Here is a 55,357-nt window from a genome sequence, read left to right as displayed (position 1 = left end):
AATGCCGCCACGCTGACCAACGCGGTGGCGCAGGCCGCGGCGCGGGGCGCGACGATGCTGTTCACTCCGGAAATGTCCGGCCTGATCGATCGCGACGGAGAGCGCGCGGCGCGGGCGATCGTGGCGGAAGCGGACGATCCGGTGCTGGATGCCGTGCGTCATGCGGCGGCGCGGGCGGGTCTGTGGGTCCATCTCGGCTCGCTGGCGGTGCGGCGGCCCGATGGCCGGTTGGCCAATCGCGGGTTCGTGATCGACGGCGCAGGCGCGGTCCGGGCACGCTACGACAAGCTGCACCTGTTCGATGTCGACCTGCCGACGGGGGAGAGCTGGCGCGAGTCGGCGAGCTATGCGCCTGGTGATATGGCGATGGTGGTCGATACGCCGGTCGGGCGACTGGGGCTCGCGATCTGCTACGACTTGCGTTTTCCGGACCTGTTCCGCGCGCTGACCGATGCGGGTGCGACCGTGCTGGCGGTGCCGGCCGCCTTCACCCTGCCGACCGGGGCGGCGCATTGGTCGCTGCTGCTGCGGGCGCGGGCGGTCGAGGCCGGGGCCTGGGTGGTGGCGGCGGCGCAGACCGGGCAGCATGCGGATGGCCGCACCACCTATGGCCATTCGATGGTCGTCGATCCCTGGGGTGAGGCGGTGCTGGACATGGGCGAGGCGGCGGGCCTGGCGGTCGCCACGATCGATCCGGCGCGGACGATGGAGGTGCGCCAGCGCCTGCCGGTGCTGGATCATCGTCGGCCCATCCCGCCGGTCGGAATCGCCGGCGCGTGATCGTCTTTGACCTGCGTTGTCCCGATGGCCATGTGTTCGAGGCCTGGTTCGGCTCCAGCCGCGCCTATGACGAACAGCGTGCGGCCGGGCAGCTCGTCTGTCCGATGTGCGGCGCGACCGCGATTGAGAAGGCGGTGATGGCCCCGGCGGTCGCAGCCAAGGGCAACCGCGCCGATCCGCCGCCGGCCGCCGCGATGAAGCAGGCGATGGCGGCCTTGGCGGCGGCCCAGGCCAAGGCGCTGGAATCCTCCGAATGGGTCGGCGGCGCATTCGCCGCGCGCGCCCGCGCCATGCATATGGGCGAGGCGCCGACCACCGCCATCCATGGGCAGGCAAGCATCGCCGAGGCCAAGGCGCTGGTGGCTGAAGGCGTGCCGGTCGCGCCGCTGCCGCTGCCCGTCGTGCCGCCGAAGCAGCTTAACTGATCCAGGTTGCGATCGCTCCGGATCGGATATGATTGAGGGGTGAACCGCTCCGTGATGGAGGTTTAGGCGACCCCGCATCGGTGCAGGACGGGATAGGGAGATCGCCCGTTCCCTGCGAGCTCCCGCGATGTCCCACCGGTTCGCCGGCCTCCGCCTCCATCTTTCCCGGTCGCTCGCGCCAGCGATGGCGGTCCGGGACGACGAAGCGCAGGAGGTGCTGGTCGCGTTGCTGGCGATCGTCGATCCCGACCGGGCGCCGCGTTGGGCTGGGTCGATCCTCGACCATCATGCCAGCCTGAACGCGGCGCTGGTCGCGCGCGAGGCGACGTTGCTGCCGCTGGTCGATGGCGAAGCCAAAGCGGTGGCGATGCTAGCGGCGCACCGCCGGGCGGCGCTGTTCCTGCTGCGGGAGAAGGTGGCGGCGGGCCCGATCGTCGCGACGCGGCACGAGCTGATCGATTATTGCCGCCAGCTCATGGCGCACGAACGCGACGAGCAGGTGCGCGTCTTCTTCCTGAACGGGCGGCGCGAGCTGCTCGCCGAGGAGGTGATCGCGCGGGGCGGGCCGGAGGGGGTGACCGTCCGGCCGCGCCAGATCCTCGCGCGGGCGCTCGAGATCGGCGCCTGCGGGATGGTGCTGGTGCATAACCATCCGAGCGGCGATCCGGCGCCGAGCGACCTCGACCGGCGCTTCACCCGCAAGCTGGCGGTGGCGGCGGAGACGCTGGGCCTGCGCCTGCACGATCACCTGATCGTCGCGCGCGGCGGCCAGCATTGCATCGCGATCGACTGAGCGGGATCAGCGTTTCCGTCGGCAGGCGTCCGAGCAATATTGCACCTGGTCCCAGTCGCGCGCCCATTTCTTGCGCCAGGTGAAGGGGCGGCCGCAGGCGACGCAAATCTTGGTCGGCAGGTCGCGCTTGTCGACGCCATTGGGCATCAGCGCGGCTCGCGGTCGAGGAACACGGCCACCTCGTCCAGATCGACCGAGCGGTCGAGATAGGTCCGGCCGATCCCGCGCGCGAGCAGGAAGGGCAGGGTGCCCGCCGCCATCTTCTTGTCGTGGCGCATATGGTCGACCAGCCGCGCGCCGCTGGCGGAGATGCCCGCCGCCGCCAGCCCGTCGGGCAGACCGACCGCCCGGAAATGCGCCGAGACCCGCTCGGCATCCGCTGGCGGGCAGAGGCCGCGCGCAACCGAGAAGCGGAAGGCGAGCGCGATGCCCGCCGCCACCGCCTCGCCATGGATCAGGCTGCCGTCGAACCCGGCCTCCGCTTCCAGCGCATGGCCGAACGTGTGGCCCAGGTTGAGGAGGGCGCGGGTGCCGTTGGTCTCGTGCTCGTCGGCGGCGACGATCCGCGCCTTGGCGGCGACCGAATGAGCGATGGCCTGTTCGCGCGCCGCCGCGTCGCCGGCGAGCAGGCCTGCGCCGTTCGCCTCGCACCAGCCAAAGAAGTCGGCATCGTCGATCAGGCCGTATTTCACCACCTCGGCATAGCCGGCCGCCAGCTCGCGCGGCGGCAGCGTATCGAGCACCGCCGGGTCGATCAGCACCATGGCGGGCTGGTGGAACGCGCCGATCAGGTTCTTGCCCGCCGCCGTGTTGATCGCGGTCTTGCCGCCGACCGAGCTGTCGACCTGGGCGAGCAGCGTCGTGGGGATCTGCACGAACGGACAGCCGCGCTTCAGGATCGCGCAGGCGAAGCCGATCAGGTCGCCCATCACGCCGCCGCCCAGCGCCAGCACATGGTCGCTGCGCTCGATCCCGCGCGCCATCAGCCAGTCGCACACCTGCGCCAGCACCGCCCAGCTCTTGCTCGCCTCGCCCGGCGGCAGGACCAGCGCCTCGCTGGCGATGCCCGCCGCGTCCAGCGACCCCTGCAACTTCGCCAGATGCGACCGAAGGTGCGAATCGGTGACGATGGCCATCGGGCGACCCCGCGCCAGCGGCCGCAACGCCTCGGCCGCACGATCGATCAGCCCCGCCTCGATCAGGATCGGGTAGCGGCGGTCGCCCAGTTCGACGGAAATCGTCCTCATCGGCCGATCGCCTTCAGGATGGCGTTGACGGTCACTTCGTGCGGACCTTTCTGGCTGGAGACATGGATATGCGCCTGGGCATAGATCGGGTCGCGCACCGCGGCGAGATCGCTCAGCACCTGCCGCGCGTCTTTGCCGCGCAGCAGCGGCCGGGTGTCGCGACGCTTGACGCGTTCGACCAGCACGTCCGGATGCGCGCTCAGCCAGATGGCGGTCGCCTGGTCCAGGATCAGCTTGCGCGTCGCCGGGTCGATGAAGGCGCCGCCGCCGGTCGCGATGACCTTGGGCGTGCCGTCCATGAGGCGGCCGATCACGCGGCGTTCGCCGGCACGGAAATAGGGTTCGCCGAATCGGGCGAAAATCTCAGTGATGGTCATGCCGGCCGCGTCCTCGATGGCGTTATCGGCATCGACGAAGGGCAGCTTCAACCGCGTCGCCAGACGGCGACCAACGGTGGATTTGCCGACACCCATCAACCCGACGAGCACGAGCGGCCGGCCGGTCCAGGGGGAGTGGCTTTGCAACATCGCGAGCGGGGCTATACAGCCGCAATCGCGCGGCGCAAAAGCGCTGTGACCCCGCGTATCCGTTTTCCAAGGTTTGCCTATGTCCCGCCTTCTCGTCTCGCTCCTGGTGATCCTGGTCGTGGTCGGGGGTGGCATGATGCTGCTCGCCGGCCGCGCCAAGGATCGCCCGACCACGCAGATCGAGCAGCAGGTCTCGCTTGCGAATCTCCAGTAAGGTCGCCGCCGCCGGGTTCGGCGCGGTCACGCTCGCTGCGATGGCGGTGGCGCAGGACCGGCCCGAATCGATTCTGCCGCCCGGCTTCGGCGAGCCCGCGGCCCGGCCCGCCGCCCGGCCCAGCGCGACGCCGACTGCCGCCGCCGCCCGGCCCGGCGCGGCCCCGACGCCGCCGGCGCAGCGCGGCGCGGTCCTGCCCGGTGATCCGGCCGGGGCGGTGGTGCAGCCGCTGGCGGCCCCGACATCCGGCCCGTCGCCAGGCCCGACCCCCGGCGCGACGCCGTCGCCGATCGATCCGCGCCTGCTCGCCCGCTACGAGATGCCCGTCTATGCCCGGCGTTCAATCGCGAGCGTCGGCCTGTCGCGGGACATGCCGGCCGATGCGTTCGGCGCGGCCGATGGCGGCTTCATCGAGACGTTGATGCGACGGACGCCCGCGCCGCTGCCGTCACGCTGGCTGTCGATGCTGTTGCGGCGGACGCTGGCGGCCGAACTCGACACGCCGGCCGGGCTGAACGGCGCGGACTATGCGGCCGAGCGCGCCTGGCTGCTGCTCCGCATGGGCGAATCGGTGGTGGCGCGCGGGGTGGTCGAGCGCGTCGACAATCGCGACTATACGCCCAAGCTCTACCAGGTCGCGATGAACGCGATGCTGGCGACCGGCGATCCGGGCGGACTCTGCCCGCTGGCGGAGGCCGGCCTGCGCGCCACCGGCGAGGTGGGCTGGGTCTTCGCCCAGCCGATCTGCGCCGGGCTGACCGGACAGGGCGAGGCGGCGCGGGCGCAGTTCCAGGCGGCGCGGCGTCGCCGGCTGGCCGGCGGCATCGACGTGCTGCTGGCCGAAAAGGCGATGGGCGCCGGCGGACAGGGCCGCCGTGCGGTGACGATCGAATGGGACGGCGTCGACCGGCTGACGCCGTGGCGTTTCGGCCTGGCCAATGCGACCGGCGTGGCGATCCCCGAGACGATGTTCGCGACGACCGGCGCGCAGGTCCGCTACTGGCAAGCGCTGTCGCCGATGCTGTCGCCCGCCGCCCGCCTGCCGCTCGTGGAGGCGGCGGCGGCGCAGGGGGTGATGTCCAGCGCGGCGCTGGTCGATCTTTACGGCATGGTCGCGGCCGACGATGACGCGCCCTCGGCGGCGGCGGCGGCGGCGCAGGACCTGGGCACCGCCTATGCCGGCCGCACCGCCGATGCGCGGCTGGGCGCGCTTCGCGACCTGTGGGGCGCGGATCCTGGCTATGGCCGGCTGGTGCTGACCGCCCATGCCGCCGCGCGCCAGCCGGTGCGCGCCGATCTGGCGGAGGCCGACCGGATCGTCGCCGCGCTGCTGTCGGCCGGGCATGACCGCACGGCGGCGCGCTGGGCCCAGGCGGTGAAGACCGGGGGCGACGGCTGGGCGATGATCGCGCTGACCGACCCCGACTCGACGACCCGCTTCGGCGAGGGCGATGTGCAGGGCTATGCCGGCAGCGGCGATGCCGCGCGCAAGCGGCAATTGTTCCTGGCGGGGCTGGCCGGGCTCGGCCGGATCGCGCCCGACCAGGCGCAGCGCGCCGCCGAGTCGCTCGGCGTGCCGCTGGGCGCGGTGACAAACTGGACGCGTGCGCTCGACCGGGCGGTGCGCGCCGACGAGCCGGGCACGGTGGTGCTGCTGTCGGCGGTGGGGATGAACGCGGCCGATTGGCGCGCCGTGTCGCCGGTCACGCTCTATCGGATCGTGGCGGCCCTGCGCGGCGTCGGGCTGGATGGCGAGGCGCGGATGATCGCGGCCGAGGCGCTGGCGCGGGGCTGATCCCGATGCTCGACCTCGCCGATCGCGGACTGATCGACCGATTCCTGGAGATGCTGGCCGCCGAATCGGGCGCCGCCGCCAATACGCTCGCCGCGTATCGCAGCGACCTGACGCTCGCTTCGGCAGTGCTCGGCGGGCGGCTGGCCATGGCCGATGCGGAGGCCTTGACGACGCTGGCGCGGGACTGGCGGGCGCTGTCGCGGTCGACCGTGGCGCGCAAATCGGCGGCGCTTCGGCGCTTCTTCGCCTTCCTGCACGAGGAGGGGCACCGCGCGGACGATGCCGGCGCGGCGCTGCCCCGGCCCGGCGCCGCGCGCGGCCTGCCCCGCACGCTCAGCCATGGCGATATCGATCGGCTGTTCGCTACGATCGCGGATCGCCTTGCCGACCCCCGTCCCGCCGACCGGCGATTGGCGGCGCTGTTCGAGCTGCTCTACGGGTCCGGCCTGCGCGCGACCGAACTCGTGTCGCTGCCGCTGGCGGCGGTGCGCCCAGACCGCCCTTATCTGTTCGTGAAGGGCAAAGGCGACAAGGAACGGCTGGTGCCGCTGTCCGACCGCGCGCGCGCGGCGGTGGCGGCGTGGCGCGCGCATGTGCCGGACGACCAACCATTCCTCTTCCCCTCCGGCCGTGGCCATCTGTCGCGCGTCCGCCTCTACCAACTGGTGCGCGAACTGGCGGCGGAGGCGGGGATCGCGCCCGACCGGATCAGCCCGCACGTGCTGCGCCACGCCTTCGCCACCCATCTGCTGGCGGGGGGCGCGGACCTGCGCGCGCTCCAGACGATGCTGGGCCATGCCGACATCGCCACCACCGAAATCTACACGCATGTCGAGACCGCACGGCTGGTCGAACTGGTCCAGTCGAACCATCCGCTCGTTGACCTCGACACGACCCGGTCCTAACCGCCGGCCATGTTCACTTTCCTCGACTTCGAAAAGCCGATCGCCGAATTGCAGGGCCGAATCGACGAACTGCGCGAAAGCGGTGCGAATGGCGGCGTCGACATCGCCGCGGACGTGGCGCGGCTGCAGGCGAAATCCGACAAGCTGCTGCGCGACACCTTCGCCCGGCTGACCCCCTGGCAGAAGACGCAGGTGGCGCGGCACCCCGAACGTCCGCACTTCAAACATTATGCCGCGGGGCTTTTCGAGGAATGGATGCCGCTGGCGGGCGACCGCGCCTTTGCCGACGACCAGGCGATCCTGGGCGGCTTCGCGACCTTCCGTGGGCGCAAGGTGCTGGCGATCGGCCATGAGAAGGGCGACGACACCGCCAGCCGGCTCAAGCATAATTTCGGGATGGGCAAGCCCGAGGGCTATCGCAAGGCGATCCGCCTGGTCGAACTGGCCAGCCGATTCGGCCTGCCGGTGGTGACGCTGGTCGACACGTCCGGCGCCTTTCCCGGCATCCAGGCGGAGGAGCGTGGCCAGGCCGAGGCGATCGCCCGCTCGACCGAGGCGTGCCTGAACGCGGGCGTACCGGTGATCTCCGCGATCGTCGGCGAGGGCGGATCGGGCGGCGCGATCGCGCTGGCGGCGGGCAACCGCGTGCTGATGTTCGAACATGCCGTCTATTCGGTGATCAGTCCCGAAGGCTGCGCCTCGATCCTGTGGCGCACCGCCGACAAGGCACCCGACGCGGCCGAGGCGATGCGCGTCACCGCGCAGGACCTGAAGCAGCTCGGCATCATCGACACGATCGTGCCCGAGCCGTTGGGTGGCGCGCACCGCGACCATGGCCGCGCGATCGCGAAGCTTGGCGACGCGATCGAATCGGCGCTCGACCAGCTCGCGCCGCTCTCGCCCGAACAGCTCACCCGCGAGCGCCGCGCCAAGTTCCTGGCGATGGGCCGGCTTTAAATGCGAAAAGGGCGGCGGACCCGTCGGTCCGCCGCCCCTTGCGTCGCCTCGGCGCTATAGCCGGAGCGAAGGCGCGCGAATTACTGCGCCTTGGTCATGTTGCCCGAGACCGAGTTGAAGGTCGCGCCCAGGTTCTTGCCCAGGGTCGACATCGCCGAGATGGCGGCGACGGCGATCAGCGCGGCGATCAGGCCGTACTCGATGGCGGTGGCGCCCTTGGAATTCTTAAAAATCTTGCGCATGTTCTGCATTGCGATCTCCATGGTCACGAAGCTTCAGTTACCCGGCCGAGCCGGGGAAGAGACCGGATCGACATCCGCATCTCTATCGGCGGTAGGTTGAGAAACACTTAAGCGAGCCGTCCGTAAGATATTGATAACCATCATTGTTTCGTGCGGTGGCAGGAGCTTGGCCAGTCAGCGGGCGCTGACGACCCTGGTGCTGACATTGTTCCACATGGTGATGGTCGTGTCCGCCACGCCGCCGAGCGCGCCGACCATCGCCAGGACGATGAGCGCGACGATCAGGCCATATTCCACGGCGGTGGCGCCACGGCGATCGGCGAACAGGCGCCGGCCGGCGCTGAGCAGGGAGCGGAGCTGGGTCATGATCAGGCGGGATAGGCCGGGAGTGTTTAAAGAATGACCAATACTATCATCATCGTAGTCGCAGCGGCCTTGATCGATTCCGCCGGGCGGACGCTGGTCCAGCAGCGGCCGCCCGGCAAGGCGCATGCCGGCCTGTGGGAATTTCCTGGCGGCAAGGTCGAACCGGGCGAGCGGCCGGACGCGGCGCTTGCCCGCGAACTCGCGGAGGAACTGGGCCTTTTCGTCGAACCGGGCGCGCTGGAACCGATCGGCTTCGTGCAGGCCGGCACGCCCGAGCGGCCGATGCTGTTGCTGCTCCATGCGTGCCGCGATTGGCAGGGCGAACCGGCGGCGCTGGAGGCGACGGCGCTGCACTGGGACCGGCCCGAGGCGCTGGCGGCCCTGCCGATGCCGCCGGCCGACTATCCGCTGGCGGCGGCGCTGGCGCGCTGGCTGGCGGCCGGGATGCCGCACGATCGCCGTTGACGACCATGCCGAACCTGTGGCAATCGGCCTCCACATCACGGAGCCGGATGAACCCGGCGCTCGACGATGGCGCGCCATGTGGCCGGAAACGGCAGCGATCCTGGTGTCCGCGGGTGTAGCTCAATGGTAGAGCAGCAGCTTCCCAAGCTGAATACGAGGGTTCGATTCCCTTCACCCGCTCCACGCTCGAAAACATGATCCCGGTCGCTGGGGTGAAGGCGAGCTTGTCGCATATCGGCCGCTCCTGCCGTCAGCGGCGCAAGCAGGCGTGGACGGTCCAGCGGCCGGTTCGCCGGACCGCCCGGACACTCCAGGCCCGGCCTGTTTGCGCCAGGAACGTGCGGTGCAGGTCGGCGGCGTGTTGCGCGAAATCGTGGAAGTCGATGCGGTGGTGGGCGAGGACAAGCAGGCCGCCGCGTCGCACCGCCCGCGCGCTGTCGCGGGCGGTGCGACGCATCGCGGCGGGCGATAGATAGTAGAGCAGTTCCGCGATGACGATGGCGTCATAGCCGGGCCGGGGGAAGCGCCCAGGCACCGCCAGCCGGATCGCGCGGGCGCGACGCGAGGCGGGCAGGGCGGCCGCCACCAGCCGGGTGCCGGTCGCGGTCGCCTCGGTGGCGTCGAGGCGCAGCGACCGTGTCGCGAGCATGCGGCTGTTGGAACCGTTGCCGGCGGCGATCTCCAGCACGCGGCCGCGCCGCGCGGATCCGATGGCGTGGCGGATCGCCTGGCGCTTGCAGGCTTCGTCCCGGTCGGCGAAGGTGTTCCACGGATCGGGATCGGCGGCGAAGGTCTTTTCGAACCCGTCGAGCGTGATCGGCCTCATTGTCCCCCCATGGCGGCGAACACCTCCTGCGGGCCGGTGAAGGCGGCGATCTGCCGGGCGGACATGGCGAAGCCGGTCGGATCGTCGGTGATGCAGCCACATTGGGTGCGGTAGCCACGCAGCGCGTGCCGCTTGGCGAGGCGTTGCTGCGCGGTGAGCGGCAGCGGGCGGGCCCCGCGCAGGCGCTGGCCGGCCGGCCATATCGGATAGGCGAGCCAGTCGAGCCCCGCCTGCCGCCGCGCCGCGCCCGCGACGACGCGATGGTCGGGATGGGCGTCGTCCGGCGACGGCGCGAGCGCCAGCACCGGCGCGGGGAGGGCGCGCGCGGCACGGGCGATGGGCCGGCGCACCTGGTTGGCATGGTCGGCCAGCCGGCCGTCGGGCAGGTCGAGAAAGGCAATGGCACGTGCATCCACCCCGATGCGGCGCAGGACATGCCGAGTTTCGCGCCGACGTTCGCGCACCAGCCGGTGTCGCGGCCAGCGACGGCTGTTCGGATGCGAGGCGGCCCCGTCGCTGACCACGATCACCCGGACCACGACACCGCGCCGCCGCAGCCGCGTCATCAGCATGTGCGCTGCGATCGTCTCGTCATCGGGGTGCGGCGCCACGACCAGCAGCGAGCGGGGACGGGGCGCCCCGGGCCGAGCAATGCGCCCGATCACAGCGACACGCGCAGGATGCCGGCCGCCACCGCGGCACCGACCTGCATGCGCTGGGCATCGGGGCCGGGCTGGCGCAGGTACATGGCCAGATCGGTGACCGTGGCGGCGAGCGGGTGATCGAGGAACAGCGACTGGACGCCGATCGCCTCCTGCGCGAGCGTCAGCGCCTCGCCCCCGGCGGCGTAGACGGTGGCGCGCGCCGCGGCGACGCGCGGCAACCGGGCGGGTGCATCGGTGAACCAACCCTGGGCGGCGGCGCGCACCGCCGCCGTGGCCGCCTCCGCCACCGCATGGAGCCGCGCCAGCCGCCCCGCCTGATGGGGGTCACCGGCCCGCCCCGTGGCGACCAGATGGTCGCGGGTCCCGTCGACCAGGCGCGCGATCCCGCCGGCCTGCACGCTGGCGAACCGCAGCGCGCCGCCGCTGAACCAGGGTTCGCGCACATAGTCGCCGGGCAGCCCGACCGCCGCGTCCGGGCCGAGCGGGGCGTCGCGCCAGCGCACAACATGCGTCTCGGATCGTTGCATGCCGACGACCCGCCAAACGCTCCGGTCGATCGTCGGCGGTGCCGCCGCGAGGTCGACCAGGAGGAGCTGGCGGCCGCCCGGCCGGTCGACGGTGACGAGCGCGTGGCTGATCAGTCCAGCCCCGGAGGCGAAGCTCTTGCCGCCGCACAGACCTCCGTCGACCAGATGCAACGGCTCGCCCGGCAAATCCGCATTCCACATGCCGAGCGCCGCGCCATGGCGAACCGCGTCGGCGAGCCAGGCCCGCTGCGTCGCGGTGCCGTAGCGGCTGACGATCTGGGCGGCATCGACATGCCCCTCGAACAGGCGACCCAATGGCAGGTCCTCGCGACCGACCCGGTACAACAGGCGCAGCAATGCAAGCAGCGACTCGCCGTCGCCCGGATCGGCGAGATCGGGAAGATCGCGGCCGAGCGCGGCGATCCGCGCGCGCAGGTCGGTCATGCGGCCTTCGCCGGCACGACGGCCGCCTCCAGCGTCGCCAGGGCGGTCTCGGCGACCGTCAGCGGGACGTGGCGCATCCCCCCTGGCGGCGCCGGGACGACGCGCATGGCGAAGGCCTCGGCATTGGGCGCGTCGCGGGCGACGCCGGTCAGATGATCGGTCGTCAGCCCGATCGCGGTGGACAGGTCCGCCAGCGTGGCGCTGTCGAAGGCGCGGCGGGCTAGGGCATGAGCCCGGTATTGCCAGGCCTGATCCGCCGGGTGCGCGACCCGAACGGCGTCGAGCCCGTCGCGATCAAGGGCGCGCAGGGCAGAGGCCAGCCCACCCTGTGCGCGGCCGTCGCGACGACCCGATGTGTGGACGATGCTGGCCGCATCGCGGCGGACCCGGAACCCGGCGCGCGACGCATCGTCGACCAGCCGCGCATCCTCGCCCTGGCGCAGCGGCGGAAAGCCCCCGAGCCGCGTGTAGAGCGCGGCTCGCATCGCCATGTTCGCACCGCTGGCGTGATGATGGGTTCGCGCCGCCTCCCAGGGCACCGGATCGGTGCGCCGCCGCAACGTGAAAAGGCGCGCGTAATAGAGTTCGATCCGGTTCTGGGCGGCGTCGGCCCGAGGACCGGCGCGCACCACGTCGCCGACCACCAGGTCGGCATGGCGCAAGGCCCCCATAGTCGCGACCAGCCAGTCGCGATCGGGCCAGCTATCGGCATCGGTGGTCAGCAGCACGCCGCCTCCCGCCGCGAGCGCCGACATGCCGAGCCGCATGGCGCGATGCCGGGCGACACCCGCATTGGCGTCGGCCCGCGCAACGGCGGCGACATGAACCGGATAGGCGGCGCGGCGGGCGTGAGTCGATGCCACCGCCGCGCTCTCGTCGGTGCAGCCGTCCAGCAGCAGGCAAAGCGAGATCGATATGCCGGGTGGGGCGACAAGCGCATCGATCGCCTCGAACAGCCTGGGCAACCGATCAGCTTCGTCGCGGGCGGGAACGCAGATCGCGATCGTCGACGGATCGCCGCCGACGCCCGGGTGAGAGGTCAAGCGCGGATCTCGCCTTCGTCGCCACCGTCCCAATAGCGGATCCGCTCGGCCGCCACTTTGATCATCACCACGCCAGGCGTGTCGATGCCATCCGGGAAATAGCGGTCGAGATCCTTGGTCCAATGCGCCTCGAACTGCGCCTTGTCGTCGATCAGCGTCGCTTGCCCCTCGACCGCGACGAACAGCGGCGGACCGCCCAGCATTCCCGCTGCGCCGGTATAGCTCAGCACGACCTGTGGATGGGCGGTGATATCCGCGATCTTGCGCGATGCGCGATAGGCGAAGAAATAGCTGTCGCCGCGATACTCGACATCGCCATTGTTGCTCATCGGGCGGCTGGTCATGCCGCCATCCGCGGCTCGGGTCGCCAGCATGGCGAAATCCAGCTTGGCCATCTTCTTGGACAGCGTGTGCAGGTCGACCTCCGCCATGCGTTCATCCTTGATGCGCGGGCGTGGGTCGGACGGACCCACGAGAGCCAAGTCCCTGCATCTGCGTTAGGAAAAACGGCCGAAGATCAATCTGGTTCAATGCCGCCGATCATTAAGGATCACGGTGAAAAAAAGGCCGCCAGTGTCCTGGCGGCCTTCGGTTACTGATCCGGCGGGTGCGATCAGGCGTAGCGGACGTTGGTCGAACGCTTGCGATAACGGGCGGCGGCGCCGACCATCGCGAAACCGAGCAGCATCATCGCCCAGGTCGCCGGCTCCGGGATCGCCGAGGGCACGAAGCTGGCCTGGCCGCCATAGGCGCCGTTGCCGCGCGAGACGCCGGTCACGGTGATGGTGTTGAGCTGGCCCGCGACAATCGGGATCAGGTTCGCATAGGCCGATTCGAACACGCCGCCCCCGGCCGTGAACAGTTCCGCCTCGACGCCGTTGATCAGGACCGAGGTGAAGTCGAGATCGTTCGCGCTGCCGAGGAAGTTCGCGCTGGTCGTCACAGTGCCGCTACCGAAGCCGTCGGCGGGCAGCGTGAAGGTGAAGGTGTCGGTGAACGCACCCGCGGCGATGCCGGTGTTGAAGAACGCGCCAGCGAACGTGCCGTTCGGGCCGGGCGTGGCGGTGAAATTCGGGCTGCCCACCGGGAAGGTGGCGGCCTGAGCCGACGGAGCGACAACGAAACCGAGGGCCGCGACCCCGGCGGCGAGAAAAGCGTTCTTCATACTGACCTCCCTGTTGACGGTTGCTGCCGTCATGATGGTGAGCGCGAAACGCCGGATTTCTCAGGAGGTTCTAACGTTAATCCTATGTTAATACGAATTTTGTCGGTAACCGGTTTCAGCCTCCCGATGGCCGTTCGGCCACTCCGCGCTGCAAGGCGGCGAGACGGGCGGCCGAGCCACGTTCAAGACGAGGAGCCGGGGCATGGCGCGCAGCAGCCGTCCGTTCCGCACCCAGGCGAAGCTCAGCGCGGTCGAGCTTGATATAGATGTCGTCCTCTTCCTGGGGGCGGAAGAAGAAGGGGTAGAGCGAGCGGACCGAGTGCGGCGACTCCTCATGCGCCATCGCATCGATCGCGCGGCGGATGGCGCTGATCGGCAGGTGCATCAGCTGCGCCGGGGCGTCGACGCCGTGATGGTGCCGTATCTCCCCCACCGTCTCGAAGCCGAGCATCGCCTGGTAGAACCGGCGGTGCCGCGGGTTCACCTCGATGAACAGATCGGTGCAGAGATAGCGCCGATAGCCATAGATGAAGACGCTGTGGAACAGGGCGGCGAGCAGCGCCTTCGAAGAGTCGGGCACGTCGAACGCCAGTTTCGTCAGTTCGCAAATCCGCGCCCCCTTTCGGGCGCGATAGATATCGAGCTGGTCGCGAAACAGCGTGTCGGCCGCGAGGCGGCCATGCGTGTCAACCGCCAGCGTGATCGTGCCCGCGGCTTGGCAGCAAAACAGCGCATTGAAGGTGACATGATCGGGCGAGGCCGGAATGACATGGTCGCTGCCATAGCCGCGCCAGGCATACATGCGGTTGAGAAGATCGCTGGCGGCCTGGCGATGCTCGTCGGTCGCGGCGATCCGGATCGAAGCGTCGGACTGGTGCGTGGAACAAAGGTCTCCATCGCCCTTTGTACGGCAAGCGGTGGGCTGGCTGATGCACCCTGGATCGAACAGGGAGCGGGATTGCGGCAAAAAGCTATTCGGATGTGCGTGATACATAGCTGCCTAGTCCAGAGTTCGATGCACGAGGCACCGGTTGCCGGGCGATGGACATTTATGCCATCATCCAGCTTATCATCGGGTTAAGTCATTGAATTGACAAAGCGTGACCACGCCTGTCGCCCGGCGGCATGCCGGTGTCGGACCCCTTTCTCGCCCTGATGCCTCGTTCGCTGACCGTCCTTGCGGTTCCGGCTTTCTAATCAGTCTTTTGGCGGCGCTTCCTCACGGAGTCCATATTCGGGACGGTGCAACGCGGCGAACCGGTACGGGTGCAAGCCCACATGTCGGAGCATCTGATCGTTGCTCCTGCCACCTTTCCAGAGAATCCAACCGCTTGAGGGATGGCTCCAAAGGAGGCCTTACCGCCGTTCGTTATCCAGATCGCGCTTACTGTCCCAAAATGTGACAGACACGAAAACGTGGTTAAATTGCCTTATTTGTTTCGTTTTAACCGGTTATGGGCACTTTCTCGGGGCGGGGGCCTCCTTAAGGAATTTCAGATGAAGCGCATTATCTTCTCGGCTCTGACCGGCATGGCAGCGATCGCGGTGGCTCCGGCCGCTCAGGCCGCCACCTTCCCGGTCGGCAGCGCCAACTTCACCGCCACGCAGGGTCCGAACGGCACCGTCTCGGGCGCGTTCTACAACACGGGCATCGCGGCCGGCACGTTCACCGACACCTTCACCTTCACGCTCCCGTTCAACGGCGTTGGCAGCGGCACGGTGACCACCAGCACCAACTTCGTCGGCGCGCCGAACGACCTGGACTTCACCTCGGTGCTGATCAACGACACCGCGGCGACGATCACCCGCCTGGGCAACGGCGCGTTCGAGTTCGCGTTCGCCAACATGGTTCCGATCGTCGCTGGCCGCCTGAACACCATCACCGTCACCGGCCTGTCGCGCGGCAACGGTGCCTATGGCGGCCAGGCGTCGTTCATCCCGTCGGCGGTGCCGGAGCCGGCCACCTGGGCGCTGATGCTCGTCGGCTTCGCGATGGTCGGTGCGACCGCGCGCTTCCGTCGTCGCTCGACCAAGGTCGTCTTCGCCTAAGGCGACGCCCGTTCGGCCATCTGTCCGGGGACGCGGCAAGCGTTCGCGGGCAGGGGCCGCCCGGCACGTCCGGATCAGCCGCCGGCGTTTCGCCGGCGGCTTTTTCATGCGCCGGCCTCTTGGATCACGCGCCGATGTCGGCGCGCCACCGGTGCATGGCGCGATCATACCGGTCCCGCGCATCGTCCAGCGCGGTCTGGAGATCCTTGGCCTCGCGCGCGTTTCTGCGCCGCAGGTCGCGTTGCTGGCGCTGTGCTTCCGCCACGCGCGCCTGGGCGGCTTCATCCTCCTGGCGGTGACGCGCCACGGCCGATTCCAGCGCCGCCTTCGCCTGATCGAGCGCGTTTCGCGACGGGCGTGGCGGCGGCGGAGCGGCGGGCGCGGGCGCATCGCCGTGCCGACGCTTGCTCCTGGCCGGTCCTTCCGCCTCCGACAGCGCGGCGAATTGCTCCGCCGCCGAGCCACGGGACCGCCGGATCACCGTGCCGGGCTGAGCCAGCGGATCGCGGGTCAGCGCCGGGTCGGTCACCTCATGCGCCAGTCCGCGCGCGAAGAGATCGCGCTCGCTGCCCCAGGCGCGCAGCGCCGCCGCGCGGCTGGGAGCCGCGACATAGGCATCGTGAAAGCCGATCGGGGTAGTGAATACCTTCAGTTTCGCCATCTGCGCCTCCCGTGCGTGAACTGCCCACGGGGCTCGTACGTTGCTGAGCCAAAAGGGAGAACGCTTCATGGCCGCGCGCGCCTATTGGCAGGGACAGATCAAGCTCGCGCTGGTGAGCATCCCGGTGGAGATCTACTCCGCCACCCGTTCGGGCGCGACGATCGCGTTCAAGCAGATCCACGAGCCCAGCGGCAAGCCGATCCATTACGAGAAAGTGGTCACCGGCATCGGTCCCGTCGACAAGGACGAGATCATGAAGGGCTATGAGGTGAAGAAGGGCGAATATGTCCTGCTCGAACAGGACGAGATCGATGCAGTTAAGCTGGAGTCGAAGAAGACGCTGGAACTGACCCAATTCGTCGATGCCGATGCGATCGATGTCCTGTATTACGAGAAACCCTATTTCGTGGTGCCCGCGGACGATCTGGCGAACGAAGCGTTCATCGTGCTGCGCGAGGCGTTGAAGCGGACGAAGAAGGTGGGGTTGGGCCAGCTCGCGTTGCGCGGCCGCGAATATGTCGTCAGTCTCAAGCCCTCGGGGCGCGGCATGGTGCTGGAGACGCTGCGCTACGCCGACGAGATGGAGAAGGCGCAGGGCTATTTCCGCGAGATTCCGGACGCTGAGCCCGAGGGCGAACTGCTCGACCTGGCCGAGGCGCTGATCGACCGGAAGAGCGGCCCGTTCCATCCGCAGGAGTTCCACGACCGGTATGTCGACGCGCTGAAGGACCTGATCGAACGCAAGCGCAAGTCGCGCGGCAGAAAGCTGGTCGAGGATGACGGAGTGGAGGACGCCGCCAAGCCGTCCAACGTCGTCGACCTGATGGCGGCGCTGCGCCAGTCGATGGGCGGCAAGGACAAGGCGGTCCCCGACGAGACGCCGCCCGCGCGCAAGACGCCGGCGCGCAAGACCCCGGCACGCAAGCCCGCGACCAAGAAACGTGCCTGACCGGCGCCGTCGCAAGGGCGCGCCCGATGGCGATCCGCTGGCGACCTACAACGCCAAACGCGATTTCACGCGCACGCCGGAGCCGGCCGGAACGCCGGGGGCGGGCCGGGCCGACCGCTTTCTGGTCCAGAAGCATGACGCCACGCGCCTCCACTGGGATCTCCGGCTGGAGGTGGACGGCGTGCTGAAGAGCTGGGCGGTGACGCGGGGCCCCAGCCTCGACCCGGACGAGAAGCGGCTGGCGGTGCGGACCGAGGACCATCCGCTCTCCTATGCGACGTTTGAGGGCGTCATCCCGAAGGGCGAATATGGCGGCGGCACGGTGATGCTATGGGACCGGGGGACGTGGTCGCCGGTTGCGGGCAAGTCGGCGGCCGACCTGGAGCAGGGGCATCTCCATTTCCGGCTCGACGGCGAGCGAATGCGCGGCGAGTGGATGCTGATCCGCCTGAAGCCCCGAGGTCGCGAGTCGCGCGAGAACTGGCTGCTGCGCAAGGTTCGCGACGACTCGGCGGGCGCGACCGACGCGCTGGTCGAACAGGCGCTGACCAGCGTCGCGACCGGCCGGACCATGGCCGAGATCGCCGAGGGAAAGCCTGGTCCGACCCGTGCCGCGCCGGCGAAGCGCAACGCCGCCCCCACCCGGCGGCGCAGTGGCGCGATGCCCGACTTCCACGCGCCGCAGCTCTGCACCTTGCAGGACGTCGTGCCGAGCGGCGGGGGCTGGCTGCACGAGATCAAGTTCGACGGCTACCGCGTGCTGGTCTCGACCGGTGGCGGCAAGGCCAGGGTCTTCACGCGCACGGGCCTGGACTGGACGGACCGCTTCCCGGCCATCGCCCGGGCGGCGGCGGCCTTGCCCGGCAGCGTGCTGATCGATGGCGAGGTGGTGGCGTTCCGCGACGGCCGGCCTGACTTCTCCACGCTCAAGACCGCGATCGCGGACGGTGGCGACATGGCGCTGATGGCGTTCGACCTGATCGAGCAGGACGGTGAGGACTTGACCGAGCGGCCGACGCTGGACCGCAAGGCGCGCCTTCGCGCCGTGTTGGATCAGGGGCCGGATGCGATCCGCTTCTCCGAACATGTCGTCGGGCAGGGCGAGGCGTTGCTGGAGCAGATGTGCCGCGACGGGCTGGAGGGCGTGGTCTCCAAACGCGCCGACGCGCCCTACCGCTCGGGCCGGACGCGCGCGTGGATCAAGGTGAAATGCATCCAGCGGGGCCGGTTTCGGGTCGTCGGCTGGCTGGCATCGGACAAGCGGCGCGGCTTCCGCTCGCTGCTGCTGGGGCAGGAGGGGGCGGACGGTCTCGTCTATGCCGGCAAGGTCGGCACCGGTTTCGATGCATCGACGATGGAGGCGGTTCGGGCGACGCTGGACCGGCTGGCGCGGACGACGCCGACCGTCGCGGCGCCGCGCGCCATGGTCCGCGACGCGCATTGGGTTACCCCCAGCCTCTCGGTGGAGGTCGCCTATGCGGAGGCGACGCCGGACGGGCTGCTGCGCCATGCCAGCTTCCTTGGGCTGGCCGATGCCGCGCCCGCGGCCGCGCCGGCCGCGCCGGCCGGCGCCGTGAGCGTGAACGTTACGCATCGCAGCCGGCCGATCTTCCCCGACAGCGACCGGACCAAGGGCGACCTGGCCGATTATTATGCCACCCTTGCGCCGCTGATGCTGCCCTTCGCCGGCAACCGCCCCGTCAGCCTGGTTCGCTGTCCGCAGGGCCGGGGGCGGCGCTGCTTCTTCCAGAAACACGATGCCGGCAGCTTTGGCGAACATGTCCACCGCGTGGCGATCCGGGACAAGGCGGGGGTGAGCGACGATTACCTCTATGTCGACGATGCGGACGGGCTGGTCGCGTGCGTGCAGATGGGGGGAATCGAGTTTCACGGCTGGGGATCGTCGGTCGCCGCGATCGAGAGGCCCGACCGCATGGTGTTCGACCTGGACCCGGACGAGGGCCTCGCCTTCGCGGACACCCGCAAGGCGGCCGAACATCTGAAGGAACAACTGGCGGAACTGGGGCTGACCAGCTTTCCGCTGCTGTCGGGGGGCAAGGGGGTGCATGTCGTGGTGCCGCTGCGGCCGGACGCGGACTGGGCGACCGTCAAACATTTCGCCGAACGCTTCGCCCGCGCGCTGGCGACGATGGAGCCGGACCGGTTCGTCGCGACCATGAGCAAGTCGCGGCGCGCCGGCCGGATTTTCATCGACTGGCTGCGCAACCAGCGCGGCAGCACGGCGGTGATGCCCTATTCCGCCCGCGCGCGGTCCGGCGCGCCGGTCGCCGCGCCCGTGTCCTGGACCGAGTTGCGCGCCATCGATACCGCCGCCCCGTGGAGCATCGCGGATGCCGCCACGCTGATCGCGCGGGCGCAAGGGCCGGCGCTGGACGGCTGGGGCGTGGCGGACCAGGGCTTGCCCGCCATCTGACCAGCGCCCAGACCGGCCCGTTCCGGCAGGAAGCTTGTCATACCCCCTGCAATGCCTTAGCCCTCCATCGATAGGACCAATTAAGGACCGGGGAGGTCGAGCGATGCGACAGGGCTGGAAATTGCGGGCGCTGGGCCTGGGCATGGCGACCGTCCTTTCGCCGGCGGTCACGGCCGGCGCGGAGATGGTCGCTCGCCCGGCCCTGTTTCCGGAGCCGGTCGCCCTCGACCTGGCGCGCGGCCAGGTCGCGCTCGGCCCGTCGGTGACGCTGGTCGTGGCGCCCGGCACCGAGCCGGGGACCGTCGCCCTGGTCCGCCAGGTCCTGAGCGACGCCGGCGTGAGCACCATCGCGGAGGCGAAGCGTCCACCCGTGACGCCTGGGAGCACCATCATCGTGCTCGGCCGCGACGACAGCGCCGTGGTGCGCGACGCGCTGGCGCGGGCGCGGGCGGCATCGGACGATCATGCCGAGGGTTACGCGATTGCCGTCCGGGCGACCGGCACGGCCGGCACGGCCGGCACGGTCGTGCTGGCCGGGCATGACGCGGATGGGCTGTTCCATGCCGTGCAGACCTTTCGCCAGCTCGCGCGGACGGGAACGATCCCGGCGCTGACCATCGGCGATCATCCCGCGATGCCGATCCGCGGGACGATCGAGGGTTTCTACGGCAAGCCCTGGACGCATGACGACCGGGTCCGGCATCTCGATTTCCTCGCCACGGTCAAGGCGAACACCTATGTCTACAGTCCCAAGGACGACCCCTATGCCCGGGCGCGGTGGCGCGAGCCCTATCCGGCCACGACGCTGGCCGAGTTGGGCACGCTGGCAGCGCGGGCGCGCGCCGACCATGTCGATTTCGTCTATGCCCTGTCGCCGGGGCCGACCGTCTGCTTCTCCAGTCCGGCCGACATCCAGGCGCTGGAGCGGAAGTTCGATGCCTTGCGCGGCATCGGCGTCCACAGCTTCTATGTCGCGCTCGACGACATCGAATATACCAAGTGGAATTGCGACGCGGACAAGGCGGCCTTCGGACCTTCGGGCGCACAGGCGGCGGGAGTGGCGCAGTCGCGCTTCCTGAATGCCGTGCAGGCGAACCTGGCGGCGCGCGATCCGTCGGCGCGGCCACTGATCATGGTCCCGACCGAATATTACGATGCCAAGGAGACGCCCTACAAGGCGGCGCTGCGTGCGAATCTCGACCCGCGCGTCGTCGTGCAATGGACGGGCACGGATGTCGTGCCGCCAGCCATCTCGATCCCGGACGCCAAGGCTGCGACCAAGGCGTTCGGGCGCAAGACGTTGTTGTGGGACAATTATCCCGTCAACGACTACGCCCAGACGACCGGTCGGCTGCTGCTCGCCCCCTATGCCCGGCGCGAGGCGGGGCTATCGGGCGAGTTGAGCGGCATCCTGTCCAACCCGATGAACCAGGAGGCCCCCAGCCGGGTCGCGGTGACGGGTGTGGCGGCCTTCGCCTGGAACGATCGCGGCTATGATCCGGACCGCATCTGGCTGGCCGCCGCGCGCGCGCTTGCCGGAAACGACGAACGCGCGACTGAGGCGCTGCTACGCTTCTTCGACACGCAGCATATGGCCCCGACGTTCGGCAGCCAGCCATGGCAGCCCCAGGCGCCGCGGCTGAAGGCGGAACTGGACGCGGTGCGCGATGCGCTGGCGCATGGCGACGCGGCGGAACGCCGCTCGGCGCTGGCCATGCTGGCGAGGGTGGCGGACGAATTGACGGATGCGCCCGACATCATCCGCTCGGGCGTCGGCGATCCGGCCTTCGCCGCGCAGTCCGCGCCCTGGCTCGAGGCGATGCGCCTTTGGGGGCGGACGCTGCGGCTGAGCGCTGCCGGGCTGTCGGCGGCTGAACAGGGTAGCGCTGCCGCGACCGGCTATTTCGCCGAGGCCCGGCGGCTGGCAGCCGAGGCGGCGGCGGTCCAGTCCATTCCCGGCGCGACTCGGTTCGACGGTCCGATCCGGATCGCGGACGGCGTGCTCGACCGGTTCGTCGCCGACGCGCCCGGCCTGGTTGCCCACGGTCACTGATGGTCCAGCCTATCCTGTCCTCCTGTTGGTACTGAAAAGGTATTTCACAGACTCGCCACAAAAGTCGTTGCGTGGTGGATACTTAGGTATTAACCCGGTCAGCAATTAGGACATATTGGTCCTATGGCTTGACCGGCGGACCGACACGCCGGGAGAAGAGGGGAACATGATGCTCGTTCACTCGGTATCGCGTATCGCACTGCTCGGTGCGCTGGGCGTCCTCGCCGTGCCGGCCGCCGCGCAGGACATGCCGGCGATGCAGAACTCCGCCACCGCCGCGCCGGCCCAGGCCGATCCGTCCGTCGCCGCTGATCCTACCGCACAGGCCGAGGTCGCGTCCGAACAGCGCGCCGCGGCGATCGCGGGCCAGCCGGGCGCCAGCCCCGGCGGCGACATCGTGGTGACGGGCACGCGCATCAACCGCCCCAACGTCACCTCCGCGGCGCCGATCACCTCGGTCACGCGGCAGGACATCCAGGCGCAGGCGGCGGTCAATGTCGAGGACGTGCTGAACCGCCTGCCGCAGATCGCGCCCGACAACCAGCAGACCTATAACGATTCCGATGGCCGCCAGCGCATCAAGCTGCGCAGCCTTGGCTTCGAGCGCACGCTGGTGCTGATCGACGGCAAGCGGCTGGGCACGCAGAACGGCCAGGACGTCGGCATCATCCCGACCTCGCTCCTCGAGCGGGTCGACGTGCTGACCGGCGGCGCCTCGTCGGTCTACGGCTCGGACGCGATCGCTGGCGTGGTCAACTTCGTCCTGCGCAAGGATTTCGAAGGGCTCCAGCTCGACGCCAACTACAATTTCTACAATCACGACAACAAGGACACGATCGTGTCGCCGCTGGCGCGTGCCGCCGGCTTCGGCAGCCAGCGTGGCTGGACCAATGATGGCGGCCGCGCCGACATCACGCTGACTGCCGGCAAGAAATTGTTCGACGGCGCGCTCAGCGTCAACGGCTTCGTCAACTATCGCAAGACCGAGGAGGTCGGGCTGACCGACCGGTCGAATTCGGGCTGCTACCTGACCCAGTTGCAACGCAACGGACCGCTGTCCTGCGGCCTGACGCCGAGCAGCTCGACCAGCGGCCTCATCACGCCGCAGAGCGGGGCCAATCAGGGCGCGCAGTACGTCAACAATCCGGACGGCTCGCGCAACTTCGTGCCGTTTGGCGCGGGCGCGGGCAATGCCTCCAACTATTTCAGCGGCTATGCCTATCAGCGGCCGTCCGAGCGGGTGAATGCCGGCGGCTTCGTCACGCTGAAGCTCGCGCCGGAGGCCGAAATCTATGGCTCGGGCATCTGGTTCCGCGACAAGTCGTACAACAACTATCCGACGATCGCGGGCGGGACGGTGCAGGTCAACTGCAACAACCCCTTCCTGTCGGCGAGCCAGGCCACCGCGATCTGCGGCGCGGCGGCCGGCACCGCGGCGCTGGCGCCGATCGACCTGCGCTATCGCCTGGGCGAGAACTCGGACCGGCCCGACCGCTTTCTCAACACCGGCGTCCGCCTGACCGCTGGCGTGCGCGGCAAGGTGGGCGACGCCTGGACCTATGATGTCGGTGGCGTCTATGCGCGCAACCGTCAGGACTATACGCCCAGCTTCGGCATTCCCGGCCGCCTGCAGAACGCGATCAACGTCGGCGGCACCCGCGCCGCGCCGACCTGCGCGACGACGAGCGATCCGGCCTGCGTCCCCTTCGACGCGTTCAGCGCCGGCAACACCGACCCCGCGCTCATCAACTATCTGTTCGGCACCGGCACCTCGGCGACGCGCGGCACGCTGTACGACGTGCTGGCCAATGTCAGTGGCGACCTGGGCAAGTACGGCATCACTTCCCCCTTCGCCGAGCAGGGCGTGGCGATCGCACTCGGCACCGAATATCGCAAGGACACGCTCCAATCCTTCGCCGACAGCGCCTATCGCGCGGCGCTGGGCGGCAGCGACACCAACCTCAGCCAGGATGTCTGGGAAGCGAACGTCGAGGTGCAGGTGCCGCTGGTCGAGCACAAGCCGTTCGTCGAGCTGCTCCAGGCCAATGGCGGTTATCGCGTCTCGAAATACAGCAGCAACCCGAAGTCGTTCAACACCTGGAAGGCGGAGGGCGTCTATGCGCCGATCCCCGATCTGACCTTCCGCGCCTCGTTCAACAAGGCGCAGCGCGCGCCGACCGTGATCGAGATCCGCCAGGCCACCAATATCGAGTTCGCGCGCGGTGGCAGCGGCACGTTCAACGACTTCTGCGCCCCCACCGTCACGACCAATCCGAACGGCGGCGTGACCTACGGTGCGCCGATCGCCTCGCGCGAGGTGTGCCGGGCCACGGGGCTGGCGGACTCGCTCTATGGCAGCCCGTCGCTGATCTGTCCGGGCGATGCGGCGACCGGGGCGACCGGCTGCACGGTCCGCTCGGGCGGCTTCGTCGCCGATCCGGAGACCGCCTATACCCAGACCTATGGCCTGGTGGTGAAGCCCCGCTTCGTGCGCGGCCTGATCTTCTCGGTCGACCGGTACCGGATCAAGATCGACAACTCGCTCGGCTATAACGACTATAGCTACTACACCGATGGCTGCCTCCGCTCGAACGGTGACGAGTTCTTCTGTCAGGGGCTGGTCCGCAATCCAGGCACCGGGACGCTCTATTCGAACGCGGGCGCCAACCCGACCACCGGCTTCATCCGCCAGGGCACGACCAACTACTACACCTCGATCGCGCGCGGCTGGGACTTCCAGGCGCAATACGCACTGAACCTGGAGGCGGCCGGGCGGATCGACCTGGGCTTCAACGGCTCCATCACCGACTTCATCGGCGGGCAGGACTCGCCGGTGCAGCCGCAGCGCAACTGCGCGGGCTATTACGGCAATGGCTGCGGCCAGCTCATCCCCAAGTGGAGCCACGGCCTGCGCACGACGTACACGACCGCCGACAAGGGGTTCAGCGCGTCGTTCAACTGGCGCTATATCGGGTCGCTGACCAATGCCGACAATTCGGGCGACGCGGCGATCGGCGGCACCCCGGACCGGGTTCGGACCAGCTTCTACCGCATCGCGCCGACCAGCTATTTCGACCTGGCGCTCAACTTCGCGATCGCCAAGCAGTTCTCGCTGCGCCTGATCGCGAACAACCTGTTCGACAAGACGCCGCCGATCGTGCCGGATTCGTACAATATCAGCCTGGCGCGCAGCAACACCATCCCCCAGCGCTACGATTCGCTGGGCCGCAACATCGCGATCGGCACGACGATCAACTTCTGATCGGTCTGGTCTGAACACGCTCGCAAGGGCGGGGCGGGCGGGCTAGGATCGGGGGGTGCATAACCTCCTGATCCTGGCCGCTGCCGTTTCCACGCCGGCCCCGGCGTCTCCGCCCGCCGGCGACATCGTTACGCTCCGCAACGCGAACGGCATGACCGTGCGCCTGCTCCGCCAGGGTGCGATCGTCATGGCGATCGAGGCCCCCGACCGGCAGGGGCGGATGGCGAATGTCGTGCTCGGCTATCCCCGCGCCGCCGACTATCGCGCCAAGGTCCGGAAGAACGGGTTCGGCGCGACGATCGGCCGCTATGCCGGCCGGATCGCGGGCGCGGAATTCACCATCGACGGCAAGCGGGTGGCGCTCGTCGCCAATGACGGCCGCAATGCGCTGCATGGCGGCGGTGCCCAAGGCTTCGACACGGTCGACTGGCAGGTGTCGCGAACTGCCGATGGCCGGGCGGCGACCTTCACGCTGGTCAGCCCAGACGGTTTCCAGCATTTCCCCGGACGGCTGACCGTCACCGTCACCTATCGACTGGCGGCCGACAATGCGCTCCATATCGACTATCGCGCGCGAACGACCCGGCCGACGGCGCTCAACCTGACCAATCACAGCTATTTCAACCTGGCGGGGGAGGCGAGCGGCTCCGTCTATCGCCAGTGGCTGCAACTGGCGGCGACGCGCGCGATCGTCACCGATCCGGCTGGCATTCCGACCGGGGCGCTGGCCTCGGTGGCCGGGACGCCGCTAGACTTCCGCTGCCCGCGCCCGATCGGCGCGGCGCTCGCCGATCCCCGGCCGCCGGTGACCGCGCGCGGCTATAATCATGGCTGGCTATTCGACAAACCGGTGGGCCGGCTCGCGCCGGTCGCGCGGCTGGTCGATCCGGTGTCAGGGCGGACGCTGACGGTGGAGACGACCGAACCATCGATGCAGGTCTATACCGGCGGCTATATCGACGGGCAGGATTCGGGGCCGGGCGGTCACGTCTATCAGCCCGGCGACGGCGTCGCGCTGGAGTCTCAGCATGTCTCGGACTCGCCGAACCAGCCGCGCTTCCCGACCACGATCCTGCGGCCGGGACAGCTCTATCGCCAGACCACGATCTGGCGCTTCGGCACGGACAGTCACGCCGTGTCGGATTGTCGGGCCTTGGGATAGCAAAACGTTCGGGGACCATGCGCCGACCAAGGCCTGTCCCGCGTCCGCATGTTCTGGAGGCGCGACCGGGAATCGAACCCGGGTGCAAGGATTTGCAGTCCTCTGCGTCACCACTCCGCCATCGCGCCTCGATGCGGTGGAGGCGGCGCAATGGGCATGTTTTTCGCCCGCGTCAACCAGCCATGTGCGATTTTCGCATGGTCGATCGCGCGCCCGGCCGTGCCGCGCCGGCGGAAAGCCGCGTCCCTCTCTACGCTTGGCGACGAAAGCCCCGCGCGGTAGAAAGCGAACGCAACAAGTGTATTGCATGGGTACGACACCTGTGCGAAGGGATGACCATGGGTAGCGAATTTGGGGTGGGCACGGGGATGATCGATACGGCGGCGATGCGTCATGCGATGGTGGCGAGCCAGCTTCGCACCACGGGCGTGGACGATGTGCGAGTGGTCGCGGCGATGGCCAGCGTTCCGCGCGAGGAGTTCGTGCCGGCCGAGTCCCGCACGCTCGCCTATCGCGACACGCCCATCCCGCTCGGCCGGGGCCGGTATCTCAACAATCCGATGGCGACCGGTCGACTGCTGACCGAGGCCGCGATCCTGCCCGAGGACCGGGTGCTGCTGGTCGGCGCGGCGACCGGTTACACCGCGGCGGTGCTGGTCGAGCTGGGCGCGACGGTGACGGCGGTGGAGAGCGACGCCGGGCTGCTCGCCACCGCGCGCGCGGCGCTGCCCGGGGCCGTCGGCATCCACTGGGTCGAGGGGCCGATGGCGGACGGTCATGCGGCGGGTGCGCCCTATGACGTGCTGCTGGTCGACGGATCGGTCGAGGAACTGCCCGCCGCGCTGATCGCGCAGCTGCGCGTCGAGGGTCGCATCGCCGCCGGCATCGTCGACAAGGGCGTCACTCGCCTGTGCAGCGGTCGCCGGACCGAGGGCGGCGTCGGTGTCGTGCCGTTCGTCGATGCCGAATGCGTCGTGCTGCCCGGCTTCGCCAAGCCAGCCGCCTTCCGGTTCTGATCCGATGCGCCCGTCCCGTGTCGCCGGCGCTGCGTTCGCCGGCCTAGTCCTGGCTGCGCCCGTGTCGGCGGACACGCTGCGCGACGCGCTGCTCAAGGCTTATGAGACCAACCCGACGATCACGGGACAGCGCGCCAACCTGCGCGCGGTGGACGAGAATGTGCCGATCGCCCGCGCCAACGGCTTGCCCAGCGTTTCGGCGACGGGCGGCTATACCGAAAACGTGCTGGTCCCCAATCCGTCGACCAGCAACACGCTGAGCAACCCGGCGCGGTTGGCCCAGGGCACCACCCAGCTGTCCGTACCCGTCTTCCAGGGCGGCGCGGTGCGAAACGCAGTGCGCGGCGCGGAGACGCGGGTCGAGGCCGGGCAGGCGCAGCTGCGCGGCACCGAGGCGCAATTGTTCACCAGCGTCGTGGGCGCCTATATGGACGTGATCCGCGACGAGGCGATCGTCGGGCTGAACGGCCAGAACGTCCGGGTGCTCGAAGTCAACCTGAACGCCAGCCGCGACCGGTTCCAGGTCGGCGACCTCACCCGCACCGACGTGGCCCAGTCCGAGGCGCGGCTGGCCCAGGCGCGCGCGCAGCTCCAGTCGGCCGAGGCGCAGCTCATCTCCAGCCGCGAGAACTACATCCGCTTCGTCGGCGACGCGCCGACCGACCTCCAGCCGCCGCCGCCCTTGCCGAACCTGCCCAAGTCGCCCGCCGACGCGGTGGCCGAGGCGTTGCGCGAAAATCCGACCCTGCTCGCGGCCGGCAAGCAGCGTGACGCGACGCGGTTCGACATCGATGTCGCGCGCGCCAGCCGGCTGCCGCGACTAAACGTCGTCGTGGGCGGCAACTACTTCAACTATCTGGGTGCGTTGGGCGCCGGCACCAATATCAAGCCGGGTCAGTCGGGCCAGTCCGCCAATGTCGGCCTGGCGCTGACCGTGCCGCTGTTCCAGGGCGGTCGCCCCGCCGCGCAGGTCCGCCAGGCGGAGGCGCTGCGTAGTCAGGCGATCGAGAACGTCACCGCCGCTGAGCGTCAGGTGATCGCGCAGACCCGTTCGGCCTTTGCGGTCTATCGCTCGTCGCAACAGGTGATCGCCTCGGCCGAGACGGCGGTCAGCGCCAACAAGCTCAGCCTGGAGGGCGTACGGGCCGAGAACAGCGTCGGCACGCGCACGATCCTCGACATCCTCAACGCCGAGCAGGAGCTGCTCAACAGCCAGGTGACGCTGGTGACGGCGCGGCGCGACGCCTATGTCGCCGGCTTCGCGCTGCTCGCCGCGATGGGCGATGCGGAGGCGCGCGACCTCAACCTGGAGGGAGCGTCGCTCTATGATCCGACGCTGAACTACAAGCGCGTGCGCAATCGCTTCAACGACTTCGGCGGGGATGGCGAGCCCGACGCGGTGGCGACCAGCACCGCTGGCACGCCGGCGCAGGACGCCACGGTGCGACGGCCGCTGGACCCTGTGCTGGAGTCGGGCGTTGACAGAAGCCCCGCTCTGACCACAGGTGCGTCGGCACCGAGCCGCCAATGACGGTGGCCGAACAGGGAATTGCGGTGATGGGGGACATGAGCGCCGAGCCGTCGATGGAAGAGATCCTCTCCTCGATCAAGCGGATTATCGCGGAGGAGGAAAGCGGGCCGACGCGGGGTCGCCGCATGGGCCGCGTCGTCCAGGCGCCGGTCCCAGACGAGGAGGATGAGGATGAAGTGCTCGAACTCTCCCAGCCGGTCGAAGGCGCTGAGTCCCAGGCTACGGCCCAGCCTCCGGTGCAGCCGGCGCGCCAGCCCGAGCCGGCGGCCGTGACGCCCGAAGCACCGCAGGTCGCGGCCGAGCCCGCTTCGGCCCCTGCACAGGACCCGGTCACGCCGGCGGCGCCGTCGCTCGACTCGGGCGCCATCGTCTCCAGCCAGACCGTCGCGGCCAGCCGCGGTGCGCTCGACCAGCTCGCGCGCCTGATGGTGAAGCCGGAACCAGGCAGCGACGGCACGCTCGAGGGCCTGGTCCGCGAGATGCTGCGCCCGGTCCTGCGCGAATGGCTGGACGCGAACCTGCCCGGCATGGTCGAGGCGATGGTCCAGAGCGAGATCAAGCGGATCACCGGGAGCGGCCTGTAAGGGCGGCGGGCGGTCCGGCTGGTCCGGCCGCCTGACGGTCACCCAAACAGCGGATAAAGATTGGGAGTGGGGCGATGGCAGGGGTGGATACCCTGTTCCAGCCAGGGCATCGCGGTGCCGTTGACACAGAGGCGGTGGCAGCGGCGATCGATTGTGTCGAAGCCTTCACGGCGTGCTTCAACGCCCATGATTTCGCCGGAATGGATGCACAGTTGCACTTCCCGCATATCATTCTCTCCGGGGAGACGATGCTGATATGGCCAGAGGGCGGGCAGATGCCGCTCTCCTTTTTTGATGACCTTCACCGACAGACCGGATGGGCGAAGACGCATTACCTGCGTCATGATGCGGTGTTGGCCAGCCCTCGGAAAGTTCATCTGATACTGGACTATACGCGTAACCGTGCGAATGGCTCTGTCATCAGCCGTCATCTCAACCTTTGGATTGTCACCTTCGACGGCGGACGCTGGGGGATCAAGCAACGCTCCTACTGAACAAGGTGGCCTCCCCCATCCATGCGTGGGACGGTTGAAGCCGCGGCCTGATCTGCTCTACCCTAACGGCCATGAAGACACTCCTGTTCGCGGGCGTCGCGCTCGCTTCCGTCGCCGCGCCGGCTGCCGCCCGGCCGTTCACCATCCAGGACTTGACCATGCTCAGCCGCATCGGCGCGCCGGCCGCGTCGAAGGACGGGCATTGGCTGGTCTGGGCGCAGCGCGAGACCGACATCGCCGCCAACAAGGGGCGCTACGACCTGTGGCGGCTGGACCTGACCAAGCGCGGCGCCCGGCCCGAGACGCTGGCGGCTGAGCCCGGCGTCAACGAGAACGACCCGCAAATCGTCGGCGACACCGTCTACTTCACTTCGGACAAGGGTGGCGGCGACGGCGCGGTCTGGGCGATGCCGGTCACCGGCGGCCCCGCCCGCCAGGTCACCCGGTTCGCCGGTGGCTTCAACGGCTTCAAGGTGTCGCCCGATGCCAGCAAGCTGCTGGTCTGGGCCGATCGCAAGCCCGGTGCGCCCAGCCTGGCGCCCGCCGCCGAGAAGAAGGCGGAGGATGCCGGGTCGGGTCGCACCTATGACCAGCTCTTCGTGCGCCACTGGGACACATGGGCCGACGGCAACCGCTCGCAGCTGTTCGTGCTGCCGCTGACCGCGGCCGGCGCGACCGGCGAGGGTACGCCGATCGTCGGCGCGCTGATCGGCGACACGCCGTCCAAGCCGTTCGGCGGGGCTGAGGAGGTGGCGTGGAGCTCCGATAGCCGCACCGTCTATTTCGCCATGCGCGAGGCGGGGCGGATCGAGGCGACCTCGACCAATCTCGACATCTTCGCCGCTCCCGCCGATGGGTCGTCCGCCCCGGTCGACCTGACCAAGGACAATCAGGCGACCGACAACCTGCCGACCGTTTCGCCCGATGGCCGGACGCTCGCCTATTTCGCGATGAAGCGACCCGGCTTCGAAGCGGATCGGCAGGTGCTGATGATCCGCGACCTGGCGACCGGCCAGGTGCGGCCGCTGACAGAGGCATGGGACCGTTCGGTCGGCTCGATCGCCTGGGCGCCCGATGGCAAGTCGCTCTACGTCACCGCCGACGACACGCAGGAGACGCCGCTGTTCCGCGTCGACGCGACCAGCGGCAAGGTGACGCGCCTGACCGGGCAGGGCCATGTCTCGGCCGTCGCGGTGGTGCCCAGGGGCGCCGTGGTGGCGATGAACAGCCTGGTCGCGCCCGACGACTATTTCATGGTTCCATCCAAGGGCGGCACGCCGCTGCGCCTGACCAGCGTCAATGCAGAGAAGCTGGCCGGCATCGACATGCCGACCGTGTCGCGCTTCAGCTTCACCGGCGCGAATGGCGACACGGTCTGGGGCTATGCAGTGAAGCCCGCCGGCGCGACCACGCCCGCGCCGATCGCCTTCATGGTCCATGGCGGGCCGCAAGGGTCGAGCAACAACAGCTGGTCCTATCGCTGGAACCCGGCGGTGTTCGCGGGCGGCGGCTATGCGACGGTGGCGGTCGATTTCCACGGATCGACCGGATATGGCCAGCGCTTCACCGACTCGATCAGCAACAATTGGGGCGGCTGGCCGCTGGAGGACCTGCAAAAGGGGCTCGCAGCGGCGACCGCCAAATTCGACTGGCTCGACAGCAACCGCGCCTGCGCGCTCGGCGCGTCGTACGGCGGCTATATGATGAACTGGATCGAGGGGAAGTGGCCCGACCGGTTCAAGTGCATCGTCCAGCACGACGGCGTGTTCGACGCCCGCGCCATGGCCTATGAGACCGAGGAGCTGTGGTTCGACGAATGGGAGCATGGCGGCAAGACCTATTACGAAGACCCCGCCGCCTTCGAGAAGTGGAACCCGGTCAACTACGTCCAGAACTGGAAGACGCCGATGCTGGTCATCACCGGCGAGAAGGACTTCCGCATTCCCTATACCCAGGGACTGGCGGCGTTCACCGCGCTTCAGCGGCGGGACATCCCGTCGCGGCTGGTCGTCTTCCCCGATGAGAACCACTGGGTGCTGAAGCCGCGCAACTCGCGCCAATGGTATGGCGAGGTGCTGGGCTGGATGGATCGCTGGACCAAGTAAGTCCCTGCGATCCTTGCAGCGATCGGGGGCTGTCATTCGGCGATCTTTTCACTAGGCCGGGCGCATGGATGCTCTCGACCGGATCGCCGCCGCCCTCGAACGCCTGTCGCCGCCGCCGCCGCCCGCGGCGGACCCGCGCGCCCATCCCGCCTATGTCTGGCGGGACGGCGTGCTGGCGGCGACCCGCGCCTTCGTGCCGCAGCCGCTGGACCGCCTGCTGGGCATCGACCGGCAGAAGGCGGCGCTGGTCGGGAATCTCGATCGGCTCGCCAGCGGCCGTGCGGCGCAGGACGTGCTGCTCTGGGGCGCGCGCGGCACCGGCAAGTCGGCGCTGGTCAAGAGCGCGGTCGGCGCGGTGCAGGCGGCGGGCGGCGACTTGGCGCTGGTCGAGGTGGCGACGCTGCACCAACTGCCCGCCCTGTTCGCGGTGCTTGCCCCGGTGCCGCGCGCCTTCGCCCTGTTCGTCGACGATCTGGGGGTCGACGATCCGGCCGACGCCCGGCTGCTCCGCTCGATGCTGGAGGGCGGCGCGGAGGCGCGGCCGGCGAATGTCCGGCTGCTGGTCACCGCCAATCGCCGCCACATCGCCGCGCGCGACATCGCCGAACAGGACAGCGCGATCAACCCGCGCGACTCGATCGACGACCATCTCGCGCTCGCCGACCGGTTCGGGCTGAGCCTGGGCTTCCACGCGATCGACCAGGACCAGTATCTGGCGATCGTCGCCGGCTATGCTGCGGCGTACGGCCTGTCCTACGACCCCGAACTCGCGGTGCGCTGGGCCACGCAGCGTGGCAGCCGATCGGGCCGCGTCGCCTGGCATTACATCGTGGACGTCGCCGGTCGCGAGGGCGTGGCGCTGTGACCGCCGCCGCCCTGTTCGGGCGCGCGCGCCGGTTCCTGACGGAGGAGGACTGGACCTTCGCGCCGCACGAGCGGCCGGCCATGCCGGGCTCGCCCGGATCGCCCGACCATCCGACGCGGCGCCGGATCGCCTACGGCGCGATCTCGATCCTGGTCGGGCTCACCGCCGGACTGGGCAATGCGCTGGTTTCCGCCAACACCTATACGTTGCAGGGGGCGCTGGGCCTCGACCCGGCGGAGATCGCCTGGCTGCCGACCGTCTATGTGATGAGCAATGTCAGCATCAACCTGCTGCTGATCAAGTTCCGCCAGCAATTCGGGTTGCGGCCCTTCGCGCTGCTGTTCGTCGGCCTCTATGTGGCGCTGACCTGCGCGCACCTGTTCGTTCACGACTTCTGGTCGGCGATCGTCGTGCGGGCGTCGAGCGGCATGGCGGCGGCGGCGCTGTCGAGCCTGGGCCTCTATTACATGATGCAGGCGCTGCCGGCGAAGTGGCGGCTGAAGGCGGTGGTGGTCGGCATCGGGGTGCCGCAATGCGCGACACCGCTGGCGCGGCTCTTCTCGCCGGAGCTGCTCGCCATGTCGCAATGGCGGACGCTGTACTTGTTCGAACTGGGGCTGGCGCTGCTGTCCTTCGCCGCGGTGGCCGCGCTGCGCCTGCCGCCCACCACGCGGCAACGCGCGTTCGAGCCGCTCGATTTCGTCACCTTCACCCTTTATGCCGGGGCCATGGCGCTGTTCTCGGCGGTGCTGGGGTTGGGGCGGATCGTCTGGTGGACCAATGCCGCCTGGATCGGCTGGTCGCTGATCGGCGCGATCCCGCTGCTGGCGGCGGCGCTGTGGATCGAGCATCACCGCGTCAACCCGCTGATCAACACGCGCTGGCTGGCGAGCGCCGACATCGTACGCTTCGCCATCGTCACCCTGATGGCCAGGATCGTGCTGGCGGAGCAGAGCTATGCGGCGGTCGGTCTGCTGACCACGCTGGGCCAGAACAACGACCAGTTGGGGCCGTTCTTCACCATTATCTTCATCGCGTCGGTCGTCGGCGTGGTGCTGAGCGCGGTGACGCTGGACGTCGAGCGGCTGGCGCATCCGGTAATGCTGGCGGTCGGGCTGGTCGCGGTGGCGGCCTGGATGGATGCGCAGTCGACCAGCCTGACGCGCGCCCCCGAGCTCTATGTCACCCAGGCGCTAATCGCCTTCTCCGCCACCTTTTTCCTGGGACCGGCGTTGTTGTTCGGGATGACGCGCGCATTGAAGGAAGGGGCCGGGCACATCATCAGCTTCATTGCCTTGTTCGGCATCATCAACTCGGTCGGCAGCCTGGCCGGGACCGCGTTGCTCGGCACCTACCAAGTGGTGCGCGAGAAGGCGAACAGCGCCGCCATCGTCGATGCGGTCGACCCGACCAATCCGCTGGTCACGCAGCGCCTCCAGGCCGGCGGCGCGGCGGTCGGCCGGGTGATCGGCGACCCCGGCCTGCGCAGCGCGGAGGGCGGCGCATTGCTGTCGCAGGCGGCGACCCGGGAGGCGAACGTGCTGGCTTATGACGACGTGTTCCGCCTGGTCGCGGTGCTGGCGGCGGCGACCTTCCTCTACCTCCTGTTCCTGTTGCTGCGCCGCACCTGGCGGGCGCGACAAGCGGCGCGGCAGGCGATGGAGCAGGGCGCATGACCGATAGCCGCACGCCGGTCGCTGCCGAGCCGGTGACCGAGGAACGCGCGGCGGAGGCCATGCCGCCGTCCGCCACACCCGCTGCCGGGTCGGGCTGGAAGCCGCAACGGCCGAGCGGGACGGCGACGCTCGTGCTTGCCCTGCTGGCGATCGCGGGCGTGCTGGCGGTGCTGGCGGCCTGGCGGCTTCCGCCCTTCGCCACCGCCTATGAGTCGACCGACAATGCCTATGTGCGCGGCCGCACCACGGTCATCGCGCCACAGGTATCGGGCTATGTCACGCGCGTGCTGGTCCGCGACTTCGAGACGGTGCGCGCCGGCCAGCCGTTGGTGACGATCGACGACCGCATCTATCGCCAGCGGGTCGAGCAGGCGGAGGCGCAGGTCGCGGCGCAATCGGCGACGCTCGCCAACAGCGCCCAGGCCGAGCGCAGCCGCGCCGCCAGTCTCGCCGCCCAGGACGCCGCCGTCGCCAATGCCGAGGCGCAGTTGATGCGCGCGCAGGCCGACATGAACCGGGTCGACGATCTGGTCCGCGACGGCTCGGTGTCGCTGCGCGAGCGCGACCAGACGCTGGCGGCGCTGCGCCAGGCCCAGGCCGGGGTGAAGCAGGCCCGCGCCGCGCGCGAGATCGCGCGGCAGGATGTCCGCACGGTCGAGGTCGGTCGCGGTGGCCAGCAGGCGGGGGTTTCGGGCGCGGAGGCGGCGCGGCGGCTGGCGCAGATCGATCTCAGCAATACGCTGATCCGCGCGCCGGAGGCCGGGCGGCTGTCTGAAGTCGGCGTGCGCGTCGGCCAGTATGTCACCGCCGGGTCGCAACTGATGTTCCTGGTCCCGCCCGAGACCTGGGTCATAGCCAATTTCAAGGAGGCGCAGACTGCGCGGATGATGGTCGGCCAGCCCGCCAGCTTCACGGTCGACGCGCTCGCCAATGCCCGGCTGACCGGCCGGGTCGAGCGCATCTCGCCGGCGGCGGGCAGCGAGTTCGCGGTGCTGAAGGCCGACAATGCCACCGGCAACTTCACCAAGGTGCCGCAGCGGATCGCGGTGCGCATCCGCATTGATCCGGGCCAGGCGCTGGCGGCGCGGCTGCGTCCCGGCATGTCGGTGCAGGCGCGGGTCGATACCAGCACGGGGCCGTCGTTGAAGTGAGGCAGCGCAGCGTCCTTGGCGTCTCCATCACGCTGTCGCTAGCGGCCTGCATCGGCCCGCGCCCGGAAGCCCCCCCCTCCGCCACGGTCGCGCCGCCACCCGGCTGGCGGACCACATTGGGGTCGGCGGCGCCGGTGCGGACCGATTGGTGGCAGGGGTTCGGCGACCCGGTGCTGACCGGGTTGGTGGAACGGGCGCTGGCCAACAATGTCGATCTCGCGATCGCGGCGGCGCGGGTCGAGGAGGCGCGCGGTCAGTTCCGGTTGGCGCGCGCGCAACGGATCCCGCAGGTCGGCGGCGCGTCGCCGGGCACGGCCGGGCAGAGCGTCAGCCCTTTCGGGACCGCGAGCGACGCGCTGGGCGCGCAGCCGGCGGTGCAGATCAGCTATGATCTCGATCTGTTCGGCCGGCTGCGCCAGGCGAGTCGGGCCGCCCAGGCGCAACTGCTCGCCAGCGATGGTGCGCGCGATGCGGTGCGGTTGTCGGTCGCGAGCAGCGTGGCAACCGGCTATATCAGCCTGCGCGCGCTCGACCGGCGACTGGCGGTGGCGCGCGAGACCCTCGCGTCGCGTGCCGAGGCGCTGCGCATCGCGCGGCGGCGGGCGGAGACGGGCTATACATCGAACCTCGAACTCCATCAGGCTGAGGGCGAGTATCACGCCACCGAGCAACTGGTGCCCGCCGCGGAGCTGGCTGTGGCGCGGCAGGAAAATGGCCTCAGTCTGCTGCTCGGCACGGCGCCGGGGCCGATCCCGCGCGGCGCAACGCTCGAACGCCTGCTCGCGCCGGTCATTCCCGACGGCCTGCCCGCCGACCTGCTCCGCCGCCGGCCTGACCTGTTCCAGGCCGAACAGACTCTGGTCGCTGCCGACCGTACGCTCGACAGCGCGCGCGCGGCGATGCTGCCTAACCTGGCGTTGACCGGATCGGCGGGCGTGGTGCTGTCGACCGCGCTCGCCAACCCGATCGGCGTCTTCTCCATCGGGGCCAGCATCCTGTCGCCGATCTTCGATGGCGGGCGGCTGGGGGCGCAGAGCGACGTCGCGATCGCCCGGCGCGATCAGGCCGCCTTCGCCTATCGCCGTGCGGCGCTGGTCGCATTCCGCGAAGTGGACGACAGCCTGGTCGGGGTGCACCGCTCGGGCGAGCAGGCCCAAGCGCTGGCGGCGCAACGCGATGCGCTGGCGGCGGCGCTGCGCAACGCGTCGAACCGCTACCGCGCGGGATATTCGGGCTATCTGGACCAGCTCGACGCGCAACGTGGCCTGCTCAACGCCGAATTGACGCTGATCCAGGCGCGGGCCGATCGGCTCACCGCCTATGTCACGCTTTACCAGGCGATGGGGGGCGGGTGGTCGCCCCCCGAGGTCGAGGCGGTGATCCGCCGCTGACCGGGACGTGCGTCCTGATCGTCCGACACGTCGTCGCGATCGCTCCCGCTATGAACCGACCTTCGCCGGGCGATCATAAGGCACGAACTTGCCGAACCGGCAATAGGGCCCCGGGATGCTCGTCCCGGGGGTGAGCACGCGGAACCGGTCGTTCTCGCAGACGGTGTTGCCTGAATAGAGATCGAGGATCAGCGTGTTGAACGGCTGCAACTGCCCGCAATGGCCGATCGGCGTGGCGCGGTAGATGCGCCGGCCGGACTCGCGGAACAGGATCAGATCGCGCTCGGCGATGGTCAGGCCCTCGGTCTGGCGCAGCGTGATGCAGCGTTGCGGCGAACCCGCGACCCGGCCGGCGAGCGGGCTCTTGTCGGCGGCGGCGGCGGTCAGTGGCAGCGCCAGCAAGGCGGCCACCAGCGCCCGCGCCGTCACTTGGCCTTGCCCGGCTTGGTATAGGGGGTGAACTCGCCATAGGCGCAGCTGCCGGTCGGGAAGCGCGAGACCGGATTGACCAGCTGGATGATGTCGCCCCGGCAGAACCGGCCATAACTGGTGCGCGAGATCATGATGTCGCCGCGCGCCAGACCTTCGCAGCCCGGCCCGACATTGGTGACATATTTGGTGCTGCTGCTGTAGCGATAGACCACCGTCTGACCGAAGCTGTCGCTCGACGGCGTGCGGGTGAAGGGCAGGCAATCCACCGGCTTGCCGGGGGTCAGGCCGGCCAGCGCCTGGTTCAGCGTCCGCTTGCTGTTGTAGGATCGCTGATTGCCGTCCGACTGTTCGGCCGCGAACACGGCGGCGCTGGCACTGGCGATGCCGAGGACTAGGGCCAGAGGGATCGAACGACGCATCGCTTCACTCCATTCCTGCACGCACCGGCATCAACGGCCTAGGCGCGGAAATTATCCTTGGCTTGACGCAGTTGGGCAAGTGCCTCGGCCGATCCGGCGCGCAGGAAGGGATTGGTGGCGCGCTCCTGCCCGATGCTGGTCGGCACTGTCGCCGCGCCGTCCGCGCGCAATCGCTCGACCTCGGCGCGGCGGCTGGCGATCGCCTCATTGTCGGGCTCGGCAGTGACGGCAAAGGCGGCGTTGGCGGCGGTATATTCGTGCCCGCAATAGACGCGCGTGTCGTCGGCCATCGCGGCATAGCGTTCCATGTTCGCCCACATCTCCGCCGCCGTCCCCTCGAACAGCCGGCCGCAGCCCATGGCGAACAGCGTGTCGCCGGTGAAAACCGCCTGGTCTTCGGCGAAGTGGAAAGCGATGTGGCCGGCGGTGTGGCCCGGCACTGCCAGGACATGGCCGGTATGGCTGCCGATCCGCACCACGTCGCCCTCCGCCACCAGCGTGTCGAGCGTCGGGATACGGTCCCGCTCGGCGCGCGGACCGGTGATCGTCGCGCCCTTGGCCTTCATCGCCGCGTTGCCGCCGGTATGGTCGGGATGCCAGTGCGTCGTCCAGACCTGCGACACGTTCCAGCCCCGCGCCTTCGCTGCCGCCAGCACCGGCTCCGCCTCGCCGGGATCGACCGCCGCGCACTCGTGCGTGACGGGATCGAACACCAGCCAAGCGTAATTGTCCGAAAGGACGGGTACGCGGACAATCTCCAGCGCGGGAGCGGCCATCACCAGGTTCCGGTGTTGGGCATGGACGACCAGGGCTCGGCCGGCGCCAGCCGGTCGCCCCGCTGGAGCAATTCGATCGAGATGTTGTCGGGCGTCTTGATGAAGGCCATGTTGCCGTCACGCGGCGGGCGGTTGATCGTGACGCCGCCGTCCATCAACCGCTGGCACGTCGCATAGATATCGTCGACCTCATAGGCGAGATGGCCGAAATTCCGGCCGCCCGAATAGCTTTCCGGGTCCCAGTTATAGGTCAGCTCGACCTCGGCCTGGGCACGCTCGCCGGGGCCGCGCATCTCTTCCGGCGTGGCGAGAAAGATCAGCGTGAAGCGGCCCGCTTCGTTCTCTATCCGGCGGACCTCCTTCAGACCCAGCAGCTCGAAAAAGGCGATCGTCGCATCCGGATCGGTGACGCGGATCATGGTGTGCAGGTAACGCATGGAAACTCCTTGGCTCGCCGTATCAACCCGTCAGGCCGCCTCTTGCTCCGCGGCATCGGCGATCGCACCCAGCAATTGCGCCAGGGTGCCGATCAGCAGCGTGATATCGCCGTCGCGCGACAGGCGGTGATCGCCGTCCTTGACCAGCGTGACATGCACGTCGGGCGAGGTGATCAGCTCCGCCAGCCGCATCGACCGCGCCCAGGGCACGTCCGGGTCGGCCTGTCCATGAAGCAGCCGCACCGGACCGGCAAAGGGGAAGGCGCCGAACATCAGCCGGTTCGCCTCGCCCGACGACCAGAAGGCGCGGGTGTAGAGCGTCGGCTGCGGACCGTAGGGGTTGGCGCGCTCCAGCTTGCCGGTCTGAAGGATCGCCATCTTCTCCTCGGTGGTGAAGCCCCAATCGGTGAAGTCGGGCGCGGCGGCGATGCCCAGCATGCCCGCGACCCGGTCGGGCCGGGCGCGCGCCGCCAGCAGCATCAGCCAGCCGCCCATCGACGAGCCGACCAGCACCACCGGTCCCTCCACGGCATGGTCGATCATCGCCAGCACGTCGTCGCGCCAGCCGGCCAGCGTCTGGTCGGCGAAGTCGCCCTCGCTCTGCCCGCAGCCGGCATAATCGAAGCGCAGAAAGGCGCGGCCCGTGGCCCGCGCCCAGGCTTCGAGCGCGAGCGCCTTGCTGCCCTGCATGTCGCTGGCATAGCCGGACAGGAAGAGGATGGTCGGGCCTTCGCCCGGCGAATGGTGGAAGGCGAGGCGGGGTCGGTCGGTCATGCTGTACGCGCCTCCAGTCGCGCGAGAATGTCGGCGGCGAGCAGGCTCAGCGTGTCGTCGCGCGCGCCCATCACGACGATGCGGTCGCCATCGCGCGCTTCGGCGAGCAGGCGCCGGGTCCCGACGGCGCGGTCGCCATCGTGATGCGCGTGGCCGCCGGCCGCCACGATCCAGTCGACCAGATCGGCGCTGCCGACCTCGCGCGCCACGGTGCCGCCCTGATAGACGGGATCTGGGATGGTCAGAACGTCGTCCGGCCGCAGCCGCTCGGCGAAGACCTGGGCCAGCTCGCGCCCCATCATCCGCAAGGGGCCATAGCCATGCGGCTGGAACAGCAGCAGCAGCCGGCCCGGATGGGCATGGAGCGTGTCGAGGGTCGCGGCGATCTTGTCGGGATTGTGCCCGAAATCGTCGATCACGGTGACGCCGCCGGCTGCGCCGATCCGGTCGAAGCGACGGCGCAGGCCGGTGAAGCCCTCGACCGCCCGCGCAGCCTCCGCCAGCGTGACGCCCGCCGCCACCGCCGCCGCGATCGCGGCGAGCGCGTTGGAGACATTGTGGCGACCGGGCACCGCCAGCCGGACGCGGTGGCGCTCGCCCATGGCGACCAGGTCGAAGCCGATCGCCCAGGGTTCGGGGGCGAGGTTCTCGGCCGTGAAGTCGGCCGGCACCTCGATCCCGAAGCTGCGGGCCTGGGGCAGGGTGGCGATCAGCGCCGCCGTTTCCGCGTCCCCGGCATTGGCGACGACATGATCGGCGGCGCGGGCGAAGGCGCCGAACAACTGGCGCAGTTCGTCCAGCCCCTTGTGATCGAGCGTGACGTTGTTGAGCACGGCGATGCGCGGGCGATAAAGCGCGATCGATCCGTCGCTTTCGTCGACTTCGCTGACAAAGGCGTCGCCGTCGCCGATCAGGGCGCTGGCGAAGGGCGCGTCGGGGCTTGCGAAATTCGTCATCACCGCGCCGTTCATCACGGTGGGCCGGCGACCCGTGGCGTGGAAGATCCAGCCGATCATCCCGGTCACGGTCGACTTGCCGCTGGTGCCGGCGACGCCGATCGGCAGCGGCGCGGCGTTGAACAGTTCGGCCAGCAGTTCGGCACGGGTCGAACGCTCGCAGCCCAGCCGGTCGGCGGCGACGATATCGGGCACGCTCGCTTCGATCGCCGCCGAGGCGACGATGCGCTGGTCGGGCCCGGTCACGCCGCTGCCATCCTGCGGATACAGCGCGATGCCCAGGGCGCGCAGCGCGTCGAAGCGGGCGGGGGCGCGGCCCTGGTCCAGCCCGCGATCCGACCCGGCGACGGTGCCGCCGCGTGCGCGGACGATCATCGCCAGCGGCATCATGCCGGAGCCGCCGATGCCGACGAAGAATAGGGGTTTGCCGATCTCCATCCCCGCGCGCTATCGGCCTTTGCGCGTCCGGGCAAGCGAGCCGGGTGGGCGAAGAGGGGGAACCAGTTCATGCGTATCGGTGTCGTCGCTCCCGCCCGGCCGATCGATCCGGTCGTCGCCGCGCGCGCCGGGGCGTTCGCCGCGATCGCCTATCCGGAGGTCGATCTGGTCTTCCACCCGCAATGTTTCGAGCATGACGGGCATTTCGCCGGCTCGGATGCGGTGCGCGCCGCCGCCTTTCTCCAGGTCGCCAACGATCCGGCTTTCGACGCGATTTGGTTCGCGCGCGGTGGCTATGGCTCGAACCGCATCCTGGACGCGGTGATGCCGCAGCTGAATGCGGCGGCCGCGCGCAAGACCTACGCCGGCTATTCGGACATGGGCTTCGTGCTGGCGGCGCTCTATGCCCGGCGGATCGGCCGGCCGATCCATGCGCCAATGGCGACCGACATCAACCGGGCCAAGGGCGACGAAACGGTGGCGCGCACGCTTGGCTGGCTGGCGCGCGGCGACCGGCAGGGTCTGGAGCCGGGGCTGGACGGCCGGCCGGCGGCGGCGTTCAACCTGTCGATCCTCGCTGCGCTGATCGGTACGCCCTGGCTGCCCGACCTGACCGACCATGTGCTGGTGATCGAGGAGGTGTCGGAGCCGATGTACCGGATCGACCGGATGTTGTGGACGGTCGGCCATGCCACGCAACTGCGCGGACTGGCGGGGGTGCGGCTGGGCGTGGTCAACGACATCCAGGCGAACGAGCCGGCCTGGACCGAGCCGCTGGAGGTGATGATCGCGCGCACCGCCGCCACGCTCGGCGTGCCCTATCTGGGCCGCGCGGCGGTGGGACATAGCCAGGCCAACCATGTGGTGCCGTTCGGCATCGCCTGACCGGCTGGCGGGAACAGGCGCGTCGGCCGGGCCGTTATCGGCCCCCGAACGATATGAAAAGGTGTGTTCATGGCAGCCAAGACCCCGCCCAAGAAGGGCCCGTCCGCCAAGCATGGCGACGCCAAGCCGGGCAAGCCGCACCCGCCCAAGGGCAAGTCCCGGCCGGCCAAGGCATCCGAGCACGACCGCACCCGCGTGATCGCGTTGGCGGCGGCGGGTGTCGCGGCGGTGGGATCGTTGGTCGCGGCGACCTTGCTGGCGCGCCGGCCAAAGCCCAACCCGGCCGAACACGCCGCGCCCGACCTGGCCCCCGACGCGCCCGAGCCCGGCACCCACCGTGCGCCCGAGGCCTTCCGACCCGACCCGACCGCCATCCCGACGGCCGAGGAGCGCGAGTCGCTGCGCCCGGCCACCGGCCCAGCGCCCGGTTTCGCGGCGGATCGCGGGTCGTCGATCGGCTGATCCCGCTTTTGAGTTTTTTTATAGAGAAGGAAGCATCAATGACCGTGCGCAAGGCGTCCGCGAAATATGAAGGCTTGGGCAAGTCGGGCAAGGGCCATGTCAGCCTGGGCTCCGGCGTGCTCGACAACCAGCCCTACGGCTTCAACACGCGGTTCGAGAACGAGCCGGGCACCAACCCGGAGGAACTGATCGCGGCGGCCCATGCGAGCTGCTTCACCATGGCGTTGAGTTTCGCGCTGGCGGGTGCCGGCCATGCCGACGGCACGCTCGACACCGATGCCGCCGTCACACTGGAAAAGGATGGCGACGGTTTCAAGGTGACGAAGTCGGCGCTGACGTTGCGCGCCTCGGTGCCGGACATCGACCCCGCCGAATTCGACCGTATCGCCCAGGAGGCCAAGGCCAACTGCCCGATCTCGAAGCTGCTGAATGCCGAGATTTCATTGGACGCGACCTTGATCTAAAGCAACCCGGCGGGGGTCTTGTGCATTGAGCGGCTATCATCACCAAGGAGAGCCTCGATGCGCATGATCCTCGCTGTTGCCGCCGCCGCCAGCCTGCTGGGTGGCTGTTCGGAATATGGCGGTATCGGCATGGATCCGCAGTACCGAAGCTACGGCGCGTACGATTACGACCGGCCCGACCCCTCCTATAATGGCTATTATGCCGATCGTTATTACGTCGATTCGCCGCGCTACCGCGAGCGGCAACTGAGCGCCAACGACCGCGTCTATCGCGGTCAGGATGGCCGTTATTACTGCCGCCGCCCGGACGGCACGACCGGACTGATCGTCGGCGCGGCGGCAGGCGGCATCCTGGGCAACCTGATCGCCTCCGGTGGCTCGCAAACGATCGGCACGCTGCTCGGAGCGGCCGGCGGCGCGCTGGCGGGGCGCGCAATCGAGCGCAATCAGTTCCGCTGTCGCTGAGCCGGCAAAAGGGGGCGGGCCGGCGACGGCCCGGCCGCGATCGTCAAGCCTCAGTGGCATCCAGGAATGCGGCGACCCAGACCAGTGGCGCGTTCCAGTTGATCGCGACCTCGTTCATCGTGAAGGCCCGCCAGTCGTCGACCCAGCAGGTCTGGCCGACGCACCGGCCCTTCATCCGCGACGCGACCGGATCGCTCATCGCCGTGGAATTGGGCCCGCCGGACACCACGCCGGGCGGCGGCGCGGGGTAGCGGGGGTCCGCCGCCCGCGCCCAGAAGCGATGATGCGGCTGGTGCATCGTGCGCTGTCCGAAGCCGGTGACATAGGCGCGATCGAGCGGATTGCGGCCCAGTAGATAATCCACCACATCGATCGCCGCTTCGCGATCCGCCGGGCGACGGTCGATCTGCCAGGCGACGCCGAGCAGCATCGCCCGGTTGAGCAGGGTCGAGTTCGACCCCCATTGATAGGCGGTGCCGGCAAAGGGCAGGGCATAGCCGCTGCGCGCCCGTTCCGCCTGATAGCCGGCCGCCAGCGTGCGGATGGCGGTGCGGGCGCGGTCGCGGATCGACGTGGGCACGGGATCGCCGCTCGTCGCGAGCGTCATGAGTCCGGCCTGATCCAGCCTGCCCCAGCTCAGGTCGCCGCTCGGCCGGTCCAGATAGGGCGAGGCGGCGACGATCGCGGCGAAGCGCGGGTCGCCGGTGGTGGCGAGCAGTTCGGCGGCGGCCCAGAAGCGTTCATCCGACAGGTCCGGATCGCCATAGCCGCCGCTGCCGGCGAAGTCGGAACTGGCGAGGATGGCGGGGTTGCGCTCCGCCGCGGCCCAGGCGCGGAGCGCCGCCGCACGGGCGCGGGCGGCGAAGGCCGGATCGCTGCTTTTCCACGCCCTGGCCGCCTGGGCCGACACCGCCGCCAGGTTGAGCGTCGCGCCCGTCGTCGGCGGATAGAGACGGCGCGCCATCGGGTCATCGGCGGGCGCGGTCGGCAACCCGGTCCAGGCGATGTCCGCGACCTTGCTGTGCGCCATGCCGCCGGCATCGATCCGGTGGAAATCGCTCGCCGGCCGGCCGCCGCCGGTGCGCATCGCGACGGTCAGCCTTTGCCCGTCCGGCACCTGCATCCGGAGCAGGAACTCGACCTCGACCCGCGCCTCGTCGAGCAGGTCGTCGCCGCCATTGCCCCGTTCGGGCAGCGCCAGCCGGCCATCGGCGAAGGCCTGGCCCGCGCCCCAAGGCCCGAGCCGCTGGTGCAGGTCGAGCAATGTCCAGGCGCTGATCCCGCCATTGACGACATATTTGCCGTGGTCGCCAGCGTCGTACCAGCCGCCGGTGACGTCGAGGCTGTAGCTGCAGCCGGGCCAGTCCGCGCCGCGTTCGTCCTTGCCGGCGAAGCAGGTCATGACCTCGCGCGGGTGGCCGGCGGCGCGGGCGAGATCGGGGCGCTGCACGTAAGCGGCCAGGATCGGCACCCCGCTGCGCTGCTGGTAGAAGAAGCTCATGGCATCGGTCGCCAGTCGCCGGAACCGGTGCGGGTGGATCGCGAAAGCATGGCTGCGCCGGTCGCCGACCGCCAGGACGAAGCCGTCGCCCTGACCCCGGAACCGGCTGAAGTCGATGCGCTGGAGCGTTTCGCCCGAGGCGGCGTCGGGACCGAAGGCCAGGGTGCGTCCGCTGGCGACGATCCGGCCGGCGGCATCGCGCAACGTCCAGTCGCGAGCCGCCGCATCGGTGAGCGGCACGACCGCCAGCTTGCGGCCCAGGGGTTCGAAGCCGAGTTGGTCGAGCCGGATCGGCGCGGCGGCCGGTTCGACGGCGGGCGGTGTGTCGGCAGGCGGTTCGGCGGCTGGCGGGGCGGCGGCGACCAGGGCGAGAAGGGGCAGGAAGAGCAGCGGGCGCATGGATGTCCTTATCGGCCGGCCTGGATCAGGATCGCGTCGGACGGCAGCAGATGGGCGAGAAAGGGCAGGATCGCGGCTCCCACGGCGGGTGCGTCCTGCGCCATGGCGGCGGGCAGCACCGGCGCGCGGACCGGCAGTCGCGTGGCGGCCAGCCGTGCGGTCAAGCCCGCCGCCAGCCGCTCGATCAGCGGCATCGGCAGGCGGCCGCCGATCAGGACCGCATCGGGATCGAGCAGGCAGGAGATGGCGATCATCGGCTGGACCAGGGCTTCCACCGAGTCCGCCAGCCACCGGTCGATCACGACCCCGGCGGCGCTTTCCGCCAGCGTCGCCAGCGTCGGCGCCAGGCCGGCCGCCTCCAGCCGGGCGAACAGCGCGGACAGCGACACCGTGTCCTGCACCACCGCCGGCGCGCGATCCGCGGCCAGGTCGGGCATCAGGCCGATCTCGCCCGAGCGGGCATGGGCCCCCCGGTGATAAGTGCGGTCGATCACCAGCCCGCCGCCCAGCCCGGCGCTGACCAGCAGGTAGAAGAAGCTCGGCGCAGCGAAGGCCGCGCCATGCTGCGCCTCGCCTAAAGCGGCGGCGGCGGCATCGTTGTCGACATGGATCGGCCAGGGCAGCAGCGGGGCGAGATGCGCGCCGATGTCGAGCCGCGACCAGCGATCATAGTCGGACGGACGATGCGGCAGGGCAATGCCGCCCAGATCGTCCGGCATGGCGATCCCGACGCCCAGCACCCGGTCGCGGTCGACGCGCGCCGCAGCGATCAGCGGGTCGAGGCTTTCGGTGACGAAGCCGCTCACGTCGTCGGGCGAGGCGAAGGCGATCTCGCGCGTGATGCGGCTGCGCACCGCCCCGATCAGGTCCAGCGTGACCAGCGTCAGGTGATCGCGGTCGATGGCGAGGCCGATCGCAAAGGCCCCGTCGGCATTCGCCTCCAGTTGCAGCGCGGGCTGGCCGCGACTGCCCTGGCGTCGACCGGTGGTATGGACCAGACCCATCGCCGCCAGCCGCCCGGTGATGTTGGCGATGGTGGGGGCGGTCAGTCCCGTCTGCGCGGCGATGGCGACGCGGGTGGTGCCGGGATTGAGCCGAATCGCCTGCAGGACGGTGCGCAGGTTATAATCGCCGGCGCGCGCCAGATTGGTGCCCGACAGGCTGCACGACAGTCGCGCCGCGCGTGCGGCGGTGCCGTCCGTGTCGCGGCGGCGCGAGGCCGTCCTGCCGAAAACCACCACGCTCTCCCATGCTCCCGGCCGCCTGTGGATGCGGCGATTTTGACCGATTATCCTTGCGATCGCCGGACGGGGTCAAGCATCCGACCTTAAATAATCCAATTTGACTTATTCCCATGAGGCGGGGCAGGGGCGGTCGTTCCGCCGTCGGACGGACGGGCGGTCAAACGAGCGGGCAGACGGCCGGGCGGACAGCCGGGCCGATAGGGGAGACGGTGCATGATCCAGATCGGGATCGATTTCGGCGGCACGAAGATCGAGGCGGCGGCGCTGGACGCGGACGGGGCGTTCCTGGCGCGGATGCGGGCGCCCAATCCCGGCGGCTATGAGGATGCGATCGCCACCATCGCCTCGCTGGTCGGCCGGGTCGAGGCGGAACTGGGCGCGCGCGGCACGATCGGCATCGGCGCACCCGGTTCGGTCAGCCCGCGCGACGGGCTGATGCGCAACGCCAATGCCACCTGGCTCAACGGCCGCCGCTTCCGCGAGGATGTCGCCGAGGCGCTGGGACGGCCGGTACGGCTGGCCAACGATGCCAATTGCCTGGCGCTGTCCGAGGTGGTCGACGGCGCTGCGGCGGGCGCTCCTTCCGCCTTCGCGGTGATCGTCGGCACCGGGGTCGGCGGCGGGCTGGTCGTCGATGGCCGGATCGTCGAGGGCGCGAACGGCATGGGCGGTGAATGGGGCCATGTGCCGCTGCCTTGGATGACCGGGGCGGAGGCGCCCGGCCCGCTCTGCTGGTGCGGACGCAACGGCTGTCTCGATATGCTGGTGTCGGGCACGGGCCTGGCCGCCGACTATCGGCGGCGCACCGGCGACCGGCTGGGCGGCGAGGCGATCGTCGCTGCCGCTCGCACCGGCGAGCCGCAGGCCACCGCGACGCTCGACGCCTATATCGACCGGCTGGGCCGGGCCATGGCGATGGTCGCCACCATGATCGATCCCGACGTGTTCGTGCTGGGCGGCGGAATGTCGAATGTCGGCGAACTCTACGACCGCCTGCCGGCTGTCGTGGCGGCCCATGCCTTTGGCGGCGACTGGCAGGCGACCATCGTGCCCGCCCGCTGGGGCGATTCCTCGGGCGTGCGCGGCGCCGCGCGCCTCTGGTCGCGCGAGGAAGCGGCTAGCGCCGGGTCGTGATCCGCGGGGGCGTGGCGAGCGCATGGGCCAGCGCCGCCTCCGCCACCGGCGCCATCGCCGCATAGCCGGCCGCGTTGGGATGTACGCCGTCCGTCGTGAAGGCGGCGCGCATTGCATCGCCATCGTGCAGCACGCTCCAGTAATCGGCGTAGGTCGCGCCGGTCGATCGCGCATAGTCGCGCAGCCAGGCGTTCATCGCCGCGATGGCGGGCGCGGGGGCGATGCCCGGCCGCCATGGGAAGTGATCGGCCGGCGGGACCGAGGCCAGGACCACGCGGATGCCATGCGCCTGCGCCAGCTCGGTCATCGAGCGGATATTGGCCTGGCTCTGCGCCGCCGTCATCCGGCCGGTATTGCCGGCGATGTCGTTGGTGCCGGCCATGATCTGCACCACCGCCGGATGCAGGTCGATCACGTCCTGGCGGAAGCGCAGCAGCATCTGCGGGGTCGTCTGCCCGCTGATCCCGCGCCCGATCCGGCCGGGCGTGAAGAAGCCACCGGCCTTCTCCACCCAGCCCTGGGTGATCGAGTCGCCCAGAAAGACGATGCGCGGCGTGCCGGCCTTGGGGGCGGGCAGCGCGTCATTTTCGGCCTGGTAGCGGCCGAGCCACGCCCAGTCCTCATGCAGCCGCCGTTCGCGTTCCTGGTCGGTCTGGGCGGAGGCGGCGAAGGGCTGGGCGATCATGGTAGCGGCGATCATCAATATGGGGGACAGGCGCATGATCGGGATGGTGCCCGCCGCCCCCGGAAAAGGCAAAAGCCGAATATGCATTTTCGGATCAGGCACCTATGAAGACCTCGAAGACCGAACGAACGGTCGGAAGCGGGAGAGCGTGATGCGTGGCAAGGGGCTTGGAACGACAGCGGCGGCATTGGCGCTGATAGCGGTATCGGGAGCCGGGGCGGCGCAGCGGACGCCTGCGCCCGCCGTCGTCAGCACAGCGCATCCGGCGAGCTGGCCCATGCTCGCCCCGCCGCGCCAGCGCGATCCGAAGCTGGAGGCGCGGATCGACGCCTTGCTGCAGCGCATGTCGATCGAGGACAAGGTCGGCCAGCTCCTCCAGGTCGATATCGCCAGCATCACGCCCAAGGATCTGGAGACGTACAAGCTCGGTTCGGTGCTGAACGGCGGCAATTCCGCGCCCGGTGGCGACGAATATGCGCCGGCGGCCAAGTGGCTGGCGCTGTTCGACCAGTTCTATGACGCGTCGATGAAGCGGTCGGACGGCCGGCCCGCCGTCCCGGTGATCTGGGGCACCGACGCGGTGCACGGCGACAACAATATCGTCGGCGCGACGCTGTTCCCGCACAATATCGGCCTGGGCGCGATGCGCGACCCCGATCTGGTCGAGAAGATAGGCCGCGCCACCGCGCTGGAAACGGCGGCGACCGGCATCGACTGGAGTTTCGCGCCGACCGTGGCGGTGGTGCAGGACGACCGCTGGGGCCGCACCTATGAAAGCTATTCGGAGGACCCGGCGATCGTCGCCTCCTATGCCGGGCGAATGGTGCAGGGCATTCAGGGGCGGCCGGGCCAGGATTTCATGGGCAAGGGCCATGTCATCTCCTCGGTGAAGCATTTCCTGGGCGATGGCGGCACCGGCGGCCGTGACCAGGGCGACACGCGCGTGTCGGAGGAGGTGCTGCGCGACATCCACGCGGCCGGCTACACCACCGCGCTGCCCGCCGGCGCGCTGACGGTAATGCCCAGCTTCTCGAGCTGGAACGGGCAGAAGATGACCGGCAACAAAAGCCTGCTGACCGGCGTGCTGAAGGAGCGCTGGGGCTTTGACGGCTTCACCATCGGCGACTGGAACGCGCATGGCCAGGTGCCCGGCTGCACCAACGAGGATTGCCCGGCGGCGATCAATGCCGGGCTCGACATGTTCATGTATTCGGGGCCGAACTGGAAGCAGCTCTACGCCAACACGCTCGCCGAGGCGAAGGACGGGCGCATCCCGGCCGCGCGGCTGGACGATGCGGTGCGCCGCATCCTGCGCGTGAAGATGCTGGCCGGCACGTTCGAGGCGGGTCGCCCCTCGTCGCGGCCGATGGCCGGCCGGTTCGAGCTGCTCGGCTCGCCCGAACATCGTGCGATCGCCCGGCAGGCGGTGCGCGAGTCGCTGGTGCTGCTGAAGAACGACGGCGCCGTCCTGCCGCTGAAGGCCAGCGCCAACATCCTGGTCGCCGGGCGCGGCGCTGACGCCATCGCGCAGCAGTCGGGTGGCTGGTCGATCACCTGGCAGGGCGCCGACGTGCCCAATTCCGCCTTCCCCAACGGCCAGTCGATCTGGTCCGGCATCGACCAGGCGACCCGCGCGGCGGGCGGCAAGGCGACCCTGTCGGTCGATGGCCGCTACGCCGCCAAGCCCGATGCGGCGATCGTCGTGTTCGGCGAGACGCCCTATGCCGAATTCACCGGCGACCGGCCGACCCTGGAGTACAGCCCCGAGGACAAGAGCGACCTGGCGCTGCTCAAGCGGCTGAAGGCGGCGGGCATCCCCGTCGTGGCGGTGTTCCTGTCAGGCCGGCCGTTATGGGTCAATCCGGAGCTGAACGCGGCCGACGCCTTCGTCGCCGCCTTCCTGCCCGGCACCGAGGGCGGGGGCGTCGCCGACATGCTGCTGGCGGGCAAGGACGGCCGGCCGACGCAGGATTTCCGCGGGCGGCTGAGCTTCTCCTGGCCCAGACGGCTGGATCAATATGTGCTCAACAAGCGCGACGCGAATTACGACCCGTTGTTCCCGATCGGCTACGGCCTGACCTATGCGCAAAAGACCGCGCCGCTCGGCCGGCTGGACGAGAGTCGCCCGGCGGCGGCGGCGGGCGACCGCAACGCGCTGTTCGTGCGAGGCCGGGTCGCGGCGGGCGACCGGCTGGTCAGCGCGGGCCGGGTCAACCAGACCCGTACCGACCGGGCGGCGCAGGAGGACAGCCTGCGCCTCGCCTTTGCGGACGCCGGCACGACGCGGATCGAGGCGACCGCCCCGATGGACCTGACGCGCGAGGCGAACGGGCAGCTCAGCCTGGTGGTCGAGTATCGCGTGGTGGCGAAGCCGGCGGGCGCGGTGACGCTGGCGATGACTGGCGGCAAGACGGCGAGCGTGCCGGTGAATGGCCTGTTCGAGGCGGGGACGGGCGAATGGGGAACCTTCTCCGTGCCGCTCAGCTGCTTCGCGCAGGGCGGGGTGGACATGACCAAGGTGTCTGTGCCCTTCGCCCTGTCCAGCAGCGCCGCGCTGACCATCGACCTGTCGTCGATCCGCATTGCCAGCGCCCCGCCGGGCCCGGTGCGTTGCGGGGCGAAGTGAGGGGTTGAAACCCGCCCCTCGCAGGGGAATGCAGGCCGAAGGCCTGACGGAGGGGTGTCGATGCCGCAGCGTCTGCGCATCGTCGCCACCGGTGACGCCCCTCCACCACCGCTGACGCGGCGGTCCCCCGTCCCGTGCAGGGGGGAATTGGCGACCGTTGCCATGCATACGATTTCACGAACCTCACGGCCCGGACGCCCTGCGGCTATAGCCCGATCCCGGATGATTCGCGGGACAAGCGACGGGAGAGGGTATGAAAAAGGGATATTGGCTGCTGCCGGCCATGGTCGTTGCAGCCCCGGCCATGGCGCAGGTGACGCCCATCGCGGGTGGCGTCGAGGTGCGAGGCGCCACCGCCGCCATGCAGGTGGTGGCGCTCACCCCGGAGACGCTGCGCGTCCGCATCGCCCGCGACGGCCGCTTCCCCGAGGATGCGAGCTGGGCGGTCGACAGCGAGACGCGCAAGCTGCGCGCCGCCGTCAAGCCGGGTGCAAACGGCTTCTCGACCAGCGCGCTGCGTGTCGTGGTCGATCCGCGGACGCTGGCGCTGACCGTCACCGATCGGGCCGGCAAGGTGATCGTCGCCGACGCGGCGCAGCCGGTCGCGTTCGACGGCAAGGGCTTCACGCTGAGAAAGGCGATGCCCCAGGCCGAGCATTATTACGGCCTTGGCGACAAGACCGGCCCGCTCGACCGGCGCGGTGGCAGCTTCGTCGACTGGAACACCGATTCCTATGGCTTCGGCGTCGCCACCGATCCGATCTACAAGTCGATCCCCTTCTTCGTCGCCACCGGCGGGGCGGGGGGCAGTTACGGCCTGTTCCTCGACAATAGCTGGCGGAGCTGGTTCGACTTCGGCCACCGCGACGACGATGTGCTGGCGATGGGCGCACCCGACGGGCCGGTCGACTATTATGTCATCGCCGGGCCAACCACCGCCGAAGTGGTGCGCCGGTACGGCGACCTGACCGGCCGCTCGCCGTTGATGCCGCAATGGGCGCTCGGCTATCAGCAGTCGCGCTACAGCTACATGACCGCAACGGAGACGCGCGCCGTCGCCGACCGGTTGCGGCAGGAGCGCGTGCCGACCGACGTGATCTGGCTCGACATCGACTGGCAGGATCGCAACCGGCCCTTCACCGTCGATACCAAGGCGTTTCCCGACATTGCCGGGCTGGTGCGCGACCTGGGTACGCAGGGGATCAAGCTGGTGACGATTACCGACCTGCACGTCGCCCGCGCGCCCGACCAGGGCTATGCCCCCTATGACAGCGGCGTGGCGGGCGACCAGTTCGTCCATGCCGCCGACGGCAAGACCTATGTCGCGCCGGTCTGGCCAGGCCCCTCGGTCTTCCCCGACTTCACCCGCAAGTCGACGCGCGACTGGTATGGCGGGCTGTTCCGCCAGCAGGTGGACTGGGGCATCGCAGGGGTGTGGAACGACATGAACGAGCCGGCGATCTTCGAGACGCCGACCAAGACCATGCCGCTCGACACTGTCCACCGCATCGACAGCGACGGCTTCGCGCCCCGCACCGCGACCCATGCCGAGGTGCACAATGTCTACGGGATGCAGAACACGCGCGCGACCTATGACGGGTTGCGGTCGCTGCGGCCGAACGAGCGCGCCTTCGTGATGACCCGCGCCAGCTATGCCGGCGGGCAGAAATATGCGGTCACCTGGACCGGCGACAATGTGTCGAGCTGGGACCATCTGAAACTGTCGGTGCAGCAGCTCCTCAATCTGGGTCTGTCCGGCTTCGCCTATAGCGCGGCGGATGTCGGCGGCTTCACCGGCGGCCCCAGCGCCGACCTGCTGACCAAATGGTTCGAGGTCGCCGCCTTCACCCCCGTTTTCCGGGACCATAGCGCCAAGAACACGCCGCGCGCCGAACCCTGGGTCGATGGGCCGGAGCATCTGGCGATCCGCCGTCGCTATGTCGAGGAACGCTATCGGCTGATGCCCTATCTCTATGGGTTGGCGGAATTGAACGCGCGCAGCGGCGACCCGATCATGCGGCCGGTCTTCTACGACTATCCGGCTGCCGCCTCGGCCAGTTGCGACCAGAGCATGGCCTGGACGCTGGGCGGCAAGCTGCTGGTCGCCGGCAATCCCCGGCCGGAGAGCCTGCAAAGCTACAACATCTGCCTGCCGGCGGGCGGCTGGTATGACTATTGGTCGGGGCGGCCGGTGCAGGGCCAGGTGCAGGGCGGCGACGGGCCGGTCCAGTCGGCCAGCCAGGCGACCGGCGCGGCGCGCACCGCCAGCCTGACGCTGATGGAGACGCCGAGGCTCGACCGGATGCCCGTCTTCGTGCGTGCCGGCACCATCCTGCCGCGTCAGCCGCTGGTGCAGAGCACGACGGAGACGCCGCAGGGGCCGCTGGAGCTGCATGTTTATCCGGGGCCGGACTGCGCCGGGGACCTGTATTTCGACGATGGCCACTCGATGGGATTCGCCAGCGGCGACTACCTGCGCCAGCATGTCAGTTGCCGCGTGTCGGGCGACGGCCGGGTAACGATCGATTTCGCCCCGCGCGAAGGGCGCTACGCTCCCTGGTGGACGGCGATGACCGTCATCGTCCATGACCGGGTGCGCGAGGGGCGGGCGACGCTGGGCGGTCGGGTGCAGGCCGCGCGCTTCGATCCGGGCAGCGGCACGGTGGCGGTGACGCTGCCCGACCAGCCGGGCGGCGGCCGGCTGATCGTGACGCGGTGACCGGGGCGGGGCAGGGCGCGCGGCCGTCCAAGCCGCGCCTGGCGCTGTTCGCCTTCGGTGACTTCGCGTTCAACCTCTACTGGCAGAGCGCGCTCCTCTACCTGCTCTTCTACTATACCGAAGCGCTGGGCCTGGGGGTGGAGCGCGCCGCCGCGCTCTATCTCTTGGCGTCGATCTGGGACGGGGTCGCCAACTTTGCGGTTGGCGTGCTGGTCGACCGCTATGGCGACGGTCAACGCTGCCGGTTCGCGATCATGGCTGGCGCGCTGCCGCTGGGGCTGAGCTTCGTGCTCGCCTATGCCCCGCCCCCGGTCGCGGGCGGCGGGGCAAGCCTGTTCATCCTGGCCGGGCATCTGCTGTTCCGCACCGCCTATGCGGCCGTCAACGTGCCCTATCTGGCGCTGTCGGCGCGCGTCAGCCCGGACAGTGACGACCGGGCCTTTGTCGCCGGCCTGCGGATGCTGGCGGGGACGGCCGCGGCGGTGACGGTGGCGCTGGGGACGAGCTGGCTCGGCACCTGGTTGCTGGGCGCCGGGCCCCGCGCCTATTTCGGCGCGGCGCTGCTTTTCGCGGTGCTGGCGACCGCGATCCTGCTGGCGGTGGGGGCGACGACCCGGCTGGCGGTGCCGGAGCCGGCGCCGGGGATGCGGCCATCGATCGGGCGGTGTCTGGCCAGCCTGGCGCGCAACCGTGCCTTCGTCACCTTGTCGGCGGCGATGATGGCGATGATCGCGGCGACCACCATCCTCAACAAGTCCGTCCTCTATTACTTCAAATATGTCTTCGGCAGCGAGGGCGCGGGGCAGGTCGCGCTGGCGGCGATGCTGGCGGTCAGCGCGGCGGCGGTGCCGGTGTGGATGGTGCTGGCGCGCGCCACCGGCACCAGGCGGGCCTGGTTCGTCGCGATCGGCCTGTGCGTCGCGGCGCTGACCGGTTTCGCGATCCTGGGCATCGACCGGATCGCGCCGATGCAGGGCTTCCTGATCTTCATGCAGGCGGCGACCGTGGGGCTGCACTTCGCCTATTGGGCGCTGCTGCCCGACACGATCGACTATGGCGAGCGCACCACCGGCGTCCGGGTCGAGGGCATCGTGTTCGGGCTGGCCGCGCTGCTGCAACGCGTGGCGATCGGGCTGGCGACGGCGATCCTGGGGTTGAGCTTCGGCAAGGCCGGCTATGTCGCCAATGTGGCCCAGTCGTCGGAGACGCTGGCCGACATGCGCTGGACCGTGGCGCTGGTGCCGCTCGGTTTCTTCCTGCTGTCGGGGGCGGTGATGGCCGTCAATCCGTTGCGACCGGGGGAATAGCGGGCTGGAACCTGCGCCGATCCCGATCACTATCAGGGCGTCGCTGGAGGGGTTGGGTTCATGGTCCTGTTGCACATCCTCTGGCCAGGTTTTGCGCTCGTCGCGCTGATGCTGGGGCTCTGGTCCGCGCTGCTCGTGCGGCGGACGCGGGGAATGGGCGGGTTCGAGGCGCCGGGCGCGTTCCTGCCGCCGCTGCTGGTGCTGGCGCTGATCCCGCTGCTGATGCTGGCACGCCAGGCCGGTGTGGCGCAGGTGCTGCTGGCCTGGATCCTCGTGTGCCTGCGCGTCGGCCATGCGCTGGCCTGGCTGCGCGAGGGCGATGGGCGCCGCGTCTGGCGGCTCGACCTGGCGTCGCTCGCCATCGTCGCGGCGATGTGGATCGGTTTCTTGGTCGACTTCGTCCGGGCGGCGCTCGTCTACCAGCGGGCGATCGCGGCGCTGCTCGCCGCCTGACCGCAACCGTCG

The 55,357-nt window shown here is 69.7% G+C and carries 54 protein-coding genes and 2 tRNA genes (1 of these 56 running past the window's edge); 33 read left to right on the top strand and 23 right to left on the bottom strand.

The genetic code is table 11. The features are described from left to right. The 3 genes from GGQ96_RS14690 to GGQ96_RS14680 form a co-directional block, all read left to right on the top strand. A protein-coding gene (locus tag GGQ96_RS14690) for a nitrilase-related carbon-nitrogen hydrolase (RefSeq protein WP_184116083.1) crosses the window boundary here: on the top strand, positions 1 to 780 show its 3' portion. It extends 48 nt beyond the left edge of the window; the window shows 780 of its 828 coding nt (coding positions 49-828); its start codon lies beyond the left edge, outside the window; the stop codon is at positions 778 to 780. Continuing rightward, the gene (locus GGQ96_RS14685; protein ID WP_184116081.1) at positions 777 to 1,205 is read left to right on the top strand and encodes a DUF1178 family protein; all 429 of its coding nucleotides are present in this window, start codon (positions 777 to 779) and stop codon (positions 1,203 to 1,205) included. Before GGQ96_RS14690 ends, GGQ96_RS14685 begins: the two co-directional genes overlap by 4 nt. Positions 1,206 to 1,389: 184 nt before the next feature. Then, positions 1,390 to 1,998 (top strand): JAB domain-containing protein, encoded by a 609-nt coding sequence (locus tag GGQ96_RS14680; RefSeq protein ID WP_184116079.1) that lies wholly within the window; start codon positions 1,390 to 1,392, stop codon positions 1,996 to 1,998. Positions 1,999 to 2,004: 6 nt separating this feature from the next. On the opposite strand, the gene GGQ96_RS14675 is transcribed toward GGQ96_RS14680, so the two are convergent. Genes GGQ96_RS14675 through GGQ96_RS14665 form a run of 3 tightly spaced genes read right to left on the bottom strand, consistent with a single transcriptional unit; the run spans position 2,005 to position 3,772 of the window. Continuing rightward, positions 2,005 to 2,145: a DUF2256 domain-containing protein gene (locus tag GGQ96_RS14675; RefSeq protein WP_184116077.1), complete on the bottom strand. Its 141-nt coding sequence runs from the start codon at positions 2,143 to 2,145 to the stop codon at positions 2,005 to 2,007. Next, the gene (gene aroB / locus GGQ96_RS14670) at positions 2,145 to 3,245 is read right to left on the bottom strand and encodes a 3-dehydroquinate synthase (RefSeq protein ID WP_184116075.1); all 1,101 of its coding nucleotides are present in this window, start codon (positions 3,243 to 3,245) and stop codon (positions 2,145 to 2,147) included. The genes GGQ96_RS14675 and aroB overlap by 1 nt, the downstream gene beginning before the upstream one ends. Then, complete coding sequence (locus GGQ96_RS14665; RefSeq protein WP_184116073.1) at positions 3,242 to 3,772, bottom strand: shikimate kinase; 531 nt, start codon at positions 3,770 to 3,772, stop codon at positions 3,242 to 3,244. The genes aroB and GGQ96_RS14665 overlap by 4 nt, the downstream gene beginning before the upstream one ends. A gap of 79 nt (positions 3,773 to 3,851) precedes the next feature. Here GGQ96_RS14665 and GGQ96_RS21695 point away from each other — a divergent pair, with 79 nt between their 5' ends. The 4 genes from GGQ96_RS21695 to GGQ96_RS14650 are packed head-to-tail and all read left to right on the top strand — an operon-like array spanning position 3,852 to position 7,643. Next, positions 3,852 to 3,986, top strand: coding sequence for a hypothetical protein (locus GGQ96_RS21695; RefSeq protein WP_277600170.1), 135 nt, complete (start codon positions 3,852 to 3,854; stop codon positions 3,984 to 3,986). Then, on the top strand, positions 3,970 to 5,781 hold the full coding sequence (locus GGQ96_RS14660) for a hypothetical protein (protein ID WP_184116070.1): 1,812 nt from the start codon (positions 3,970 to 3,972) through the stop codon (positions 5,779 to 5,781). Before GGQ96_RS21695 ends, GGQ96_RS14660 begins: the two co-directional genes overlap by 17 nt. A gap of 5 nt (positions 5,782 to 5,786) precedes the next feature. Continuing rightward, positions 5,787 to 6,686 carry a tyrosine-type recombinase/integrase gene (locus GGQ96_RS14655; RefSeq protein WP_184116068.1) on the top strand — a complete coding sequence of 300 codons (900 nt, stop codon included), beginning with the start codon at positions 5,787 to 5,789 and terminating at the stop codon, positions 6,684 to 6,686. A 9-nt stretch (positions 6,687 to 6,695) separates the two neighbouring features. Next, entirely contained in the window at positions 6,696 to 7,643 is a 948-nt protein-coding gene (locus GGQ96_RS14650; RefSeq protein ID WP_184116066.1) for an acetyl-CoA carboxylase carboxyltransferase subunit alpha, read from the top strand. 80 nt (positions 7,644 to 7,723) lie between these two features. Here GGQ96_RS14650 and GGQ96_RS14645 read toward each other — a convergent pair whose 3' ends face one another. Together GGQ96_RS14645 and GGQ96_RS14640 are read right to left on the bottom strand one after the other, a co-directional pair. After that, on the bottom strand, positions 7,724 to 7,894 hold the full coding sequence (locus tag GGQ96_RS14645) for a Flp family type IVb pilin (protein WP_184116064.1): 171 nt from the start codon (positions 7,892 to 7,894) through the stop codon (positions 7,724 to 7,726). Between the two features lie 165 nt (positions 7,895 to 8,059). After that, entirely contained in the window at positions 8,060 to 8,251 is a 192-nt protein-coding gene (locus GGQ96_RS14640) for a Flp family type IVb pilin (protein ID WP_184116063.1), read from the bottom strand. A gap of 33 nt (positions 8,252 to 8,284) precedes the next feature. On the opposite strand from GGQ96_RS14640, the gene GGQ96_RS14635 reads away from it, so the two are divergent. Beyond that, positions 8,285 to 8,716 (top strand): (deoxy)nucleoside triphosphate pyrophosphohydrolase, encoded by a 432-nt coding sequence (locus GGQ96_RS14635; protein WP_184116061.1) that lies wholly within the window; start codon positions 8,285 to 8,287, stop codon positions 8,714 to 8,716. Positions 8,717 to 8,825: 109 nt separating this feature from the next. Then, positions 8,826 to 8,899: transfer RNA gene (locus GGQ96_RS14630), tRNA-Gly, on the top strand. 67 nt (positions 8,900 to 8,966) lie between these two features. Here GGQ96_RS14630 and GGQ96_RS14625 read toward each other — a convergent pair. The 7 genes from GGQ96_RS14625 to GGQ96_RS14595 all read right to left on the bottom strand — a co-directional run bounded on the left by GGQ96_RS14625 (position 8,967) and on the right by GGQ96_RS14595 (position 14,380). Further along, positions 8,967 to 9,542 (bottom strand): class I SAM-dependent methyltransferase, encoded by a 576-nt coding sequence (locus GGQ96_RS14625; protein WP_184116059.1) that lies wholly within the window; start codon positions 9,540 to 9,542, stop codon positions 8,967 to 8,969. Further along, positions 9,539 to 10,153: a PIG-L deacetylase family protein gene (locus GGQ96_RS14620; RefSeq protein ID WP_343059074.1), complete on the bottom strand. Its 615-nt coding sequence runs from the start codon at positions 10,151 to 10,153 to the stop codon at positions 9,539 to 9,541. Before GGQ96_RS14620 ends, GGQ96_RS14625 begins: the two co-directional genes overlap by 4 nt. A 50-nt stretch (positions 10,154 to 10,203) precedes the next feature. Beyond that, complete coding sequence (locus GGQ96_RS14615; RefSeq protein ID WP_184116057.1) at positions 10,204 to 11,178, bottom strand: acyl-CoA dehydrogenase; 975 nt, start codon at positions 11,176 to 11,178, stop codon at positions 10,204 to 10,206. Then, positions 11,175 to 12,221 (bottom strand): glycosyltransferase family 2 protein, encoded by a 1,047-nt coding sequence (locus tag GGQ96_RS14610; protein WP_221239990.1) that lies wholly within the window; start codon positions 12,219 to 12,221, stop codon positions 11,175 to 11,177. The genes GGQ96_RS14615 and GGQ96_RS14610 overlap by 4 nt, the downstream gene beginning before the upstream one ends. Next, positions 12,218 to 12,652 (bottom strand): pyridoxamine 5'-phosphate oxidase family protein, encoded by a 435-nt coding sequence (locus GGQ96_RS14605; protein ID WP_184116055.1) that lies wholly within the window; start codon positions 12,650 to 12,652, stop codon positions 12,218 to 12,220. The genes GGQ96_RS14610 and GGQ96_RS14605 overlap by 4 nt, the downstream gene beginning before the upstream one ends. Before the next feature lie 182 nt (positions 12,653 to 12,834). Continuing rightward, complete coding sequence (locus GGQ96_RS14600) at positions 12,835 to 13,386, bottom strand: FxDxF family PEP-CTERM protein (RefSeq protein WP_184116053.1); 552 nt, start codon at positions 13,384 to 13,386, stop codon at positions 12,835 to 12,837. Positions 13,387 to 13,501: 115 nt separating this feature from the next. Next, positions 13,502 to 14,380, bottom strand: coding sequence for an N-acyl amino acid synthase FeeM domain-containing protein (locus GGQ96_RS14595; protein WP_425506707.1), 879 nt, complete (start codon positions 14,378 to 14,380; stop codon positions 13,502 to 13,504). A gap of 503 nt (positions 14,381 to 14,883) precedes the next feature. On the opposite strand from GGQ96_RS14595, the gene GGQ96_RS14590 reads away from it, so the two are divergent. Continuing rightward, positions 14,884 to 15,435 carry an FxDxF family PEP-CTERM protein gene (locus tag GGQ96_RS14590; protein ID WP_184116049.1) on the top strand — a complete coding sequence of 184 codons (552 nt, stop codon included), beginning with the start codon at positions 14,884 to 14,886 and terminating at the stop codon, positions 15,433 to 15,435. Between the two features lie 124 nt (positions 15,436 to 15,559). Here GGQ96_RS14590 and GGQ96_RS14585 read toward each other — a convergent pair whose 3' ends face one another. Continuing rightward, the gene (locus GGQ96_RS14585) at positions 15,560 to 16,096 is read right to left on the bottom strand and encodes a hypothetical protein (protein WP_184116047.1); all 537 of its coding nucleotides are present in this window, start codon (positions 16,094 to 16,096) and stop codon (positions 15,560 to 15,562) included. Positions 16,097 to 16,163: 67 nt separating this feature from the next. On the opposite strand from GGQ96_RS14585, the gene ku reads away from it, so the two are divergent. The 5 genes from ku to GGQ96_RS14560 all read left to right on the top strand — a co-directional run bounded on the left by ku (position 16,164) and on the right by GGQ96_RS14560 (position 25,956). Beyond that, on the top strand, positions 16,164 to 17,045 hold the full coding sequence (gene ku / locus GGQ96_RS14580) for a non-homologous end joining protein Ku (protein ID WP_184116045.1): 882 nt from the start codon (positions 16,164 to 16,166) through the stop codon (positions 17,043 to 17,045). After that, positions 17,038 to 19,479 carry a DNA ligase D gene (gene ligD / locus GGQ96_RS14575; RefSeq protein ID WP_184116035.1) on the top strand — a complete coding sequence of 814 codons (2,442 nt, stop codon included), beginning with the start codon at positions 17,038 to 17,040 and terminating at the stop codon, positions 19,477 to 19,479. The genes ku and ligD overlap by 8 nt, the downstream gene beginning before the upstream one ends. A 103-nt stretch (positions 19,480 to 19,582) precedes the next feature. Then, the gene (locus tag GGQ96_RS14570; protein ID WP_184116033.1) at positions 19,583 to 21,532 is read left to right on the top strand and encodes a glycoside hydrolase family 84 protein; all 1,950 of its coding nucleotides are present in this window, start codon (positions 19,583 to 19,585) and stop codon (positions 21,530 to 21,532) included. 166 nt (positions 21,533 to 21,698) lie between these two features. Next, positions 21,699 to 24,794, top strand: a complete 3,096-nt coding sequence (locus tag GGQ96_RS14565; protein WP_184116031.1) for a TonB-dependent receptor domain-containing protein — start codon at positions 21,699 to 21,701, stop codon at positions 24,792 to 24,794. 55 nt (positions 24,795 to 24,849) lie between these two features. Continuing rightward, on the top strand, positions 24,850 to 25,956 hold the full coding sequence (locus GGQ96_RS14560) for a galactose-1-epimerase (protein WP_221239989.1): 1,107 nt from the start codon (positions 24,850 to 24,852) through the stop codon (positions 25,954 to 25,956). A gap of 54 nt (positions 25,957 to 26,010) precedes the next feature. Here the strand turns inward: GGQ96_RS14560 and GGQ96_RS14555 are convergent. Further along, a tRNA-Cys gene (locus tag GGQ96_RS14555) sits at positions 26,011 to 26,084 on the bottom strand. Between the two features lie 204 nt (positions 26,085 to 26,288). Between GGQ96_RS14555 and GGQ96_RS14550 the strand changes: the two genes are divergently transcribed. The 9 genes from GGQ96_RS14550 (at position 26,289) to GGQ96_RS14510 (ending at position 36,769) form a co-directional block, all read left to right on the top strand. Continuing rightward, a complete protein-coding gene (locus GGQ96_RS14550; RefSeq protein WP_184116029.1) occupies positions 26,289 to 26,972 on the top strand; it encodes a protein-L-isoaspartate O-methyltransferase family protein in 684 nt (227 codons plus the stop codon). A gap of 4 nt (positions 26,973 to 26,976) precedes the next feature. Beyond that, entirely contained in the window at positions 26,977 to 28,503 is a 1,527-nt protein-coding gene (locus GGQ96_RS14545) for a TolC family outer membrane protein (protein ID WP_184116027.1), read from the top strand. Positions 28,504 to 28,529: 26 nt separating this feature from the next. Beyond that, on the top strand, positions 28,530 to 29,087 hold the full coding sequence (locus GGQ96_RS14540) for a DUF2497 domain-containing protein (protein WP_184116297.1): 558 nt from the start codon (positions 28,530 to 28,532) through the stop codon (positions 29,085 to 29,087). Between the two features lie 74 nt (positions 29,088 to 29,161). Beyond that, positions 29,162 to 29,581 (top strand): hypothetical protein, encoded by a 420-nt coding sequence (locus GGQ96_RS14535; RefSeq protein WP_184116025.1) that lies wholly within the window; start codon positions 29,162 to 29,164, stop codon positions 29,579 to 29,581. A 71-nt stretch (positions 29,582 to 29,652) separates the two neighbouring features. Then, positions 29,653 to 31,686, top strand: coding sequence for a S9 family peptidase (locus tag GGQ96_RS14530; RefSeq protein ID WP_184116024.1), 2,034 nt, complete (start codon positions 29,653 to 29,655; stop codon positions 31,684 to 31,686). Between the two features lie 64 nt (positions 31,687 to 31,750). Beyond that, entirely contained in the window at positions 31,751 to 32,551 is an 801-nt protein-coding gene (locus GGQ96_RS14525) for a DUF815 domain-containing protein (RefSeq protein ID WP_184116023.1), read from the top strand. Further along, positions 32,548 to 34,227 (top strand): MFS transporter, encoded by a 1,680-nt coding sequence (locus tag GGQ96_RS14520; protein WP_425506706.1) that lies wholly within the window; start codon positions 32,548 to 32,550, stop codon positions 34,225 to 34,227. The genes GGQ96_RS14525 and GGQ96_RS14520 overlap by 4 nt, the downstream gene beginning before the upstream one ends. After that, the gene (locus tag GGQ96_RS14515) at positions 34,224 to 35,378 is read left to right on the top strand and encodes an HlyD family secretion protein (protein ID WP_184116022.1); all 1,155 of its coding nucleotides are present in this window, start codon (positions 34,224 to 34,226) and stop codon (positions 35,376 to 35,378) included. Before GGQ96_RS14520 ends, GGQ96_RS14515 begins: the two co-directional genes overlap by 4 nt. Next, complete coding sequence (locus tag GGQ96_RS14510; RefSeq protein ID WP_184116021.1) at positions 35,375 to 36,769, top strand: efflux transporter outer membrane subunit; 1,395 nt, start codon at positions 35,375 to 35,377, stop codon at positions 36,767 to 36,769. Before GGQ96_RS14515 ends, GGQ96_RS14510 begins: the two co-directional genes overlap by 4 nt. A 48-nt stretch (positions 36,770 to 36,817) precedes the next feature. Here GGQ96_RS14510 and GGQ96_RS14505 read toward each other — a convergent pair whose 3' ends face one another. Genes GGQ96_RS14505 through GGQ96_RS14480 form a run of 6 tightly spaced genes read right to left on the bottom strand, consistent with a single transcriptional unit; the run spans position 36,818 to position 41,001 of the window. Then, on the bottom strand, positions 36,818 to 37,198 hold the full coding sequence (locus tag GGQ96_RS14505; protein ID WP_343059072.1) for a hypothetical protein: 381 nt from the start codon (positions 37,196 to 37,198) through the stop codon (positions 36,818 to 36,820). Next, a complete protein-coding gene (locus GGQ96_RS14500) occupies positions 37,195 to 37,620 on the bottom strand; it encodes a hypothetical protein (protein WP_184116020.1) in 426 nt (141 codons plus the stop codon). Before GGQ96_RS14500 ends, GGQ96_RS14505 begins: the two co-directional genes overlap by 4 nt. Before the next feature lie 38 nt (positions 37,621 to 37,658). Then, entirely contained in the window at positions 37,659 to 38,396 is a 738-nt protein-coding gene (gloB, locus tag GGQ96_RS14495; protein WP_184116019.1) for a hydroxyacylglutathione hydrolase, read from the bottom strand. Continuing rightward, entirely contained in the window at positions 38,396 to 38,833 is a 438-nt protein-coding gene (locus tag GGQ96_RS14490; protein WP_184116018.1) for a VOC family protein, read from the bottom strand. The genes gloB and GGQ96_RS14490 overlap by 1 nt, the downstream gene beginning before the upstream one ends. 30 nt (positions 38,834 to 38,863) lie before the next feature. Continuing rightward, a complete protein-coding gene (locus GGQ96_RS14485) occupies positions 38,864 to 39,607 on the bottom strand; it encodes an alpha/beta hydrolase (RefSeq protein WP_184116017.1) in 744 nt (247 codons plus the stop codon). Beyond that, the gene (locus GGQ96_RS14480) at positions 39,604 to 41,001 is read right to left on the bottom strand and encodes a Mur ligase family protein (protein WP_184116015.1); all 1,398 of its coding nucleotides are present in this window, start codon (positions 40,999 to 41,001) and stop codon (positions 39,604 to 39,606) included. Before GGQ96_RS14480 ends, GGQ96_RS14485 begins: the two co-directional genes overlap by 4 nt. Positions 41,002 to 41,070: 69 nt before the next feature. Here GGQ96_RS14480 and GGQ96_RS14475 point away from each other — a divergent pair, with 69 nt between their 5' ends. From GGQ96_RS14475 to GGQ96_RS14460, 4 genes are all read left to right on the top strand, one after another. Continuing rightward, positions 41,071 to 41,886 carry an LD-carboxypeptidase gene (locus GGQ96_RS14475; protein ID WP_184116013.1) on the top strand — a complete coding sequence of 272 codons (816 nt, stop codon included), beginning with the start codon at positions 41,071 to 41,073 and terminating at the stop codon, positions 41,884 to 41,886. 69 nt (positions 41,887 to 41,955) lie between these two features. After that, positions 41,956 to 42,348: a hypothetical protein gene (locus GGQ96_RS14470; protein ID WP_184116333.1), complete on the top strand. Its 393-nt coding sequence runs from the start codon at positions 41,956 to 41,958 to the stop codon at positions 42,346 to 42,348. Positions 42,349 to 42,386: 38 nt separating this feature from the next. Further along, the gene (locus GGQ96_RS14465) at positions 42,387 to 42,812 is read left to right on the top strand and encodes an OsmC family protein (protein ID WP_184116012.1); all 426 of its coding nucleotides are present in this window, start codon (positions 42,387 to 42,389) and stop codon (positions 42,810 to 42,812) included. A 57-nt stretch (positions 42,813 to 42,869) separates the two neighbouring features. After that, complete coding sequence (locus GGQ96_RS14460; protein ID WP_184116010.1) at positions 42,870 to 43,277, top strand: glycine zipper 2TM domain-containing protein; 408 nt, start codon at positions 42,870 to 42,872, stop codon at positions 43,275 to 43,277. Between the two features lie 43 nt (positions 43,278 to 43,320). Here the strand turns inward: GGQ96_RS14460 and GGQ96_RS14455 are convergent, their stop codons facing one another. Beyond that, positions 43,321 to 45,177, bottom strand: coding sequence for a glycoside hydrolase family 9 protein (locus GGQ96_RS14455; protein ID WP_184116008.1), 1,857 nt, complete (start codon positions 45,175 to 45,177; stop codon positions 43,321 to 43,323). 8 nt (positions 45,178 to 45,185) lie between these two features. Further along, complete coding sequence (locus GGQ96_RS14450) at positions 45,186 to 46,415, bottom strand: ROK family protein (protein ID WP_184116006.1); 1,230 nt, start codon at positions 46,413 to 46,415, stop codon at positions 45,186 to 45,188. Between the two features lie 219 nt (positions 46,416 to 46,634). Here GGQ96_RS14450 and GGQ96_RS14445 point away from each other — a divergent pair, with 219 nt between their 5' ends. Beyond that, positions 46,635 to 47,555 carry an ROK family protein gene (locus GGQ96_RS14445; RefSeq protein WP_184116004.1) on the top strand — a complete coding sequence of 307 codons (921 nt, stop codon included), beginning with the start codon at positions 46,635 to 46,637 and terminating at the stop codon, positions 47,553 to 47,555. Here GGQ96_RS14445 and GGQ96_RS14440 read toward each other — a convergent pair. Then, the gene (locus GGQ96_RS14440) at positions 47,539 to 48,327 is read right to left on the bottom strand and encodes a GDSL-type esterase/lipase family protein (RefSeq protein WP_246360613.1); all 789 of its coding nucleotides are present in this window, start codon (positions 48,325 to 48,327) and stop codon (positions 47,539 to 47,541) included. The two genes, GGQ96_RS14445 and GGQ96_RS14440, sit on opposite strands and share 17 nt — an antisense overlap. A gap of 64 nt (positions 48,328 to 48,391) precedes the next feature. On the opposite strand from GGQ96_RS14440, the gene GGQ96_RS14435 reads away from it, so the two are divergent. From GGQ96_RS14435 to GGQ96_RS14420, 4 genes are all read left to right on the top strand, one after another. Continuing rightward, positions 48,392 to 50,866, top strand: a complete 2,475-nt coding sequence (locus tag GGQ96_RS14435) for a glycoside hydrolase family 3 protein (protein WP_184116002.1) — start codon at positions 48,392 to 48,394, stop codon at positions 50,864 to 50,866. 253 nt (positions 50,867 to 51,119) lie between these two features. Next, positions 51,120 to 53,585 carry a glycoside hydrolase family 31 protein gene (locus GGQ96_RS14430; RefSeq protein ID WP_184116000.1) on the top strand — a complete coding sequence of 822 codons (2,466 nt, stop codon included), beginning with the start codon at positions 51,120 to 51,122 and terminating at the stop codon, positions 53,583 to 53,585. Beyond that, on the top strand, positions 53,582 to 54,892 hold the full coding sequence (locus GGQ96_RS14425; RefSeq protein WP_184115999.1) for an MFS transporter: 1,311 nt from the start codon (positions 53,582 to 53,584) through the stop codon (positions 54,890 to 54,892). The genes GGQ96_RS14430 and GGQ96_RS14425 overlap by 4 nt, the downstream gene beginning before the upstream one ends. Before the next feature lie 60 nt (positions 54,893 to 54,952). Then, complete coding sequence (locus tag GGQ96_RS14420) at positions 54,953 to 55,345, top strand: hypothetical protein (protein WP_184115997.1); 393 nt, start codon at positions 54,953 to 54,955, stop codon at positions 55,343 to 55,345. Positions 55,346 to 55,357 lie beyond the last annotated feature (12 nt).

The sequence above is a fragment of the Sphingomonas abaci genome, from assembly GCF_014199625.1.
Taxonomy (GTDB): Bacteria; Pseudomonadota; Alphaproteobacteria; order Sphingomonadales; family Sphingomonadaceae; genus Sphingomonas; species Sphingomonas abaci.
The sequence above is the reverse complement of the archived record's forward strand: the minus strand, read 5'-3'. Positions and strand labels throughout refer to the sequence as shown.

Excerpts from the sequence above, each read along its gene's own strand:
- gloB (WP_184116019.1), bottom strand. The coding sequence starts at position 38,396 with ATGGCCGCTCCCGCGCTGGAGATTGTCCGCGTACCCGTCCTTTCGGAC.
- GGQ96_RS14650 (WP_184116066.1), top strand. The coding sequence starts at position 6,696 with ATGTTCACTTTCCTCGACTTCGAAAAGCCGATCGCCGAATTGCAGGGC.
- GGQ96_RS14475 (WP_184116013.1), top strand. The coding sequence starts at position 41,071 with ATGCGTATCGGTGTCGTCGCTCCCGCCCGGCCGATCGATCCGGTCGTC.
- GGQ96_RS14430 (WP_184116000.1), top strand. The coding sequence starts at position 51,120 with ATGAAAAAGGGATATTGGCTGCTGCCGGCCATGGTCGTTGCAGCCCCG.
- GGQ96_RS14570 (WP_184116033.1), top strand. The coding sequence starts at position 19,583 with ATGCGACAGGGCTGGAAATTGCGGGCGCTGGGCCTGGGCATGGCGACC.
- GGQ96_RS14635 (WP_184116061.1), top strand. The coding sequence starts at position 8,285 with ATGACCAATACTATCATCATCGTAGTCGCAGCGGCCTTGATCGATTCC.
- GGQ96_RS14605 (WP_184116055.1), bottom strand. The coding sequence starts at position 12,652 with ATGGCGGAGGTCGACCTGCACACGCTGTCCAAGAAGATGGCCAAGCTG.
- GGQ96_RS14460 (WP_184116010.1), top strand. The coding sequence starts at position 42,870 with ATGCGCATGATCCTCGCTGTTGCCGCCGCCGCCAGCCTGCTGGGTGGC.
- GGQ96_RS14480 (WP_184116015.1), bottom strand. The coding sequence starts at position 41,001 with ATGGAGATCGGCAAACCCCTATTCTTCGTCGGCATCGGCGGCTCCGGC.
- GGQ96_RS14485 (WP_184116017.1), bottom strand. The coding sequence starts at position 39,607 with ATGACCGACCGACCCCGCCTCGCCTTCCACCATTCGCCGGGCGAAGGC.
- ku (WP_184116045.1), top strand. The coding sequence starts at position 16,164 with ATGGCCGCGCGCGCCTATTGGCAGGGACAGATCAAGCTCGCGCTGGTG.
- GGQ96_RS14465 (WP_184116012.1), top strand. The coding sequence starts at position 42,387 with ATGACCGTGCGCAAGGCGTCCGCGAAATATGAAGGCTTGGGCAAGTCG.
- GGQ96_RS14515 (WP_184116022.1), top strand. The coding sequence starts at position 34,224 with ATGACCGATAGCCGCACGCCGGTCGCTGCCGAGCCGGTGACCGAGGAA.
- aroB (WP_184116075.1), bottom strand. The coding sequence starts at position 3,245 with ATGAGGACGATTTCCGTCGAACTGGGCGACCGCCGCTACCCGATCCTG.
- GGQ96_RS21695 (WP_277600170.1), top strand. The coding sequence starts at position 3,852 with ATGTCCCGCCTTCTCGTCTCGCTCCTGGTGATCCTGGTCGTGGTCGGG.
- GGQ96_RS14470 (WP_184116333.1), top strand. The coding sequence starts at position 41,956 with ATGGCAGCCAAGACCCCGCCCAAGAAGGGCCCGTCCGCCAAGCATGGC.
- GGQ96_RS14535 (WP_184116025.1), top strand. The coding sequence starts at position 29,162 with ATGGCAGGGGTGGATACCCTGTTCCAGCCAGGGCATCGCGGTGCCGTT.
- GGQ96_RS14625 (WP_184116059.1), bottom strand. The coding sequence starts at position 9,542 with ATGAGGCCGATCACGCTCGACGGGTTCGAAAAGACCTTCGCCGCCGAT.
- GGQ96_RS14530 (WP_184116024.1), top strand. The coding sequence starts at position 29,653 with ATGAAGACACTCCTGTTCGCGGGCGTCGCGCTCGCTTCCGTCGCCGCG.
- GGQ96_RS14490 (WP_184116018.1), bottom strand. The coding sequence starts at position 38,833 with ATGCGTTACCTGCACACCATGATCCGCGTCACCGATCCGGATGCGACG.
- GGQ96_RS14640 (WP_184116063.1), bottom strand. The coding sequence starts at position 8,251 with ATGACCCAGCTCCGCTCCCTGCTCAGCGCCGGCCGGCGCCTGTTCGCC.
- GGQ96_RS14435 (WP_184116002.1), top strand. The coding sequence starts at position 48,392 with ATGCGTGGCAAGGGGCTTGGAACGACAGCGGCGGCATTGGCGCTGATA.
- GGQ96_RS14540 (WP_184116297.1), top strand. The coding sequence starts at position 28,530 with ATGGGGGACATGAGCGCCGAGCCGTCGATGGAAGAGATCCTCTCCTCG.
- GGQ96_RS14645 (WP_184116064.1), bottom strand. The coding sequence starts at position 7,894 with ATGCAGAACATGCGCAAGATTTTTAAGAATTCCAAGGGCGCCACCGCC.
- GGQ96_RS14500 (WP_184116020.1), bottom strand. The coding sequence starts at position 37,620 with ATGCGTCGTTCGATCCCTCTGGCCCTAGTCCTCGGCATCGCCAGTGCC.
- GGQ96_RS14675 (WP_184116077.1), bottom strand. The coding sequence starts at position 2,145 with ATGCCCAATGGCGTCGACAAGCGCGACCTGCCGACCAAGATTTGCGTC.
- GGQ96_RS14665 (WP_184116073.1), bottom strand. The coding sequence starts at position 3,772 with ATGTTGCAAAGCCACTCCCCCTGGACCGGCCGGCCGCTCGTGCTCGTC.
- GGQ96_RS14595 (WP_425506707.1), bottom strand. The coding sequence starts at position 14,380 with ATGTATCACGCACATCCGAATAGCTTTTTGCCGCAATCCCGCTCCCTG.
- GGQ96_RS14455 (WP_184116008.1), bottom strand. The coding sequence starts at position 45,177 with ATGCGCCCGCTGCTCTTCCTGCCCCTTCTCGCCCTGGTCGCCGCCGCC.
- GGQ96_RS14590 (WP_184116049.1), top strand. The coding sequence starts at position 14,884 with ATGAAGCGCATTATCTTCTCGGCTCTGACCGGCATGGCAGCGATCGCG.
- GGQ96_RS14680 (WP_184116079.1), top strand. The coding sequence starts at position 1,390 with ATGGCGGTCCGGGACGACGAAGCGCAGGAGGTGCTGGTCGCGTTGCTG.
- GGQ96_RS14550 (WP_184116029.1), top strand. The coding sequence starts at position 26,289 with ATGACCATGGGTAGCGAATTTGGGGTGGGCACGGGGATGATCGATACG.
- GGQ96_RS14565 (WP_184116031.1), top strand. The coding sequence starts at position 21,699 with ATGATGCTCGTTCACTCGGTATCGCGTATCGCACTGCTCGGTGCGCTG.
- GGQ96_RS14585 (WP_184116047.1), bottom strand. The coding sequence starts at position 16,096 with ATGGCGAAACTGAAGGTATTCACTACCCCGATCGGCTTTCACGATGCC.
- GGQ96_RS14525 (WP_184116023.1), top strand. The coding sequence starts at position 31,751 with ATGGATGCTCTCGACCGGATCGCCGCCGCCCTCGAACGCCTGTCGCCG.
- GGQ96_RS14600 (WP_184116053.1), bottom strand. The coding sequence starts at position 13,386 with ATGAAGAACGCTTTTCTCGCCGCCGGGGTCGCGGCCCTCGGTTTCGTT.
- GGQ96_RS14440 (WP_246360613.1), bottom strand. The coding sequence starts at position 48,327 with ATGCATATTCGGCTTTTGCCTTTTCCGGGGGCGGCGGGCACCATCCCG.
- GGQ96_RS14545 (WP_184116027.1), top strand. The coding sequence starts at position 26,977 with ATGCGCCCGTCCCGTGTCGCCGGCGCTGCGTTCGCCGGCCTAGTCCTG.
- GGQ96_RS14445 (WP_184116004.1), top strand. The coding sequence starts at position 46,635 with ATGATCCAGATCGGGATCGATTTCGGCGGCACGAAGATCGAGGCGGCG.
- GGQ96_RS14615 (WP_184116057.1), bottom strand. The coding sequence starts at position 11,178 with ATGACCGACCTGCGCGCGCGGATCGCCGCGCTCGGCCGCGATCTTCCC.
- GGQ96_RS14420 (WP_184115997.1), top strand. The coding sequence starts at position 54,953 with ATGGTCCTGTTGCACATCCTCTGGCCAGGTTTTGCGCTCGTCGCGCTG.
- GGQ96_RS14655 (WP_184116068.1), top strand. The coding sequence starts at position 5,787 with ATGCTCGACCTCGCCGATCGCGGACTGATCGACCGATTCCTGGAGATG.